The sequence below is a fragment of the Skermanella stibiiresistens SB22 genome (genome assembly GCF_000576635.1).
In the GTDB taxonomy this organism is placed as follows: domain Bacteria; phylum Pseudomonadota; class Alphaproteobacteria; order Azospirillales; family Azospirillaceae; genus Skermanella; species Skermanella stibiiresistens.
The window spans coordinates 113,892-168,361 of record NZ_AVFL01000017.1 but is presented as its reverse complement, the minus strand read 5'-3'; the positions used below and the strand labels follow the sequence as shown (position 1 = coordinate 168,361).

The 54,470-nt window shown below is 65.6% G+C and carries 54 protein-coding genes (1 of these 54 only partly in view); 29 read left to right on the top strand and 25 right to left on the bottom strand.

Features of this window, described 5'->3' with window-relative positions:
- From N825_RS21720 to N825_RS21695, 6 genes are all read left to right on the top strand, one after another.
- A partial coding sequence (locus N825_RS21720; RefSeq protein ID WP_198038814.1) for a chemotaxis protein CheA occupies nt 1–1,260 on the top strand: 1,260 nt, incomplete at its 5' end.
- The gene (locus N825_RS21715) at nt 1,257–1,499 is read left to right on the top strand and encodes a hypothetical protein (RefSeq protein ID WP_037456845.1); all 243 of its coding nucleotides are present in this window, start codon (nt 1,257–1,259) and stop codon (nt 1,497–1,499) included. The genes N825_RS21720 and N825_RS21715, both read left to right, overlap by 4 nt.
- 125 nt (nt 1,500–1,624) lie before the next feature.
- The gene (locus N825_RS21710) at nt 1,625–2,008 is read left to right on the top strand and encodes a response regulator (RefSeq protein WP_037456843.1); all 384 of its coding nucleotides are present in this window, start codon (nt 1,625–1,627) and stop codon (nt 2,006–2,008) included.
- On the top strand, nt 2,005–2,652 hold the full coding sequence (locus N825_RS21705) for a chemotaxis protein CheX (RefSeq protein ID WP_037456841.1): 648 nt from the start codon (nt 2,005–2,007) through the stop codon (nt 2,650–2,652). Before N825_RS21710 ends, N825_RS21705 begins: the two co-directional genes overlap by 4 nt.
- On the top strand, nt 2,649–4,037 hold the full coding sequence (locus N825_RS21700) for a sensor histidine kinase (RefSeq protein ID WP_037456839.1): 1,389 nt from the start codon (nt 2,649–2,651) through the stop codon (nt 4,035–4,037). Before N825_RS21705 ends, N825_RS21700 begins: the two co-directional genes overlap by 4 nt.
- Nucleotides 4,034–4,444, top strand: coding sequence for a response regulator (locus tag N825_RS21695; RefSeq protein WP_051512734.1), 411 nt, complete (start codon nt 4,034–4,036; stop codon nt 4,442–4,444). The genes N825_RS21700 and N825_RS21695 overlap by 4 nt, the downstream gene beginning before the upstream one ends.
- 12 nt (nt 4,445–4,456) lie before the next feature.
- Here N825_RS21695 and N825_RS21690 read toward each other — a convergent pair whose 3' ends face one another.
- Both N825_RS21690 and N825_RS21685 read right to left on the bottom strand, forming a co-directional pair.
- Complete coding sequence (locus tag N825_RS21690; RefSeq protein WP_037456836.1) at nt 4,457–5,242, bottom strand: SDR family oxidoreductase; 786 nt, start codon at nt 5,240–5,242, stop codon at nt 4,457–4,459.
- Between the two features lie 228 nt (nt 5,243–5,470).
- Complete coding sequence (locus tag N825_RS21685) at nt 5,471–5,692, bottom strand: hypothetical protein (RefSeq protein ID WP_037456834.1); 222 nt, start codon at nt 5,690–5,692, stop codon at nt 5,471–5,473.
- Nucleotides 5,693–6,046: 354 nt separating this feature from the next.
- On the opposite strand from N825_RS21685, the gene N825_RS21680 reads away from it, so the two are divergent.
- Nucleotides 6,047–7,975: a tetratricopeptide repeat protein gene (locus N825_RS21680; protein ID WP_037456832.1), complete on the top strand. Its 1,929-nt coding sequence runs from the start codon at nt 6,047–6,049 to the stop codon at nt 7,973–7,975.
- A 301-nt stretch (nt 7,976–8,276) separates the two neighbouring features.
- On the opposite strand, the gene N825_RS36760 is transcribed toward N825_RS21680, so the two are convergent.
- Nucleotides 8,277–9,314, bottom strand: coding sequence for a calcium-binding protein (locus N825_RS36760; protein WP_051512733.1), 1,038 nt, complete (start codon nt 9,312–9,314; stop codon nt 8,277–8,279).
- 607 nt (nt 9,315–9,921) lie between these two features.
- On the opposite strand from N825_RS36760, the gene pflB reads away from it, so the two are divergent.
- From pflB to N825_RS21645, 6 genes are all read left to right on the top strand, one after another.
- Nucleotides 9,922–12,207, top strand: a complete 2,286-nt coding sequence (pflB, locus tag N825_RS21670) for a formate C-acetyltransferase (protein ID WP_037456830.1) — start codon at nt 9,922–9,924, stop codon at nt 12,205–12,207.
- On the top strand, nt 12,194–13,000 hold the full coding sequence (gene pflA / locus N825_RS21665; protein ID WP_037456828.1) for a pyruvate formate-lyase-activating protein: 807 nt from the start codon (nt 12,194–12,196) through the stop codon (nt 12,998–13,000). The genes pflB and pflA overlap by 14 nt, the downstream gene beginning before the upstream one ends.
- Nucleotides 13,001–13,112: 112 nt before the next feature.
- Nucleotides 13,113–13,694 carry a sigma-70 family RNA polymerase sigma factor gene (locus N825_RS21660; protein ID WP_037456825.1) on the top strand — a complete coding sequence of 194 codons (582 nt, stop codon included), beginning with the start codon at nt 13,113–13,115 and terminating at the stop codon, nt 13,692–13,694.
- The gene (locus N825_RS21655; RefSeq protein WP_037456822.1) at nt 13,691–14,395 is read left to right on the top strand and encodes a cupin domain-containing protein; all 705 of its coding nucleotides are present in this window, start codon (nt 13,691–13,693) and stop codon (nt 14,393–14,395) included. The genes N825_RS21660 and N825_RS21655 overlap by 4 nt, the downstream gene beginning before the upstream one ends.
- 73 nt (nt 14,396–14,468) lie before the next feature.
- Nucleotides 14,469–15,965 (top strand): fumarate hydratase, encoded by a 1,497-nt coding sequence (locus tag N825_RS21650; protein ID WP_037456820.1) that lies wholly within the window; start codon nt 14,469–14,471, stop codon nt 15,963–15,965.
- A gap of 171 nt (nt 15,966–16,136) precedes the next feature.
- Nucleotides 16,137–16,757: a BLF1 family deaminating toxin gene (locus N825_RS21645; RefSeq protein WP_037456818.1), complete on the top strand. Its 621-nt coding sequence runs from the start codon at nt 16,137–16,139 to the stop codon at nt 16,755–16,757.
- A 10-nt stretch (nt 16,758–16,767) separates the two neighbouring features.
- Here the strand turns inward: N825_RS21645 and N825_RS21640 are convergent, their stop codons facing one another.
- The 12 genes from N825_RS21640 to N825_RS21600 all read right to left on the bottom strand — a co-directional run bounded on the left by N825_RS21640 (nt 16,768) and on the right by N825_RS21600 (nt 29,545).
- Nucleotides 16,768–17,700 (bottom strand): LysR substrate-binding domain-containing protein, encoded by a 933-nt coding sequence (locus tag N825_RS21640; protein WP_037456817.1) that lies wholly within the window; start codon nt 17,698–17,700, stop codon nt 16,768–16,770.
- Between the two features lie 35 nt (nt 17,701–17,735).
- On the bottom strand, nt 17,736–18,668 hold the full coding sequence (locus tag N825_RS21635; RefSeq protein ID WP_063833900.1) for an HpcH/HpaI aldolase/citrate lyase family protein: 933 nt from the start codon (nt 18,666–18,668) through the stop codon (nt 17,736–17,738).
- Nucleotides 18,665–19,861 carry a CaiB/BaiF CoA transferase family protein gene (locus N825_RS21630; protein WP_037456816.1) on the bottom strand — a complete coding sequence of 399 codons (1,197 nt, stop codon included), beginning with the start codon at nt 19,859–19,861 and terminating at the stop codon, nt 18,665–18,667. Before N825_RS21630 ends, N825_RS21635 begins: the two co-directional genes overlap by 4 nt.
- A gap of 26 nt (nt 19,862–19,887) precedes the next feature.
- A complete protein-coding gene (locus tag N825_RS21625) occupies nt 19,888–20,997 on the bottom strand; it encodes a zinc-binding dehydrogenase (protein ID WP_037456814.1) in 1,110 nt (369 codons plus the stop codon).
- 16 nt (nt 20,998–21,013) lie between these two features.
- Entirely contained in the window at nt 21,014–22,291 is a 1,278-nt protein-coding gene (locus N825_RS21620; protein ID WP_037456811.1) for a TRAP transporter large permease, read from the bottom strand.
- The gene (locus N825_RS21615) at nt 22,288–22,854 is read right to left on the bottom strand and encodes a TRAP transporter small permease (protein ID WP_198038813.1); all 567 of its coding nucleotides are present in this window, start codon (nt 22,852–22,854) and stop codon (nt 22,288–22,290) included. The genes N825_RS21620 and N825_RS21615 overlap by 4 nt, the downstream gene beginning before the upstream one ends.
- Before the next feature lie 5 nt (nt 22,855–22,859).
- On the bottom strand, nt 22,860–23,876 hold the full coding sequence (locus tag N825_RS21610) for a TRAP transporter substrate-binding protein (RefSeq protein ID WP_037456808.1): 1,017 nt from the start codon (nt 23,874–23,876) through the stop codon (nt 22,860–22,862).
- Between the two features lie 111 nt (nt 23,877–23,987).
- On the bottom strand, nt 23,988–25,427 hold the full coding sequence (locus N825_RS21605; protein WP_037456806.1) for an aldehyde dehydrogenase family protein: 1,440 nt from the start codon (nt 25,425–25,427) through the stop codon (nt 23,988–23,990).
- Between the two features lie 1,044 nt (nt 25,428–26,471).
- Nucleotides 26,472–27,521: a hypothetical protein gene (locus N825_RS39060; RefSeq protein WP_157619470.1), complete on the bottom strand. Its 1,050-nt coding sequence runs from the start codon at nt 27,519–27,521 to the stop codon at nt 26,472–26,474.
- 86 nt (nt 27,522–27,607) lie between these two features.
- Nucleotides 27,608–28,189 (bottom strand): DUF4365 domain-containing protein, encoded by a 582-nt coding sequence (locus N825_RS38035; RefSeq protein WP_084164949.1) that lies wholly within the window; start codon nt 28,187–28,189, stop codon nt 27,608–27,610.
- A 48-nt stretch (nt 28,190–28,237) separates the two neighbouring features.
- On the bottom strand, nt 28,238–28,504 hold the full coding sequence (locus N825_RS41025) for a DUF6471 domain-containing protein (protein ID WP_425423747.1): 267 nt from the start codon (nt 28,502–28,504) through the stop codon (nt 28,238–28,240).
- A 147-nt stretch (nt 28,505–28,651) separates the two neighbouring features.
- Nucleotides 28,652–29,545, bottom strand: coding sequence for a LysR family transcriptional regulator (locus N825_RS21600; RefSeq protein WP_037456804.1), 894 nt, complete (start codon nt 29,543–29,545; stop codon nt 28,652–28,654).
- On the opposite strand from N825_RS21600, the gene N825_RS21595 reads away from it, so the two are divergent.
- Nucleotides 29,525–30,664, top strand: coding sequence for an MBL fold metallo-hydrolase (locus tag N825_RS21595; RefSeq protein WP_245613193.1), 1,140 nt, complete (start codon nt 29,525–29,527; stop codon nt 30,662–30,664). The genes N825_RS21600 and N825_RS21595 overlap by 21 nt on opposite strands.
- Nucleotides 30,665–30,715: 51 nt before the next feature.
- Here the strand turns inward: N825_RS21595 and N825_RS21590 are convergent, their stop codons facing one another.
- From N825_RS21590 to N825_RS21570, 5 genes are all read right to left on the bottom strand, one after another.
- Nucleotides 30,716–31,009 (bottom strand): hypothetical protein, encoded by a 294-nt coding sequence (locus N825_RS21590; protein WP_037456966.1) that lies wholly within the window; start codon nt 31,007–31,009, stop codon nt 30,716–30,718.
- Nucleotides 31,010–31,071: 62 nt separating this feature from the next.
- Nucleotides 31,072–31,857 (bottom strand): IclR family transcriptional regulator, encoded by a 786-nt coding sequence (locus N825_RS21585; RefSeq protein ID WP_037456964.1) that lies wholly within the window; start codon nt 31,855–31,857, stop codon nt 31,072–31,074.
- Between the two features lie 106 nt (nt 31,858–31,963).
- Complete coding sequence (locus N825_RS21580) at nt 31,964–32,695, bottom strand: SDR family oxidoreductase (protein WP_037456802.1); 732 nt, start codon at nt 32,693–32,695, stop codon at nt 31,964–31,966.
- A gap of 31 nt (nt 32,696–32,726) precedes the next feature.
- Nucleotides 32,727–33,893 carry a CaiB/BaiF CoA transferase family protein gene (locus tag N825_RS21575; RefSeq protein ID WP_037456800.1) on the bottom strand — a complete coding sequence of 389 codons (1,167 nt, stop codon included), beginning with the start codon at nt 33,891–33,893 and terminating at the stop codon, nt 32,727–32,729.
- Between the two features lie 10 nt (nt 33,894–33,903).
- Complete coding sequence (locus N825_RS21570) at nt 33,904–35,040, bottom strand: type 2 periplasmic-binding domain-containing protein (protein WP_037456962.1); 1,137 nt, start codon at nt 35,038–35,040, stop codon at nt 33,904–33,906.
- A gap of 197 nt (nt 35,041–35,237) precedes the next feature.
- Between N825_RS21570 and N825_RS21565 the strand changes: the two genes are divergently transcribed.
- Genes N825_RS21565 through N825_RS21545 form a run of 5 tightly spaced genes read left to right on the top strand, consistent with a single transcriptional unit; the run spans nt 35,238 to nt 39,816 of the window.
- A complete protein-coding gene (locus N825_RS21565) occupies nt 35,238–36,437 on the top strand; it encodes a CaiB/BaiF CoA transferase family protein (protein ID WP_037456798.1) in 1,200 nt (399 codons plus the stop codon).
- Nucleotides 36,434–36,889: a MaoC family dehydratase gene (locus tag N825_RS21560; protein WP_037456796.1), complete on the top strand. Its 456-nt coding sequence runs from the start codon at nt 36,434–36,436 to the stop codon at nt 36,887–36,889. Before N825_RS21565 ends, N825_RS21560 begins: the two co-directional genes overlap by 4 nt.
- 30 nt (nt 36,890–36,919) lie before the next feature.
- Nucleotides 36,920–37,900, top strand: coding sequence for a C4-dicarboxylate TRAP transporter substrate-binding protein (locus tag N825_RS21555; protein WP_037456794.1), 981 nt, complete (start codon nt 36,920–36,922; stop codon nt 37,898–37,900).
- Between the two features lie 24 nt (nt 37,901–37,924).
- Nucleotides 37,925–38,506 carry a TRAP transporter small permease gene (locus tag N825_RS21550; RefSeq protein ID WP_084164947.1) on the top strand — a complete coding sequence of 194 codons (582 nt, stop codon included), beginning with the start codon at nt 37,925–37,927 and terminating at the stop codon, nt 38,504–38,506.
- Nucleotides 38,503–39,816 (top strand): TRAP transporter large permease, encoded by a 1,314-nt coding sequence (locus N825_RS21545; RefSeq protein WP_037456792.1) that lies wholly within the window; start codon nt 38,503–38,505, stop codon nt 39,814–39,816. The genes N825_RS21550 and N825_RS21545 overlap by 4 nt, the downstream gene beginning before the upstream one ends.
- An 18-nt stretch (nt 39,817–39,834) precedes the next feature.
- On the opposite strand, the gene N825_RS21540 is transcribed toward N825_RS21545, so the two are convergent.
- Entirely contained in the window at nt 39,835–40,794 is a 960-nt protein-coding gene (locus N825_RS21540; RefSeq protein WP_051512730.1) for a LysR family transcriptional regulator, read from the bottom strand.
- A gap of 163 nt (nt 40,795–40,957) precedes the next feature.
- Here N825_RS21540 and N825_RS21535 point away from each other — a divergent pair, with 163 nt between their 5' ends.
- Entirely contained in the window at nt 40,958–41,599 is a 642-nt protein-coding gene (locus N825_RS21535) for an FMN-dependent NADH-azoreductase (protein WP_037456789.1), read from the top strand.
- An 89-nt stretch (nt 41,600–41,688) separates the two neighbouring features.
- Here N825_RS21535 and N825_RS21530 read toward each other — a convergent pair whose 3' ends face one another.
- Nucleotides 41,689–42,609, bottom strand: a complete 921-nt coding sequence (locus N825_RS21530) for a LysR substrate-binding domain-containing protein (RefSeq protein ID WP_037456787.1) — start codon at nt 42,607–42,609, stop codon at nt 41,689–41,691.
- A gap of 149 nt (nt 42,610–42,758) precedes the next feature.
- On the opposite strand from N825_RS21530, the gene N825_RS21525 reads away from it, so the two are divergent.
- From N825_RS21525 to N825_RS21485, 9 genes are all read left to right on the top strand, one after another.
- Entirely contained in the window at nt 42,759–43,508 is a 750-nt protein-coding gene (locus tag N825_RS21525) for an SDR family NAD(P)-dependent oxidoreductase (protein ID WP_037456785.1), read from the top strand.
- Between the two features lie 50 nt (nt 43,509–43,558).
- Nucleotides 43,559–44,404, top strand: a complete 846-nt coding sequence (locus N825_RS21520) for a transketolase (protein ID WP_037456952.1) — start codon at nt 43,559–43,561, stop codon at nt 44,402–44,404.
- On the top strand, nt 44,401–45,423 hold the full coding sequence (locus N825_RS21515; protein WP_051512729.1) for a transketolase family protein: 1,023 nt from the start codon (nt 44,401–44,403) through the stop codon (nt 45,421–45,423). Before N825_RS21520 ends, N825_RS21515 begins: the two co-directional genes overlap by 4 nt.
- Before the next feature lie 217 nt (nt 45,424–45,640).
- Nucleotides 45,641–46,639, top strand: a complete 999-nt coding sequence (locus N825_RS21510; protein ID WP_037456783.1) for a TRAP transporter substrate-binding protein — start codon at nt 45,641–45,643, stop codon at nt 46,637–46,639.
- 97 nt (nt 46,640–46,736) lie between these two features.
- The gene (locus N825_RS21505; protein WP_051512728.1) at nt 46,737–47,279 is read left to right on the top strand and encodes a TRAP transporter small permease; all 543 of its coding nucleotides are present in this window, start codon (nt 46,737–46,739) and stop codon (nt 47,277–47,279) included.
- On the top strand, nt 47,276–48,538 hold the full coding sequence (locus N825_RS21500) for a TRAP transporter large permease (RefSeq protein WP_037456781.1): 1,263 nt from the start codon (nt 47,276–47,278) through the stop codon (nt 48,536–48,538). Before N825_RS21505 ends, N825_RS21500 begins: the two co-directional genes overlap by 4 nt.
- A gap of 44 nt (nt 48,539–48,582) precedes the next feature.
- On the top strand, nt 48,583–50,562 hold the full coding sequence (tkt, locus tag N825_RS21495) for a transketolase (RefSeq protein ID WP_037456779.1): 1,980 nt from the start codon (nt 48,583–48,585) through the stop codon (nt 50,560–50,562).
- Nucleotides 50,563–50,612: 50 nt separating this feature from the next.
- Nucleotides 50,613–51,596 (top strand): TRAP transporter substrate-binding protein, encoded by a 984-nt coding sequence (locus N825_RS21490; protein ID WP_037456777.1) that lies wholly within the window; start codon nt 50,613–50,615, stop codon nt 51,594–51,596.
- A gap of 26 nt (nt 51,597–51,622) precedes the next feature.
- Nucleotides 51,623–52,510, top strand: coding sequence for an NAD(P)-dependent oxidoreductase (locus N825_RS21485; RefSeq protein ID WP_037456775.1), 888 nt, complete (start codon nt 51,623–51,625; stop codon nt 52,508–52,510).
- Between the two features lie 26 nt (nt 52,511–52,536).
- On the opposite strand, the gene N825_RS21480 is transcribed toward N825_RS21485, so the two are convergent.
- The 3 genes in view from N825_RS21480 to N825_RS21470 are tightly spaced (at most 4 nt apart) and all read right to left on the bottom strand, a layout consistent with a single transcriptional unit that may run on beyond the window.
- Nucleotides 52,537–53,253, bottom strand: coding sequence for an enoyl-CoA hydratase/isomerase family protein (locus N825_RS21480; RefSeq protein ID WP_037456773.1), 717 nt, complete (start codon nt 53,251–53,253; stop codon nt 52,537–52,539).
- Between the two features lie 4 nt (nt 53,254–53,257).
- A complete protein-coding gene (locus tag N825_RS21475; RefSeq protein ID WP_037456770.1) occupies nt 53,258–54,034 on the bottom strand; it encodes an enoyl-CoA hydratase-related protein in 777 nt (258 codons plus the stop codon).
- A gap of 1 nt (nt 54,035) precedes the next feature.
- Nucleotides 54,036–54,470, bottom strand: the 3' portion of a protein-coding gene (locus N825_RS21470) for an ABC transporter ATP-binding protein (RefSeq protein WP_037456768.1). It continues 276 nt past the right edge of the window; only the last 435 of its 711 coding nucleotides appear in the window; its start codon lies beyond the right edge, outside the window; the stop codon is at nt 54,036–54,038.

Genomic DNA, 54,470 nt, shown 5'->3' with positions numbered 1-54,470 from the left:
CGCGGCGCCGGGCCGCTGGCCGACGCGCTGGACCGAGCGATCCAGGAGCGCCGGGTCGCGGCGGCGGTGGCCGCTCCCCCACCCGCCCCGCGGCAGTTGAGGGTGGACGAGGAGCGGGTCGACCGGCTGTTCGCCTTGGCGGGGGAACTGGTCGTTGCGAAGAACACGCTGGGCTGGTTGGCCGGATCGGCCAGCGGGCTGGCCGGATCGGCCGGCGACGACCGGCGCCGGCTCCAGGAACTGCACGCCAGTTTCGATAGGCTGACGCGCGACCTGCACGACGCGGTGGTCCGGATCAGGATGGTGCCGGTTGGACAGGTGTTCGAGCGCTTTCCCCGGCTGGTCCGCGACCTGTCGGCCCGGCTGGGCAAGCCAGTGGACCTCACCATCGAGGGGGAGACCACCAGCGCCGACAAGACGGTGGTGGAGAGCCTGCACGAGCCGTTGCTCCACTTGGTCCGCAACAGCCTGGACCATGGCATCGAGACGCCGGACGAGCGCCGCCTTCGGGGCAAGCGGGACGTCGCGACCGTCAGCCTGCGCGCGCGCCACGCCAATGACCGCGTGGTGGTGGAGGTCCAGGACGACGGGCGCGGGATCGACTTGGCCGCCGTCGGGCGCAAGGCGATGGAGGCCGGCGTGATCGACGCGGAGCGGCTGGCGACCCTGGACGAGGCCGCGACGGCGGCGCTGATCTTCGCTCCCGGACTGTCGACGGCGGCGGAAACCTCGGACCTGTCGGGGCGCGGCATCGGGATGTACGCGGTCCGCATGGCGATCGAGCGGATCGGCGGAACCATCGGGATCGAGACCTCGGCCGGCCGGGGCACGACGACGCGGCTGGAGCTGCCGCTGACACTGGCCTTGCTGCGGATCGTCATCGTCCACACGGGCGGCAGGGCGTTCGGCGTTCCGCTGGACGGCGTCGCGGAAACGATCCGGCTGCCGCGCGAGCGCGTCCGGCGCGTCCGTGGCCAAGCGGCCTTCACGTGGCGGGACCGGGTGGTTCCGCTGAACCCGCTGGCCCGGCTGCTGGGGCTTGACGAGCCGGTGATTAGTGATGGCGATGGCATGGTGCTGATCGCCAAGGTCGGCGGCGCCTTCCATGGCGTGGCGATCGACGGGATCTCCGACCGGCTGGAGGTCGCCTTACGACCAATGGACGGTTTGCTGGCGGACATCCCGGCCTATCTGGGGACGACATTGCGGGGCGATGGGCAGGTGCTGCTGATCCTTAACCTCAAGGAGATCCTGTCATGACCGTGCGCCGGCTTGATGGAGTCGTCATCCTGGAGGGTGACTGCCCGGTGGACGAGGCCGAGCCTCTGCTGGACGCCCTGCTGGCGATGCCGGGCGCCGCGGTCGACTGGTCAGGCTGCGTCCAGCTCCACACCTCGCTGGTTCAGGTGCTTTTGGCGGTGCGTCCGGTGACGCGCGGGGTGCCCGAGGGAGATTTCCTCAAAAAATGGATCGCGCCGATACTTGGCCGCGACCCTTGAGAAACATCAGCGGAATTGCCGCACCGCCACAATCATCTGGAAACCAGCGGTCCGGAACTGCATTATCCGACCCCGAAGCTTCCCATCCGGCGGGATGTGCCGTCCGCCAGGAGAGAGTGTCACAGATGCCGCGTACCGTACTTGTCGTCGATGACAGCAAACTGGCCCGCATGGTCGTCAAGAGCATGCTGGCGAAGACGCGGGCCGACTGGCGGGTGGTCGAGGCGGCCAACGCCGCCGAGGCCATCGACCAGATGGCGGCCGACAGCGTCGATATCGGCCTGATCGACTTCAACATGCCGGAACGGGACGGCTTGTCGCTGGCGGAGGAGATCCGCGCGGCCAATCCGGACATGCCCATGGCGATCATCTCCGCCAACGCGCAGGACGCCATCCTGGCCCGCGCCCGCGAGCTGGACATCGCCTTCGTCGAGAAACCCGTGGCGGAGGAGATGTTGAACGCCTTCCTGTCAGGGGCCGTCCTCAAGCTGCGGCGGGTCGCCAAATGACGCCGGAGGATGGCGGCGGCCCCCTGCTGCTGACCGACCTGGAGCGGGACGCCCTGACCGAGATCATCAACATCGGGGTCAGCCGCGCCGCCAAGAACCTGGGCCGCATGGTCAAGGACCAGGTCAACCTTTCGGTTCCCCGGATGGAGATCATGACCCGCGACCAAGCGGTCGAATGGCTGTCGGCGCGCGAGAACAGCGGGCTGGTCGCGGTTGGGCAGGACTTCCGCGGTTCGTTCTCCGGTCAGGCGCTGCTGATCTTCCCCGAGGCGAAGAGCCTGGAACTGGTGCGCACGATCCTGGACGGCCCGCTGTCGTTGGAGGAGATCGTCGACCTGGAGCAGGAGGCTCTCGCCGAGGTCGGCAATGTCGTGCTGAACGGCTGCCTCGTCGTGATGGCGAACATGCTGAAGCAGGCGCTGGACATGTCCCTGCCTCGCGTCATGCGCGGCAGCAGCCAGGTCGTGCTGCTGGGCGCCAAGGAGAATGATCCGGCGGAGCTGGTGCTGTTCCTGACCATCGATTTCGCGGTGCGGGCGCGCAACATCAACGGCTACATCGCCCTGTTCATGGACTTCCCGTCGCTGAGCGCGGTCAAGGCGCTGGTGCGGGACTACATCGACGGGCTCGAAGGCGGCAAATGAGCCCCGCGTCGGACTCCATCCGGAACAGCGGCCTCGTGCTGGACGCGCTTGATTCCGGCGTCGTCATCCTGGGCGCCGACCACCGCGTCCAGATCTGGAACGCCTGGATGGAGCGCGCCACCGACGTTTCCAAGGCGACGCTGATGGGCAAGTCGATCTGGGAGGCGTTCCCGGCGTTGGCCGACAGCCGGTTCAGCGACGCGATCGACGACGCGCTCGAGGCCGGCGCCTCCAGCGTGCTGACCCACTCGCTGCATTCCGCCCTACTGCCGCTCCACCTTCCAGACGGTAGGCCGCTGCTGCACGACCTGATGATCCGGCCGCTGATCGCCCCGGAAGGCCGCCAATGCCTGATCCAGGTCAGGGACGTGACGGTGACGGTCGAGCGCGAACGCCTGCTGCGCGAGCGGCGCGACGCCAAGTACCGCGCCGTGGTCGACACCGCCCTGGACGCCATCGTCACGACCGACACCGCCGGTACGCTGCAATGGATGAACAGGGCCGCGGAGCGCATCTTCGACGTGACCTCGGCGGAGGCGGTCGGACAGGATATCGGGTTGCTGCTGTCGTTGGAGGATCGCTCCCGCTGGCCGCGCGGCTCCGAGGCGCTGGCCTCGCGGGAGGCCTCGGCGCCGCCGATCGAGCTGATCGGGCGTGGACGCGGCGGGGTTCCGCTGAACCTCGAGCTGTCCGTGGCCGAGTGGCGCAGCGAGGACCGCACCTTCGTGACCGGCATCCTCCGCGACGTGACCGAACGGCGGCGCGCGCGGGACGCGCTGGAACAGGCGGTCGCGGACAAGACCGTGCTGCTGCGCGAGATCAACCACCGGGTCAAGAACAGCCTGCAACTGGTGTCGGGATTGCTGAGCCTTCAGATGGCCGGCCTTGGCGACAGCCCGGCCAAGCCGCTGCTGCGCGACGCCTCGGACAGGATCTCGGCGGTCGCCCGCGTCCACCACCGGCTGTACCAGTCCGACAAGTTCAGCACCTTGGATTTCACCGCCTTCCTGCGGGAGTTGTGCGACGATCTGGTCCAAGCCTCGGGCGACAGCGTCTGCGCCATCCGCCTGGAGGCCGACGCACTGGAGGTCGACATCGACCAGGCCGCCCCGCTGGGGCTGATCACCAACGAGTTGATCACCAACGCGATCAAGCACCGCGCGCTCAATCCCGCCCTGATCGACGTCTCGCTGCGGAGCGATCCCGGCGGTTTCACGCTGACGGTCAGCGACCAGGGGCCGGGATTGGTGACCGGTTTCGACGCCGCCAAATCGAAGACGCTGGGGATGCGGATCATCACCGCCCTGACCCGGCAGATCGGCGGCACCTTGCAAATACCGCCGACACCCTTGGGAGCGGCCTTTCGCGTGACGGTGCCGCGGTGAATATCCTGCTGGTGGAAGACGAGGCGCTGATCGCGATGGAACAGCAACTCTACCTGGAGGAGGCGGGACACAGCGTCACCGGCCCCGCCACCCACGCGGCGGCGGCCCTGACCATGGCGGCGTCCCGGCGGCACGACCTGGCCCTCGTCGATGTCCATCTCGCCCGCGACACCAACGGCATCATGGTGGCGCGGGAACTGACGGGAATGGGGGTCCCCTGCCTGTTCGTCACCTCCCATCCCGAGGAGGCGCAGGCGTCGGGCTATGGCCTGGGCTGCCTGATCAAGCCGTTCTCGCAGGAGGAGCTGACCCGTTCGGTGGAACTGGCGCTGGAGATCGCCGCCGGGCGGCAGGCGGCGTTGGCGCCGGCATCGGCGCCGCCGCGCAACCTGCTGCTGTTCGGGTGAGGCCGGCGGCGGTCACACCGACTGGATCATGCCGCCATCGATGCGGATGACGGAGCCGGTCAGGTACGACGCCCGCTCGCTCGCCAGGAATGTCACGACGTCGGCGTATTCCTGGGGATCGCCGTAGCGACCAAGCGGAATCGACGCGGTGCTTTGGGCGGTGACATCCTCGACGGCGCGGCCCTCGCGCTTGGCCTTCTGTTCGTCCAGGAAGCTGATGCGCTGGGTCGCGATGCGCCCAGGCAGGACGATGTTGGCGGTGACGCCGTCGCGGCCCACCTCCTGCGCCAGCGTCTTGGACCAGCCGACCAGCGACAGACGCAGGGCGTTGGAGATGCCGAGGTTGGGGATCGGGGCGACCACGCCGGACGAGGTCGAGGTGATGACGCGGCCCCACTTGCGGGCGCGCATGCTCGGCAGCACCGCGTCGGTGATGGCGATCACCGAGAGCACCATGGCTTGGAAATGCTTGGTCCACAGCTCGGGCGCCTGACCGGCCGCCGTCGTCGGCGGCGGGCCGCCGGTGTTGTTGACCAGCACGTCGACCGGGCCAAAGGCTTGTTCGATCACCGCCAGATTGGGCGCCACCGCCGACAAGTCGGCGAGGTCCCATGGAATGGACACCGCCTGCCCGCCCGCGTCGCGGATGGCGGCCGCCGTGACCTCCGCCGCGCCGGCGTCGATGTCGGCGGCGGCGACCCGCGCCCCCTCCACCGCCAGCGTCCGCGCGATGGCTCTCCCCAAGCCGCCACCTGCGCCGAGAACCAGCGCCACCTTGTCCGTCAATCCGAGTTGCATTCTTCCCGTCCCCATGCGGCCTTGATCAGAAGGCGATAGCACAAGGCATTCATGAGCGTCACGGCGATATCAAGGCCTCGCTTCCGTCTTCTCAGGACTTGATCCGGAGATCCATTGTATAGAAGCCCTGACTGATCGCCTCAGACGTTCGTTACGGTAGCGCTCATGGGATCAAGTCCGGGCAGGCCGAAAAAGGCGCTGCCCCCTGAGGTGACGACCATCCGGCCTTCATCGGACCGGAGCGCCCTCCCCGTCCGGACGGCGGGCGATGGTGAAATGGGCGGAATGCGGATCGAAGCCGCACCGGTCCATCTCGTCCAGGACCTCGCCGACCATGGCGCCCAGGCAGACCGCGTCGGCGTCGGTCAGCGTGGAGCCGTCGGAGCCGGAGACGCGGATATCCCCGAGCCCGATGTCGAACCGGGCTTCGAAGCGTGCGGGTGTGGGCATGACGCTACCCCCGCGGGATGGAAAGGCTGGACCGGGTTCCCCCCCGCTACGAGGGATATGATCGTCGCGGCGGGGGTAACAATGAACGGAGCGCGGACACTCCGTTTGTGGTAGTGAGTTGGTTAGCCATGGATGTTTTGCCTTCACAGTGGGCATCTATGGTGAGGCCGGGCTTTCAAGTCCCCACTTCGGGGCTCGGCCGCCACGGGACACGTTTGGCGGGCGGTGTGTCAGTTGAATTCCCCCGCGTGTCAATGCCGATGCGGAATTTTCGAAACATTTTTTGGACATTTTCTCTCGTTTGTGGACGGGAGAACCGCTATCGTGCGCGTATCAGTTGACGATCCTTGCTAAATGCGGAAGACCACGATGGGCGAGAGCTACGATATCTTCTTCAGCCTCGCCCACGCCGACCGTGCGACGGCAGCGCCGGTCGTGGAGGCCCTGAGGGACAGGGGGCTGAAGGTCTTCCACTATGAGACCGAGATCGCCGACGCGCGGTCGATCACCGAGCGGGTCGTGACCGGGCTCGGCCATTCGCGGATACTGGTGGCGTGGTATTCGAAGACCTATCCGACACGCCGCGCCTGCCAGTGGGAACTGACATCGGCCATCATCGCGGCCCAGCGCGACGTGCCCGATGGCCGGGCGGTGGAACGCCGCGTCGTGGTGCTGAACCCGGAGACGGGCGTTGGGCATCTCCAGCCGGCGGAAATCATCGGCAACAAGTTCATCGACGCGAGCGCTGGCCGGGCCGTCGAACTGGCTCACCGGGTGGCGGCGGGGCTGGATGGGCTGGTGGGAGAGTTCGGGGAAATCCAGGTTCTCGGCGGCCCTCTCTGGCACGGCGGCAACCCGCGCGCGGGCTCCAACCACTTCGTCGGCCGCTTCCCCGACATGTGGAAAATCCATACCGGCCTATCCCGGAGCAAGATCACCATGGTCAGCGGTGGTGGCCTTGGTCTGGTGCTGCTCCAGGGCATGGGTGGCATCGGCAAGACCCTGCTGGCGGAGGAATACGCCCGCCGCTTTGGCGCCGCTTATCCGGGCGGCGTCTTCTGGCTAAGCGCCGTCCAGGGGCAGGACCTTGGAAGCCAGATTGGGCGTATCGCCGGCAGCTTGGGGCTTGGCACGGCTGGCTTGGGGCCGGATGCCGTCGCGGGAATGCTGAAGGGCGCGCTGGCGGCGCGGCCCGCCTATCTGTGGATCGTGGACGACCTGCCGCCGGACGCCACCGCCGCTGACCTGAACGCCTGGAGCGCCCCGACGGCCATTGGCGCCACGCTGGTCACAACCCGCAACACCCGGCTGGACGGATCGGGCACGCCTTATCGGCTGGGCGTGCTGTCGGATGATGAGGCGCTGGAACTTCTGACCAGCCGCCGCGCTCCGCGTCCCGGCGCGGAGGACAAAGCGGCGGGGGAGATCCTGACGCTGTTGGGCAACCACGCACTGGCGGTTGACGCGGCGGGTGCCGCCGTGAGGAAGCTGGGCTATGAGGGCTTCCTGACGCGCCTACGCCATCCAGACCGGGACGCCATGGAGTTGGCCGCCAAATTGGCGGGTGAATTGCCGACTGGCCACGCTCCCCAGATCGCCACGACCCTGCTGGACAGCATCGAGCGCTTGGATGCCGACGGCTTGCGTCTGCTGCATCTGGCCACCCTGCTGGCACCGGCGCCGATTCCCCTGTCGCTGGTGACAAGCATCTTCGCCCGACTTCCGGGTGATGCGGATCTCGCGGACGATGACGCCATCCTCGCCGTCGAGGCTGCGGCGGGAGAAGCATTGGCTGAGCACATCGTGGGTGACGACGGCGCCGATACCGTGTCGGTCCATGTCCTTGTCAGCCGCACCATACGCTTCCACGGAGATGAACCACCACCTGGACTGCGCGACGCGGCGGTGGCGGCGTTGGTTGAGCGGATGGAGGACGCAGACGATATCCGCAACCACTTCGGATTGCTGCCACTGATCCCTCATGCCCGCGCGTTGACTGGGGATCCCTTGGACGCCCAAACATCTAGGCTGCTGCACTGGCTCGGATATTTCAATCTTGAACGGGGGGCATATGTGGAGGCTGAAACGGATTTCGGCAGGACCTTGAATGCGAGGAAAACTCTACTCGGTCCTGAGCATCCCGATACACTGGCCAGCATGAACAATCTGGCCGCGACCCTTTTTGCGCGCGGTGACATTGAGGGAGCGCGGGCGCTGGTGGCAGAAGCACTGCTATCGCGCTTCACAAATACGGTCCTGCCCTCGAGATTTCACGAGCGTTGATTGCTTGGGCCATCCACCTTGGTATCACTCTCCCGCCGGGCGTGGCACCGCCAGATGCCTAGTTCATGCACTCATTTTTCATGTTCGTCCTTTGTTAAAATAAATAATCGATTTTAGAATTATTCGCCGTCAGATGATGAAAGCTTTATCCTATATCAGCTTGTGTATTACAAGGAATTTATGGGTTGTTGTAGGTCGGATAGAGCGAAGCGGCATCCGACATAGACGCGCCTGCTTGTCGCATGCCGCTTCGCTCTATCCGACCTACTAGATTTTTACGGAAAACTTCTTTGAAGCCCCGTCACGTGAAGAGGAACACGGCGTCCGACCGCGTCGTCAAATGCGCCAGATCAGTCCCCATCAGCAGCACCGTATGGTCGTCCGCCAGTTCTATCAGCGTACTGCCGCCCAAGTCGGTCGAGCGCTCCAGGACGGCTTCGGCGCTGGTCAGGCCAGGGCTGGCGTCGAGGCGGATGTGATCGTAGGTTGGGTTGAAGTCCAGGATCTTGTCCGAACCGCCGGCAGCCGGTTTGAACACGAAGGTGTCGGCGCCGGAACCGCCGATCATGATGGTGTTTCCGGTGCCGTCGACCAACGTGTCGGCACCGGAACCACCGTCGAGTGTCTGTGAGCCGACACCCGCGATCAGGACATCCTTGCCCTGGCCGCCAGAGAGGTACGAGGGTCCCAAACCGCCGTGAATCTCGTCGTCGCCGGCCTCGCCGAACAAGCGGTCGTTGCCGGTGCCGCCATAAATGCGGTCGTTTCCGGCTCCACCGAACGCGGTCAGGTCTCCCGTCTGGCGCACGGCCCAGTGACCGGCTTCCGACTGGTAGGAGCTGTAATCATAATAGTTGAACGTCGAGGCGACTTCGTCGGGATTGAAGTATATGAAGGAGTTGTGGTGATCGGGAGAGGTACCGGCGTAGTTGGGATCGAGCTTGCCGGTGTCCGGGTTCCAGATCCATTGGCTTGGATAGTCCAGGGTCGCCAGCGTCTGTGTCCAATGCCGACCTTCCTGCGAATTGCTGAACATGAACTCGACAGGCGCTTCCTGGAAGGTCTGGCCGTAAATCGGAGTGTCGAAGGCCACGCTACCGAATGCCGTGCTGGGCGAGGAGCCTTGGTTGCTCCAGCTATAGTCCTGATAGACATATTCTTGATACTGCTCGTCCCAGACATACCTTGAACCGTAGAAGGTTTCGCTCCACTGGTTGGAGTTTCCAGCGGCCGGCACCCAATCGAAGATGACCTTGTCGCTCGCCACGATCACGTCGCCGCCCGATCCACCCCACTTGATCTGAGCGCCGCTGTTCGTCGTCGATGTTGTTTCCACCATGGTCCCGTCTCCACCCCTGATGATGCGCACGATGCCGAGCGTCCGTGAGGTAGGGTTGCGGAAGAGTGGTATAGCAATCGTGAATACGGGAAATTTACTTGTAGAAACTTAGCATTGTATTTATGACTTTCTATTATTCGTGCATTTCATGTGTTGAATATCGAGTAAAATCATGAAGTTCTGCAAATGAAACAGGATCAATCTTTTACGCATGTAGATTTGGTTTTCAGCGTTATGGCGCGGCGCTTTGGCACAGTGGATCCCCGGATCAAGTCCGGGGATGACGATTTAGGGTTGGTTAAGAGAAGAATCACCCCTTTTCCGTCATCCCCGGACTTGATCTGGGGATCCATTGTACGGGAGTGCTGCCTGATTGCCTCAGGCAGCCATAAAGGCATCGCCCACCGGATCAAGTGTGGGAAACGCGGTGACGAGGCACCGCCGTGCCTGCCTGACGGTCATATAGCTTTCCCATCACAAACCGGCGACCGCTTGACCTGTGTCAAAACGATGCGGGCGGATTGGCCGTATCGTTGGGGGAATACGCTTCCTGGCGCGGCGGATTCCGCGCCGGATGAATAAGCGGACGAACCGGAAGGTTGGGACGATGGATAGGATGTTGGCGGAAGACGGTGCCGTGGACCAGCGGGACGCGGCGGCTCTCGACCCTTGGAGGGGTTTCGCCGGGACGGCTTGGCGGCACGCGGTCGATGTCCGGGACTTCATCCTGCGGAACGTCCACCCCTATGAGGGTGACGCCGGTTTCCTGGCGGGTGCCAGCGGCAGGACCAAGTCGCTGTGGCTGGAAGTGTCCGAGCTGCTGAAGCGGGAGCGCGCCGCCGCGGGTGGGGTACTGGACGCCGACACCGAGACGCTGTCCTCGATCATCTCGCACGCGCCGGGCTATATCGACCGTGAGCTGGAGGTGATCGTCGGGCTTCAGACCGATAAGCCGCTGAAGCGCGCGATCATGCCGTTCGGCGGCTGGCGCATGGTCAAGAACGGGCTGGAGGCCTATGGCTTCAAGCCGTCGCCCAAGCTGGGCGAGGTGTTTCCCGGCATCCGCAAGACCCACAACGACGGCGTGTTCGATGTCTACACCGAGGAGATGACCCGGTGCCGGAAATCGGGCGTCATCACCGGGCTACCCGACAGCTACGGCCGCGGCCGGATCATCGGCGACTATCGCCGCGTGGCGCTGTACGGCGTCGGGCGGCTGATCGACGACAAGATGGTTCAGTTCAAATCGCTGGAACTCGACCAAATCGCCGAGGAAACGATCCGGCTGCGCGAGGAAATCTCCGAGCAGATCCGGGCGCTGGAGGAGCTGGTCGTGATGGCGGCCCGCTACGGCTTCGACGTGACCCGGCCGGCAGCCGACGCCCGCGAGGCGGTGCAGTGGACCTATCTAGCCTATCTGGCCGCCGTCAAGGAGGCCAACGGCGCCGCCATGTCGCTGGGCCGCGTCTCCAGCTTCCTGGACATCTACATCGAGCGCGACCTGCGCGACGGCGTGCTGACCGAGGACGTGGCGCAGGAGTTGATCGACCAGTTCGTGGTCAAACTGCGTCTGGTGCGGTTCCTGCGCACCCCCGAATACGACCAGCTGTTCTCGGGCGATCCGACTTGGGTGACCGAGTGCCTGGGCGGCATGGCGCTGGACGGGCGCACGCTGGTGACGCGCAACAGCTTCCGCATGCTCCAGACCCTGCACAACCTGGGTCCGGCGCCCGAGCCGAACCTGACCGTGCTGTGGTCGGAGCGGCTGCCCGACGGCTTCAAGCGGTTCTGCGCCGAGACCTCGATCAGGACCTGCTCGCTGCAATACGAGAGCGACGACCTGATGCGCGATTACTGGGGCGACGATTATGGCATCGCCTGCTGTGTGTCGGCCATGCGGATCGGCAAGCAGATGCAGTTCTTCGGCGCGCGGGCCAACCTCGCCAAGACGATGCTCTACGCCATCAACGGTGGCCGGGACGAGGTCTCTGGCGAGCAGATCGGCCCGGCCTTCGCCCCGATCACCGGCGACACGCTCGACCATGACGAGGTCATGGCGAGGCTGGTGCCGATGATGGAGTGGCTGGCCAGGGCCTATATGAACACGCTGAACGCCATCCACTTCATGCACGACAAATACATGTACGAGCGGCTGGAGATGGCGCTGCACGACCGCGACGTGCTGCGGACCATGGCGTGCGGCATCGCGGGCCTGTCGGTGGTGGCCGATAGCCTGTCGGCGATGAAACACGCGACCGTCAAGGTGGTGCGCGACGAGCGCGGGCTGGCGACCGACTACGTGGTCGAGGGCGATTATCCGGCGTTCGGCAACAACGACGACCGGGTCGACGGCATCGCGGTCTGGGCGGTCGAGACCTTCATGGCGATGCTGCGGAAGCAGAAGACCTATCGGGGCGCCGTGCCGACCCAGTCGGTGCTGACCATCACGTCCAACGTCGTCTATGGCAAGAAGACCGGCAACACGCCGGATGGCCGCAAGGCGGGACAGCCCTTCGCTCCGGGAGCCAACCCGATGCATGGCCGCGACCGCAAGGGCGCCATCGCATCGATGGCGTCGGTCGCCAAGCTGCCCTATGCCCACGCGCAGGACGGCATCTCGTACACCTTCACCATCGTGCCCGGCGCCTTGGGGCCGACGCAGGAGGAACGGGTCGCCAATCTGGTCGGGATGCTGGATGGCTATGTCGCGCAGGGCGGACACCACATCAACGTCAACGTGTTCGACCGCGAGACGCTGCTGCACGCCATGGACCATCCGGAACTTTATCCGCAGCTGACGATCCGGGTGTCCGGCTACGCGGTGAACTTCATCAAGCTGACGCGGGAGCAGCAACTGGACGTCGTGTCGCGCACGTTCCATGCCCTACACTGACTTCAGGGCCGAATTGGCGGCGGCGGTTCCCGTCGGGACGGCCGCCGCTGGCCGACTGGCCGGACGGGTGTCCGGCTGGGTCCACTCGGTCGAGACCGCCGGCACGGTGGATGGCCCCGGCGTGCGGTATGTGGTGTTCCTGGCCGGGTGTCCACTCCGCTGCCAGTATTGCCATAACCCCGACACCCAGCACATGCACGACGGCACCCCGACAACGGCGGCGGAAGTGGTGGCCGACATCGCGGCGACGGCGGGTTTCCTGCGCCATGGTCATGGCGGGGTGACCTTGAGCGGCGGCGAGCCGCTGGTCCAGCCGGAGTTCTGCGCCGCGATCCTGCGCGGGTGCAAGGATTTGGGCCTGCACACCGCGCTGGACACCTCGGGCTTCCTGGGCGCCCACGCCGACGATTACCTGCTGGCCGACGTGGATCTGGTGCTTCTGGACATAAAGGCGTTCACGGAAGCAACCTATCGAAAGGTGACCGGTGCCGCGTTGCGCCCAACACTGGAATTCGCCGAGCGGCTGGCATCGCTGGGAAAGCCGGTCTGGCTGCGCTATGTGCTGGTGCCGGGACTGACCGACGATATCGCGGAGATCACGGCGCTGGCGGAATTCGCCGCCGGTCTTGGCACCGTCGAGCGGGTGGACGTGCTGCCGTTCCACAAGATGGGCGAACAAAAGTGGCGCGATCTCGGCCGGCCCTATCGTCTGGGCGACACCCAGCCGCCGTCAGCCGAGTTGACCGACCGGGTGCGCGGGATCTTCCGCGCGGCGGGGCTGGTGGTGCCCTGACAGCTTGGTGGGTTGCCTTTATCCGGAAATGAACAATATCACCGCGCCGCCTGTTGCAGGAGGATCAGGCATGAAGTGATTTTGGAATGGCCCGACAGGGGAAACGTCAGCTGTGAATTCGGAAGGACCTTCCGCGGAACCTTCCGTCCAGACACCTTCCGACCAGGGGAATCTCCTGCGCGCCGTCGCGGCTGGAGACCGGCGGGCCTTCGCGGCGCTGTTCCACCATTTCGCCCCCCGGATCAGGGTGTTCCTGCTGCGGGCTGGAGCACCGTCCGGTGTCGCGGACGAGATCATCCAGGACGTCATGCTGACCGTCTGGCGGAAGGCTGGAGACTACGATCCCGATAGGGCCAGCCCGGCCGCCTGGATCTTCACCATCGCGCGGAACCGGCGAATCGACCTGCTTCGGACCGAGCGTCGGCCGGAGCTGGACCCCCATGATCCGGCGCTGCGCCCAGTCGAGGGCGAGGACGCCGAGACGGCGCTGGGCCGGCTCGAGTTGGGGGCGAAACTGCTGCGGGCGATCGAGGATCTGCCCAAGGAACAGGAGGAGGCCCTGTTCGAAACCTTTTTCCGGGATAGATCCCAGGGGGACTACGCCGAGGAGAGCGGTCTGCCTCTGGGAACGGTGAAATCACGACTCAGGCTTGCCTTCGCGCGGCTTCGACTTGCATTGGAGGAGGCGACTTGAGCGGGCTATACCATCAACCTCCGGCCCATCACCCTCCGGAAGATATCCTGGTCAGCTACGCGGCGGGCAGCTTGCGCGAGCCCGAGGCGCTGGCGGTGGCGACCCATCTGGCCTACTGCCCGGCGTGTCGGCGCGACAGCGCCTTGCTGGAGGAGGTCGGGGGCGTGCTGCTGGCTGATTTGCCGCCAGCGCCAGCGGACACTCCCGCCGCTGACGGTGACGGCGTGCTGGAGACCCTGTTGTCCAGAATCGATGAGGGTTCGGCCGAGGGCGCGACCCCGGCTCCCGTGACGGCGAACTCCCTGGCCGAGTGGGGGTTGGAGGGGCTGACGATCCCGGAACCGCTGCGATCCTATATCGCGCGGACGGCGGTACGGACGGGCTGGATCACGCTGGCCGACGGTATCGAGGCGCTTCGCCTGGACATCGCCCAGCCGCCCGCCGTGGCGGAGATCCTGCGGATGCGGCCGGGATCGGTGCTGCCGACCCATCGGCATCCCGACCAGGAGTTGATCCTGGTGATCCAGGGCCGATTCACGGAGGAGGCCAGCGCCTGGACCGGTCCGGGAGGCCGTTTCTCCGAGGGCGATCTCAGTGAATTCGACGGTGGCACGATCCACACGGTCGTCGCCGGTGACGATGGGTGCGTCTGCTACCGGATGCTGGCGCAGCCGGTGGAAAGATTGGAGGCGGAAGCGTGACGGCGGGTGCTAATGAGGCGATTTTGGGTTAGCGATGGAGTATGGTGGCCCCGACTTTCGACCGAGGAATACCATGACCATCATCCGCCAAGACGATTTCATCGCCAGCGTCGCCGACGCCCTTCAATACATCTCGTATTATCACCCGCCGGATTTCATCAAGGCCCTGACCGCCGCCTATGAGCGGGAGAAGTCGCCGGCGGCGCGCGACGCGATGGCCCAGATCCTGGTCAATTCGCGGATGTGCGCCGAAGGCCGGCGGCCAATCTGCCAGGATACCGGCATGGTCGTGGCCTTCGTCAAGATCGGCATGAACGTGCGCTGGGATGCCGACATGGGCATCGCCGAGATGGTCAACGAGGGTGTCCGCGAGGCCTACCGCAATTCCGACAATCCGCTGCGCGCGTCCATGGTGTCCGACCCGGCGGGGGCTCGCCGCAACACCGGCGACAACAGCCCGGCGATCACCCACATGGAGGTGGTGCCCGGCGACCATGTCGAGGTGACGGTGGCGGCCAAGGGCGGCGGGTCCGAGAACAAGGCGGTCTTCACCACGCTGAACCCGTCGGACGATCTGGTCGAGTGGGTCCTGAAGGCGGTGCCGAAGATGGGTGCAGGCTGGTGTCCGCCCGGAATGCTCGGCATCGGCATCGGCGGCAGCGCCGAGAAGGCGATGCTGCTGGCGAAGGAATCGCTGATGGGCGAGATCGACATCCACGAGCTGAAGGAGCGCGGCCCGAGCAACCGGGTCGAGGAGTTGCGGATCGCGATCCACGACCGGGTCAACGCGCTGGGCATCGGCGCGCAGGGCCTGGGCGGGCTGACCACCGTGCTGGACGTCAAGATCAACGACTTCCCCTGTCACGCCGCCTCGCTGCCTGTGGCGATGATCCCGAACTGCGCCGCCACCCGCCACATCCACTTCACCCTGGACGGCAGCGGTCCGGCGACCCTGCCGGCGGTCGATCTGGCCGATTGGCCCGACGTTCACCTGGACCCACCGGAGACGGCGCGGCGCGTCGACCTGGACACCCTGACGCGCGGACAGGTGGCGGAATGGCGCGCGGGCGAGCGGCTGCTGCTGAACGGTACGCTGCTGACCGGGCGCGACGCCGCGCACAAGCGGATCTCCGACATGCTGGGCCGGGGCGAGCCGCTGCCCGACGGCTTGGACTTCACCGGCAAGCTGATCTACTACGTCGGCCCGGTCGACGCGGTGCGCGACGAGGCGGTCGGTCCGGCCGGCCCCACCACGGCGACGCGTATGGACCGCTTCACCGATCTGATGCTGAGTCGCACCGGCCTGCTCGGCATGATCGGCAAGGCGGAGCGCGGCCCGGAGGCGGTCGCGGCGATCAAGGCGCACGAGGCGGTCTCGCTGGTCGGCGTCGGCGGTGCGGCGTATCTGGTGTCGAAGGCGATCACCTCGGCCCGCGTCGTGGCGTTCGGCGACTTGGGCATGGAGGCGATCCACGAGTTCCAGGTCAAGGACATGCCGGTGACCGTGGCGGTGGACAGCACAGGCCAGTCGATCCACGCCACCGGCCCGGATCTGTGGCGCATCGGCTGACCGCCGCGGGTTGAGCGAGAGAGCGGCCGGGGAGGTTCGCCTCCTCGGCTGGATCGGCTCAAATGCTCGCTAAGATTTTAGATCGGACACTCAGATTTCGAAAAATCAATATAACTGATAACTCTTTCCCTCTGTGGTAGCATCCCTTTTTCTCACCAAGGGGATTGCACCATGCCGACACCGATCCAGGACAAACTCCGCACCGCGATGACCACCGGCGGCACGCTGACCGTCGATTTCTCGTCCGATCTGAACGCCAAGGCGGCCGGACGGCTGGACGTGTTCCTTCATGATCTGGGAACCTCCATCAGGATCGACTTGGCCACCACCGGCGAGCCCGCGAACATCCTCTGGCTGCCGTGGAAGCAGGGCAATCTAACCGAGTTGCAGCCGTCCTCGATCTCCGGCGCGGCGGTGAACAGCTTGTTCTTCACCTACTATCTGTCCGGGTGCAAGGTCTTCGGGATCCGCGGCGGCCCCGTCTGGCACATCGACGCTCCAGTCACCGTGGCGGAATTCTGGCCGCGGATCGCGAGCGACGATTGGGTCGAGGATTACTGGCCGGTCGGCGACACCGAGGACGTCGCCTACATCCATCGCGCCGGCCAGCAAACGAATCTGTGGGACCTGTCGACGCATCTGACCGGCGCCGCGCCGACGACCTATGGCTCCGGCAATGTCGGTCAAGCCATCGTCGGCGGTGTCGTCAACGCCAGCAAACAGATCGACTTCTACTTCCAGTCGAGCCCCTGGGCCACCCTGCCCTACACCAGGCAGACGCGGAAGAACTGATCCCGCCGGCTCACCACAGCTTGGCGCGCCACCAGCCGGAACCCGCCTGCTCGCGGAGGATGCCGACCGCGATGCGTTCGACCTCCCGGGCGGCGCGGGTCAGCGGTCGGTTGCTGGCGTGGGCGATGTGGACGGAGCGTTCGACCACGGGTTCCACGATGCGGGCGACCGAGAGGGCGGCGCCGGACTCGTCGCTCTCCAAGGCCGCCAGCGACAGGATGGTGTGGCCGGCGCCGCGTCGGACCAGACGCTTGATCTGGCTGAAGGCGTCGATCTCGATCGTCACGTTCAGGCTGATGCCGGCCCGCCGGGCCGATTGCTCGACCAGGGAGCGGAGGCCGTGCTCCCTCCCCGGCAGGACGAATTTGAGCGGCTCCAGCCGGTGGAACGGCGCGTCGCCGCTCTCCGCGATGCCGGCCAGCGAGGCCTCGTCACGACCGGCGAGGTATAGCTCCTCGGTCAGGAGCTTGGTGCTGTCGATGCCGGAGTTCGGCTGGGCGCCGTAGAGCAGGCCGACATCGACCTGCCCCTCCAGCAACCACTGCGCGATATAGCCGCTCATGCTCTCGACGACCCGCAACGTCACGTTGGGCAGCTCCACCTGGGTCCGCTCGATCAACGGAACCGCCAGGATCGTCACCAGCGAGGTCGGGATCGCGAAGGTCACGCGGCCTACGGGACTGTCGGAGCGTGACCGAAGGCTTTCCCGCGCGTCGTCGGCCGATTTGAGGATCAGCCGGGCGTGGCGGATCAGTTCCTGCCCCTCGCTGGTCGCCACCACGCCGCGGGCCGAGCGCTCGAACAGGACGACGCCGAACTCCTCCTCCAGGTTGCGCAGATGGGTGCTGATCGAGGGCTGGGCCACGCGCAGCGCCTGCGATGCCTTGAGGATGGAGCCATGTTCCGCGACGGCGAGGAAGTACCTGAGTTGGCGAAGATCCATCGGCGGCGGCGGCGTCCCAGGCGTGTTCCGTTAAGTCAGGCCTTATCTGGTGAGCGGGTGCCCCCCCTGTCCACGGCTAATCCGGATATCGCCCGGTGCCGGGTCAGCACCGCCCGCGACTGGTCGACCACGGGAAGGTCGAGCATGCGACCCTTGTGGCGGACGGCGCCCCTGCCCTCGCGCAGGCCGGCCTCGAAGGCCGCCACGACCTCCTCCGCGTCCTGGACCTCCTGGGCGGAGGGGGCGAAGGCCTCGTTGAGGATCGCCACTTGGTCGGGATGGATGCAGAAGCCACCCTCGAAACCCAGCCGGCGCGCCTCCTGGATGACGCGGCGGTACTGGTCCAGGTCGGTGTAGTCCGCCACCGAACCGACATAGCCAATCGGCAGGCAACCGGCAGCCCGCGCGGCGGCCACCGCCATGACGTTGGGGACGTAGAGGCTGCGGGCGTCGGGCACCATGCCCATGGAGACCGCCAGATCCTCGGCGCCGACCGTGATGCCGAGGACGCGCGGCGCCCCGGCGATGGCGCGCATCTCGCCCAAGCCGTCGGCGGTCTCGATCATCGCGACAAGGCCGGTGTGACCCCGGGGCAGACCACGCTCGAATTCCAGCTCGTCCAGGATCTCGCCGACGGCGCGGATATGGCTGGCGTCCGGCACCTTGGGCAGCGTCAGCGCCATGACCTCGGCGCAGACGCTGGACTCGATGTCGGCGATGGCTTGGCGCCACGGCCGGTTGATCCGGACCACGACCTGGACGCCCTCGGCGGCCAGCCGGGCGGCGGCGGCGCGGACCATGCCGCGCGCCTCGACCTTCTGGTCGGGCGGGATGCTGTCCTCCAGATCGAGCTGGATGACGTCGGCGCCCCGCTTGGGAGCGCTGGCGAGGAACCGTTCGTTGTTGACGGGAACGAACAGCATCGAGCGCCAGATCGGCAGCGTCTTGGTTGCGAAAGCCTGGGTCATGCCGGCATCTCCTGTTCGCGGTCCGCCAGGGTGATCCCGAGTTCGGCCAGGATCTCGGCGTTGTGCTGGCCGATGCGCGGCGCCGGACGGCGCATGCCGCCGGGCGTGCCGGACATCCGGGGAATGACGTTGTGCATGGGAAGCGTTCCCATGTCCTCGTCGGGCAGTTCGACGATGACCTCCCGGCCACGGACGAAGGGGTGGTCGACTAGATCGGCGATCGAGCAGACGGGACCGACGGTGACGCCCGCCGCCTCGAACAGGTCCAGGTTCTGCTGCTGGGTGCGCGTGGCGATGACGGCGCCGATGATCAGGTCCAGTTCGTCGCGGTGGCGGACCCGGTCGTCGTTGGTCCGGAACCGGGGATCGGTGATCAGCTCCGGGTGGCCGATGGTGGTGAAGATGCGTTCGGCCATGGACTGCATGGAGCCGGACATCGCGACGTATTTGCCGTCGGAGCAGACATAGACGTTGCGCGGCGCCGTGTGGGTCGACTGGTTGCCGGCCCGGTTGGACGGCACGCCGGTCAACTGGTACTGCGCGGCCTCGGCCCCGATCATGGAGAAGATCGGCTCGAACAGGGACAGGTCGATCACCTGCCCGCCCTTCTCGCCCCGGACGGCGTGACGCAGGGCCGCCAGCACGGCGGACGAGCCGTAGAGACCCGCGACCATGTCGGCCATCGCCAGCGGCGGCAGGACCGGCGGACGGTCGGGATAGCCGTTGAGGTGGGCGTAACCCGACATCGCCTCGACCAGCGTCCCGAAGCCGGGCCGCTTGGCGTAGGGGCCGGTCTGGCCCCAGCCGGAGATGCGGAGGATGACCAAGCCGGGATTGCGCTGGTGCAGCACATCAGGCCCGAGGTTCCAGCGCTCCAGCGTGCCGGGAACGAAGTTCTCCACGATGACGTCGGCGGTCTCGACCAAGCGCAGCAGGATGTCCTTGCCGCTGTCGGTCTTGATGTCGAGCGCCATGCTGCGCTTGTTGCGGGAATAGACCTTCCAGTAGATCTCGACGCCCTCGACGCGCCAGTTGCGCAGGTCGTCGCCCTTCTGCGGGTGCTCCACCTTGATCACGTCGGCCCCTTGGTCGGCCAGCACATGGGTGACCATGTTGCCGGCGACCAATCGGGAGAGGTCGAGTATCCTCACCCCATCTAAGGGGCCGCGGCTGTTCTCGTCGTATTGCGGCATCTGTCGCGTTCCAGTCGGATGGGGTGTCAGATCTCGATGACGGGCTTGATTTCCTCGAACTTCCGCATCCGGTCCAAGGCGGTGTTGACCTCGTCCAGGCGGTAGCGGCCGGTGATCATGCGCTCGAACGGGATCGTCTTCTGGTGGCGCTGGACGAACTGCAACGCCTTCCAATAGCTGGCGGCGTCGCCCGAGAACGAGCCGATGACCTGGAGGTTCTTCTTGACGATCATCGACGGTTTGATCTCGGTGCCGGCCTCGCCAAGCTGGCCAACGACCAGATAGCGGCCGCCCTTGCGGGCGATCTCCAAGCCCTCGGAGAAGGCGGCGGGGTGGCCGGTGAACTCCATCACGATGTCGGCGCCGCGCCCGTTGGACAGCTCGCGCACCTTGTCGGCGCGCTCGGCCGGCGATGTCGTCTCGACGGGAATGACCTCGTCGGCGCCGAACTCCAGCGCCATGTCGAGCCGGGCCGACGGGCCGCCGATCACGATGACGCGCTTGGCGCCGCCGACCTTGGCGACCGCCGCCGCGAGCAGGCCCAGCGGGCCGGCGCCCTGGATCGCGACGGTGTCGGTGGGGGCGATCGGCCCGATCTGCGAGGTCGCGTTCATGACCGAGCGGAAGGCGCAGCTGCACAGGCTGGCGAGATCGTTGGGAACGTCGTCCGGCACGCGGATGCGGCCCGATTCCGGCAGCACGTAGCCGTATTCCGAGAAGCCGCCCATCAGGAACGGCGGCTTCTCCATCGACTCGTACATATAGGCCTTGCGGTTGTCGCACAGCGTCGGCTGGCGGGCGACGGTGCAATAGAAGCACGAGCCGCAGGCGGTGTGGGTGTAGACGATGCGGTCGCCGACCCGGAGCGGATTGCCGATGCTGTCGCGGTCCGAGCCGGAGCCGAGCGCCACGATCCGTCCGACCATCTCGTGGCCGATGATGATGGGCAAGTCGACTTTGAGCGACAGCGTGCCGCGCGACAGGTGGACGTCGGTGCCGCAGACGGAGCAGGTCTCGATGCGGGCCAGGATGGCGCCGGGCTCGATCTCGCGCGGGACCGGCACGTCCTCGATCCGGAGCGGCTCGCCGAATTGGCGCAGGACAGCGGCGCGGGAGCTGGTGGGAAGGGCTGTCATGGGAGATGTCTCCAGATCAGAAGAATACGCGGTACCAGAGCGGCAGCGCGGGAATGTAGGTGATGGCGGCCAAGGTCAGCAGTGTCGCCAGCAGGAACCAGCCGAAATACGGCGCCATCTCGAGCAGGCTGGCCCCGGTCGTCCGCGCCGCCACGTAAAGGTTGGCGGCGAGCGGCGGCGTCAGCAGGCCGATCTCGATGTTGGTCACCAGGATGATGCCGAAGTGGACCGGGTCGATGCCGAACTGGTCGGCGGCGGGCGCCAGCAGCGGTCCCATCAGCAGCACGGCGGCGTTGGTCTCCATGAACATGCCGACCAGCAGCAGGACCAGGTTGACCATCGCCAGGAAGACCAGCGGGCTGTCGGTCACGCTGATGGCGAAGCTGGCGATGTCTTGCGGGATCTGCGCCAGGACCAGCGCCCGGTTGAAGATGGCGGTGAAGGCGATGATCGTCAGGATCGCGGCGGCGGTCCGCGCCGTCGTGCTGAACACGCCCGGCAATTCATTGGTCCGCAGGGTCCGCTGGAGCAGGGTCACGGCCAATGTGTAGAGGGCCGCCACGGCCGCCGCTTCCGTCGGGGTGAACAGGCCGCTGTAGATGCCGCCCAGCACCAGGAACGGCAGGAACAGCGCCGAGGCGGTGCGCAGGTTGTTGCGGCCGCGCGACAGCGTGCGGCCGGTGTCGGAGGCGGCGCTTTCCCGGCCGTTGACCAGGGCGCGCTTGGCCAGCATCGCGTGGGTCGCGAAGAAGACGCAAGCCATCACCAGACCCGGCAGGAGCGTCGCCAGGAACAGTTCCGTGATCGAGACGCCGACGATAGAGCCGTAGAGGATCAGCGGGATCGACGGCGGGATCAGCACGCCGAGCAAACCGGCCGCCGCGACCAGCGAGGCGATGTAGCCGCGCCGATAGCCGCGCCGCTCCATCTCCGGCCCAACCGTGCCGCCGATGGCGGCGACCGTCGCGACCGAGGAGCCGGTGATGGCGCCCATCAACGCGCTGGCGCCGATCGCGATGTGGCCCAGCCGGGCCGGCAGGCGGCGCAGCAGGAGGTCGCAGAACGCGGTCAGGCTTTCCGCCAAGCCGCCCCGGTTCATGACCTCGCCGACCAGCAGGAACAGCGGGATCGCCAGCAGCGGGAAGCTCATGACGCTGTCGTAGGGGACCGAGCCGAGGCTATCCAGCCACAGGTCGAAGGTCTCGACGTTCAGCAGCACGACCAGCGCGAAGGCGACGCCGATCGGGGCGCCGATCAGCAGCAGCATCGCCAGACCGAAGATGATCGGTGTCATGACAATCCTCCGGAATTCGGCAAACCGGGATGGGGCTGGCCGGTGACTAGTCGGTAGAGGTCGGCCAGCGCGTGGAGGATCATCAGGGCGCTGCCCAGGACCATGAACCCGGCCGGCACCGCCACGGGCGTGCCCAGGTCGATCAGGTTCTCGCTGGACTCGTACGCGTAGGCGAAGAATTCCCACGCGACGTAGAGGAAGATGCCGGCGAACAGCAGCTGCGAGAGCATGGCGCCCGCGTGGGCGATCGACCGCAGCGGCTTGGAGGGAAGCTGCTGGGCGATCTCCACGCTGATATGGGCGCGGGCGTAGGTGCAGAGCGCGGCACCGACGAAGGTCAGCGGCGCCATGGCGACGATGCCCAGCTCGCTGACGTTCGGGACCGGCAGTTCGAAATAGCGCGCGACGACGCTGAACACGATGGTGGCGAGCATCACCACGAGGGACGCCCCGGCGATGAACGCCTCCACCCGGTAGATCCCCCGTTCGACCCGGTCGAGCGCCGAGGACCCTGGACCCGGCGCCACCGCGACGCCGGGATCCATCTGGGTTCGCTCCACCATGGACATCAATCCAGGGCCGCGATCTCGGCGCGCAGCAGCTTGACCCGCTCCTCGCCATAGATCTTGCCCAGGCCATCCCACTGCGCCCGGCCGAAGTCGGCGAACTCCTTGAGGGCTTCCGGCGAGAGCTTGGTGACCTGGACGCCGCCGGCGGCGATCTTGGCGAGGAATTCCGTGTTGAGCGCGCGGTTGTTCTCGATCTGCTTGCGGCTGACCTCCACCGCGGTGTCGCGGATCATGGTCCGCTGCTCTTCGCTGAGACGGCCCCAGAAGCGGTCGCCGGCGACGATGGTGCCCATGGCGTAGACGTGGTTGGTCGTCGTCATGAACTTCTGCGCTTCGAACAGGCGCGAGTTGTAGGTGATGCTCGGCCCGTTGTCCTGGCCGTCGACCGTGCCCTGCTGGAGACCGGTGAACAGTTCCGGGAAGGGCATCGTGATCGCCTGGGAGCCCGCGGCGGTGAAGAAGCCCTTGATGCCGGCGGAGCCGGGCACCCGCAGCTTGAGGCCCTGGAGATCGGCGAGCTTCTCGACCGCGCGGCGCGAGTTGGTGACCGAGCGGAACTCCAGTTCGAAGAAGCCCAGCGGCTCCATCTTGTGCTTCTGGAGGGTTTCCCGCAGCGTCTTCTGGAGGATGCCGTTCTCGTTGTAGAAGATCTTGTCGGCCTGCGCCAAATCGTTGACGATGTACGGCAGGTAATGGATGTCGAGCAAGGGGTCCAGGCCGGTCAGCGAGCCGGGGTTGAGGAACGCCAGTTCCAGCGAGCCCCGCGCCAGTTCGCGGCCCAGCGTCTCGTCGCCGCCCAACTGGCTGTTGGGGAACACCGAGATATCGATCTCACCGTTCGACCGCTCCTTGATCAGGCGGGCGAATTCCTGGCTGGCCTGATCGACCGGGCTGTTGGTGGCGAAGACGTGGCCCAGGCGGCCCCGCATCTCGCGGGCCTCCGCCGGCAGGACGTTGAAGGCCGCTAAGGCGAGCGCGCAGGCGCAGGCACCGAACAGGGCGCGACGGGACAACATGGGCGATCCTCCCCTTGGGAATTACGGTTGATTATCGTTGCTTGGACTTGGACTGGCGTGCGCTTCGACTGGGCTGGGGTTGGCTGGCCGGGCGCGTGGCCCGGCCCGCTCTCAGCCGTGCTTGAGGACGACCGTCTTCGCGACGGTGAACTCGCGCAGCGCCTCGAAGCCCTTCTCGCGGCCATGGCCGCTCTTCTTGACGCCGCCGAACGGCAGTTCGATGCCGCCGCCAGCACCATAGGCGTTGACGAACACCTGACCCGCCCGCACGGCGCGCGCCAGACGTAGCTGCCGGGCGCCATCCTTGGTCCAGATGCCGGCGACCAGACCGAAGTCGGTGCCGTTGGCGATCCGGATCGCGTCGGCCTCGTCATCGAACGGAATGGCGGACAGGACGGGACCGAAGACCTCCTCGCAAGCCAGCGTGTGCTTGAGCGGCACGGGGCCGAACAGCGTCGGCTTGACGTAGTAGCCGCCTTCGGGAGCGCCGTCGGTGATGACGCCCTCGGCGAGGACGGGGACGCCGTCGGACTTGGCCTGGGCCAGGAAGCCCTGGACGCGGTCGAACTGGTTGGCGCTGATGACGGGACCGCAATCCAGGTCGTCGCCATGGGGGCCGACGCGGACCGCCGCGACGCGCCGGGCGAGGTCGGCGATGAAGCTGTCGAAGATCGAACGCTGGACCAGCACGCGGCTACCGGCGGAGCAGGTCTGGCCGGCGTTCTGGACGATGGCGTTGACGATGCTCTCGATCGCCAAGCGCTGGTCGGCGTCCTCGAACACGATCTGCGGCGACTTGCCGCCCAGCTCCAGCACGCAGGGAACATGGTGTTCCGCGGCGGCCTTCTGGACCAGCGTGCCGACCTCGGGCGAGCCGGTGAACGACAGGAAGTCGATGCCGGGATGGGCGGCCAAGGCGGCGCCGGCCTCCTCGCCATAGCCGGTGACGACGTTGATGGTGCCGGGCGGGAAGCCGATCTCCATCGCGATCTCGGCCAGCCGGATGCAGGACAGGCAGGCCTCCTCGGCCGGCTTGAGCACGGCGGCGTTACCGGCGGCGAGGCTGGGTCCAAGCGTGCGGCCGAACATCTGGGCCGGGTAGTTCCACGGGATGATGTGGCCGGTGACGCCGCGCGGCTCGCGCAGGATCATGACGGTGTAGCCGTCGAGGAACGGGATGGTGTCGCCGTGGATCTTGTCGGCGGCGCCGCCGTAGAACTCGAAATAGCGGGCGGTGTTGACGATGTCGGCGCGGGCCTGCTTGAGCGGCTTGCCGGTGTCGCTGGCCTCGATCTGGGCCAGTTCCTCGGCGTGCTCCAGAATCTTCAGGCCGAGACGGCTCAGCAGGCGGCCCCGCTCCAGCGCCGGGGTCTGGCCCCAGGCGCCTTCGAAGGCGCGCCGGGCGGCGCGGACGGCGTTGTCGACATCCTCGGCGGTGCCGCGGGCGATGCGGGAAATCTCCTTGCCATCGCTCGGGCTCAACATCGGGATCGTCTGGCCACCGGAGCCCGAGGACCAATTATTGTTGATGAGAATCTGGTCGAAAGGCATGTGTCCTCACTCTCGTGGTGCGCGGCCGAGGGGGTATTTCTTGAGCGATGTCGAAGTTGTCGATCAACTTTACTGGCGTTGACCAGCCATGCCGCCGGCGACGACGCGCCAGCCCAATTCCATCTCCCCGAACCGCGTTTTTATTCTTCAGCGGTCTTGAGACTAGACGTCTCTGGAAAACTAGGGAAATACGATTTAACGGGTGTGGGTATCGGAATAAGCTATAGCTGGGGAGCGGAGCGGAGGTTGGGGCTATAGCTGGGATTGGGGTGGTGGGGTGGTGGGGTGGTGTGGGTTGGTCTACGGTGTGGGGTGGTGGGGGCTGGAAGTGTCGCGGAGTGTCAGGAGGTGGGATGACACCCCCCCCGAATGCGGCCAAAATGTCATCATTCGTCATGATGGCGTGGGGATCGGGAGGGTGGCGGGACGGGCGGCGGGCGGATGACGCGGCTGGGGTGGCATCGGTGGTTCCGGATTCCTGGCGTGGCTGGCGGCGCGTATCCTACCGGCGAAGGCATTAAGGAAAACTTTCCTTGGTGCGTTTGGTGGGACAGGGGTTGGACTTTGGCATGGCTCCGCCTTTTCAACAGACCGTTCTGACCGTTGCGCGAACCTCAAGCGGTCCCAAAATCACTGGGAGGCTCGCGCGGCAGATTTATCTTGTATTTTTAACATCAATGGTGAGGATGGGGGTGTCGCGAGCGACATAAAGCTCCCTCACCGACGCAGGTTCGCGCTGGACCGGGAATTTCGGGCTATTTTACAATGGAATAGATCGAAGCGGTCGCTCCCCGTGCGGGAGCGTGGATTGAGACGACCCCGCGAAGCGCCGTATCGTCTGGCCCGCGAGTCGCTCCCCGTGCGGGAGCGTGGATTGAGACAAGGTTTGCAGGTTGCGGCAATGCGGTATTATGGCGCAAACGCCACCGAACCTGAGATAGCAGTTTTATCGGGTAGATGAAGTTTGGTTGTATGGCCGATGCGATTTGGGAGCAAAGCCCGCTTGCTAAGATTTTATCATCGGCGCGGACATCCCCCTGCACGTCAATGGGCATTATCAATCAGGTCAAAGCTGGCGATGTCGGTCAACTGTCTTGGCTGCCTGCCCGGCAGCAACTTGCCCGCAACCCTAACATATGAACCATCATCCATGTGTGCTTTGTAGGCTTTTTCGTAATCGTTGTGATTTAGAATCACTCGCGCACGTATACTTTCCCCTTCGCGCAGCAAGATGGATAATATAACCTCTCCCGATCTCCGGCCATTTTCATCCATATCACCTTCAAGCCCTTCGACTGTTCCAATAAATACATCCTCCTTATGAATCTCCGTTGAGCGTAATTCTCTCCGAATTTCCTCAATTCTTGAAAAGTAATCACTTTGAATTCTGATCTGCTTGGTCTCTATGCAATCAACAGCAGGAAGAAATGGAGACCAAAGTATAGAGAAAGCTATTGAAACATCGGATTGTTCATCACAAAGCCTTGTCAAGCCATCACATAAATTTGAAGATACAATAGTGTCTCTCCCGCCCCTAACATCATCAATGAGGCCGATAGCGTTGTCCGTTTCTATTGCATCAACAATCCTTCTTATTCCTCTATTAAGCGCAAGCATTGTTCTTCTGACAAATGGATAATGATGATCATCAATTGGCAATGGCGGCGCTTCTACATCAAGCGCATTTACTGGGCAGGATATCTTCAATACAAAACTGCCACGCCCAGTATGACAGAACTTCGAATGATCAATCAATTTCATGGCTTCAGTGCGCGCCAAACGAGGATGGTGCGCCTGAGGCTTGAGAACAGCACAAGCTGACGACATGATCATAATCTGGGTGCCGGATATTGCCGACGCAGCGTATGCTAGTGGTATATGGTTTGATAATGATACGGCGGATGTCACGCCAAATTGTATAATATCGTCGCGCACACTGAGAATATTAGACCTAATAACGCGCTCATCTTCTTTGTAAATATGCGACAGCTTCTCCATTACCGTCCGAACCGAGTCATCATAATCCGGGGCGGAACTGTGCATTGGGAATGCCAATTGCCGACGATCAAAATCGGCGTGCATCAGTACATACATTCCCCTGGATCTCCCCTCTGGAACCAGAGTCCATCCGCGAGACTTTATGTAATCTCGCAAGTCTACTGGATGTATATGTTCTCCGTTCACCGCCGACCCCTATATATTGGATATGTATCATCTGACAAATTAGTCGCCAAGTCAAGCAAACTGGCAGGAGAAAACAATTGATTGCGTGGAATATATATGGTTTCTCCAGAAATATTTTTTGATTCTGGTGCCGCACGAAGGCTTGTCCAGTAAGCACAATCTTTCATAAGAAGTTCGTTTGGAGATACATTTAGCCATTCCGTCGGGTTCTTGGGAAGAAACATAATTACAAGAATTCGCGCCGCTGCCAATGTTGAGCACCGTAAGTCGTTATACCTATCAACTCCCCTTAGGAAATAAGGTATGAAATCTCCCGCTTCTACGACAGGAAGTATCGTTGCTTTCAGTTGAATTTTTATATCAACTTCACTGCGCCATCCCCACAACCCCTTTGGTATCGGTTGCCACGCAGTGATCACAGCGTCAATTCCCGCGTTGTCCTCATGCCTGTCCCCGGATCTGCATGACATTCCAGCATATGAGGCCACAGCATGTAGGTAGGCATAGCTGAGTTCAGCCTCAACATTTTGACTTGATAGCGGCTTCACCGGAAGCGTCCCATGATTGTCTGGCTTCATCCAATCGATTTAGTCCTTTTGGTATAGTTTGACGTTGTTAACGAGATGCTAAAGGTGTTCCATCCGAACCGCTGGGCACCCTATCGCCTTCATACTGGCGAGGAAGAAGGCGGCCGTGAACCCGCCTCGACTGAGTTTGCTGGCGACCGATGCCTTATTCCCATCTCCTACAACCGCCGGGCCAGTTCCTCGTAGGTCACATCCCGCCGCTTCAGTTCGGCCCGGTACTCGCCGTCGATCAGCAGGTGGAGCGGTCGCTCCCCGCGCGTAGCGCAGACCGCCTGAGAAATGCGACCCAGGTCGTGAGGCCGTCATTGACGAGTTCGATGAAGCCCCCCCATGCCGGCCACCGCTTCCCTCCCGCATGGACCAACCACACGATACGGCCATCCCATCGCTTTCCACCGAGCCTCCGGATGGGTAGGTCAATGGCAGCCTTCACGCTTCATTGAGTGCCTTGGGTCATTGCCGGGTCGAGCTTCGAACGAAGTCGAGGAAGGCCCGCATCGCGGCACTGCTGTGCCGCTTGTTCGGGTAATACAGGAACCAGCTTGGTAGTCTTGGGCTCCAATCCGCCAGTATCTCGATGAGCGAGCCATCCTCGATGGCCGAACGGGCGTAATCCTCGAAGACATGGGCGATGCCTTGCCCGGCGACGGCAGCCTGAAGTTCCTGATGGGCCGAACTCAAGGTCAGCCGTCCCTCCGGGGCGATCTCGACGGTTTCATCGTTCTTCCCGAACGTCCATACCGCGAGGGCACCGCCGGGATAGCGGCGACGGATGCAGTCGTGGCCGACGAGTTCGGATGGAGCGGTCGGCCACCCGCGCTTGCGCAGGTAGTCGGGAGAGGCGACGATCGCATAGCGCAGGGGTTGCCCCAGCGGCATCGCGATCATGTCCTTGTCCAATTGACGACCGAACCGGACGCCGGCGTCGAAGCCCTGTTCGACGATGTCGATGATCGCCGCGTCACTGACGATCTCGACCTTGACCTCGGGGTGCGCTTCCATGAACGCGAAGGCCAGCGGACACAGGACATGGTCGACCGCCGGGCCCGGCGCGTTGATGCGCAGGGTTCCGGACGGTTGCTCGCGCAGTTGATCGAGTTCGACCAAGGCCAAGCGGATGTCGTCCAACGCGGGACGAAGCCGTCTCAGCAGGCGTTCTCCCGCTTCCGTGACCGCGATGCTGCGCGTCGTTCGATTGAGCAGCCGGATGCCGAGCGCTTGCTCCAGCGATCCCATCGTTTGGCTGATGACGGACGACGAGACACCGCGCTCGGCCGCGGCGGCCCGAAAGCCGCCGCACCGGACGATCAGAGCGAATGTCTCCAAATGATCGAGCCTCACCGTCATGATTGTTCACCCCATGCGATCACGTTGATCGTGTTTGATCGCCTTATCAAACCAGTGGTGCGATGTCACCTTCGTACGGGAACGGGAGAAACCAACCAACATCGGAACAACGTCCTGACACGAAGGAACGAGATGCTCACGATCAACCGACGCAAGATCATGCTCACCGCGGTGGCCGGCGCGTCCGGGACGCTTCTTGGCGGCGCGCTCCCCGGAGCGGCCACGGCCCAGCCGGTGGCGTCCGCTCCGATCGGAAATGTCGGCCACTATCGATTCCAGGTCGGCGACATCACCGCGACCGTGCTCAGCGACGGCCTGATCGGCGGTCCGCCGAAGGTCTATGCCGGAGACGCGCCGGAAGTCGAGTTGCGGGAGGTGTTGAGGCGGGCGTTCCTCCCCACCGATCACATGACCCTGAACCTGAACACCCTACTGTTGGAGATCGGCGGACGCCGCGTCCTCCTGGAAGCCGGTGCGGGAAGCACGATGGGGCCGAACGGCGGTCGCCTGTTCGACAATCTGCGCGCGATAGGGCTTTCGGCAGGCGACATCGACCTTGTCGTGATCTCCCACACCCATCCGGACCACGTCGGCAATCTGCGGACCGCCGATGGCGCCCGCGCCTTTCCGCGCGCGACCGTCATGGTGCCGAGGGCGGATTGGGCGTTCTTCGTCGAAAACGAGCCGGATCTCTCATACATGCCGGTGCCCGAGGAGTTCCGACGACGTTTCGCGGCCAATATCAGGGAAAGCGTGCGGCCCGTCACCCAGGGGATCGAGTTGTACGAGGCCGGCGCGGAGCTATTGCCCGGCCTGACGACGATCGCAGCGCCTGGCCATACGCCAGGGATGGCGACGTTCCTCGTTCATTCGGGTGGGGATCAGCTGCTTCTGACGGCCGACCTCGCCTACCACCCCGTGGTCAACATCGACCGGCCCTGGCGTCCCGGACCGGACCGCGACCAGGATTTGACCGCCACGACCTGTCGGCGCATCTTCGATCGGGCCGCGGCCGACCGGATGCTCGTCCTCGGCTTCCACTATCCCTTCCCCGGTCTGGGACGAATCCTGCGCACCGATACCGGTTACGCATGGGTGCCAGCCGGCTGGCGGTTCTGACCCCATGCCGGCCCGCCTGAACTCGCGGCGGAACACGTGCCTGGAGATCGATCAACGCAACCCTTTGACCCGCCGCGCCAGATCGCGGAGCGTCAGGGACTCCTCCATCTCGCCCCCACGGGCCAGTTCCTGGCGATGGGAGCGCAGCAATGCTAGGACGGCGGTCTTGTCGGAGATGCCGGGGATGGGGCGGCCCGCCTCATCGACCAATATGATCTCGAGGGCGGCGATGGCTTCGGCCACGAGGTTGATGGCGTCCAGCAACTCGCGATCGTCGCCGTCCCGGGCGTTCAGGATCGGTTCGAGCAGATCGGCTAGGCGGACACCCTTTTCTCTATCAGGCAACTTCGGCGACACCCTGTCATCGTGGATCGGTTCCAGATGCGGATATGGGGGCTGGGGCGCTGTCAGGAAAGACCGGCGCGCTCGCCGATGGTTTGGGCGTAGCGCTGGAGCACCGGCAGCATCGCCTCCAGGTCGGGGCCATCGGCGCGCTTCAAGGTGGTGATGATCAGCGCCGCCTTCACGTGGGATCGCGGGGTGCCGATCAGGGTCCCGATGTCCAGTCCGCCGACGAACCGCTCGCCATCGGCGATCTCATAGCCGCGCTGGCGGATGTTGAGCAGCCGCGTCAGGAAGGTGTTGCGCTCGTCCTCTCCCCGCTGGAAGAAGTCGGTGGCCTCGCCCAGCACCGCGTCGCGGGCGGCGTCGGGCATGTTGGCGAGCAGGATGCGGCCCGAGGTCGTGACGAGCACCGGGTGCAGCGATCCCGCCTCGACCGACAGGCGTATCGGCTTCGGGCTCTCCTCCTGCGCCAGAACGAGGATCTGGTTCTGGTGCAGCGTGCTGAGATGGCAGGTCTCCCGCACCTCGTCGGCCAGTTGCCGCATCAGCGGGCGCGCCACGGTGAGCAACTCGTCATAGGGCGAGTGGGTGCGGCTGAGTTCGAACAGCTTGAGGGTCAGGGCATAGCCGCCGCTGACCTCGTCGCGGCGTAGGTAGCCCCGCGTCTCCAGGCAGGTCAGCATGCGGAACAGCTCGCCGGGCTGGCGCCCAAGCGCCCGCGCCAACTGGGTCTGCGTCAGCGGCACCGCCTTGTCGGAGAGGTACTCGATGATGTCGAGTGCCTTCTCGACCGCGGGAACCGAGTATTTCGTGCGCCGTTCATCCGCGCTCAGCTGGTTGCCGTCCATGGTCCGTCGTTCTTCCTTGTCCGCGCCCGCCATCCGTGCCCTTGGGACTGGGCTGGAGGCGGCGGGGCCGGAGGCGATGCCGCCGGCCCCGTGCTGGACGCTTTTACTACAGGGCCCAGCCGCCGTCGATGATGTGGGCCTGCCCCGTCGTGTAGGTCGCGGTCGCCAGGTAGAGCGCCAGCTCGGCGATCTCCTCCGGCTTGCCGATCCGGCCGATCGGCTGGCGGGCGACGAAGGCGGCGCGGGCGGCGTCGTAGTCACCTTGGGCGCGCAGGCGATCCTGGAGCGACGGCGATTCGACCGTGCCGGGGCAGATCGCGTTGCAGCGGATGCCCTTGGTGATGTAATCGGCCGCGACCGCCTTGGTCAGGCCGATCACCGCCGCCTTGGTCGCGGTATAGGCGAAGCGGTTGGGCACGCCTTTGATGCTGGACGCCACCGACGACATGTTGATGATCGAGCCGTCGCCGCGCTCCAGCATGCCCGGCAGGACGGTCTTGATCGTCCGCATCATCGCCTTGACGTTGAGGTCGTAGGCGAAATCCAGGTCCTCGTAGGATGCCTCCAAGATGGTGCCGTTGTGGACGATGCCGGCGCAGTTGAACAGGACATCGACTTGCCCGATCTCGCCGAACGCCTTCTCCACGGCCGCCGTGTCGAGCACGTTGAGGACGCGGGTCTCGATCCCGGCGTCCTTCAACTCGGCCAGCTTGTCGGCGTTGATGTCGGTGGCGATCACGCGGGCACCCTGCTTCGCGAACAGCTCGGCGGTGGAACGGCCGATCCCCTGGGCCGCCGCCGTTATAACGGCGATCTTCCCGGCCAGACTTCCCGTCATGTCTCTTCTCCCATTATATGTCGTTTCCGATTCACAGATCGAACTCCCGGACGAGGGCCGCCGTGTGCTCTCCCACCTTGGGGGCCGCGCGCCCGGTACCCGTCCGTGTACCATTCAACCGGATCGGTGTCTTTGTCGTCCTGACGGCGACGCCATCTCCGCGCAAGACAGTCTGCACCATATCGAGCCGGCGGAACGCCTCGTTGTCCAACATGGTGGGCCAATCCAGCACGGGAGCGCACCACACGTCGGCGGCGCGCAACAGCTTGAGCCACTGAACATTGCCGCCGGTCGCCAGCCGATCGGACAGCATCCGCTTGATGGCGTCGCGGTCGCGGAACGCCGCTCCCGGCTCGGCGGCGGCGGCACCCAGCTCGGGCATGTCGAGCAGGCGCCCCAGCTTGTCCAGCGGCGTCATGGCGAGGGCGAGATAACCATCGGCCGTGCGGTAGACGCCATAGGGCGCCGCCAGATAGGCGTGGGCGTTGTCGACCTCCGCCCGCCTCGGCGGTCGGCCGCCATCGTTGAGGTGCGTGGTCAGCACCTCGAACTGAAGGTCGATCATCGCCTCGAACAGGCTGGTCTGGACCTCGGCCCCCTCCCCCGTCACGCCCCGGCGGATCAGGGCGGCGAGGATGCCCTCCATCAGCGCGTGCCCGGCCAGCATGTCGGCGATGGAAAGGCCGAAGGGAACAGGGCCGTCGCCGGCGCTGCCGGACAGCCACATGCCGCCGGACAGCGCCTGCGCCAGAAGGTCCTGTCCGGGCAGGTCGACCCAGGGGCCGTCCTCGCCATAGCCGGAGATCGAGGCGTGGACGATCCTCGGGTTGATCTCCCGCAGGGCGTCGTAGCCGAAGCCCAGCCGCTCGGCGACGCCCGGGCGGAAATTCAGGATCACCACATCGGCCCGCGCGATCAGCTTGAAGACGCGGGCGCGGTCGGTGGCGTCCTTCAAGTCGGCGCCGAAGCTCTCCTTGTTGCGGTTGATCGCGTGGAAAAGCGTCGAATCGCCCCCGACGTCGGTATCGGTCAGATAGAGCTGGCGGCAGATGTCGCCGGTTTCCGGCCGCTCGACCTTGATGACCCGCGCGCCCAGATCGCCCAGCCGCAGCGCCGCGGAGGGACCGGACAGGAACTGGCTCATGTCCAGCACGAGCAGGCCGTCGAGCGGGGGCGTCTTCATTCGGGAGGTTGGCATTTGGGGTGGCTCAAGGCTTCAGGCTGGCGCGGAACAGGGCGTTGAAATCGGCGACGAAGGACGCGGCGGACTCTCCCGACCTCAAGGCTTCGTTCAACCGATCCGCCGCCCGCTGCTGGAACGGCATGTAGCCGTCATGGCGCGGGCGGACCCAAGCGCCGTCCAAGGTCCGCTGGGTGTCGGCGTAGAAACCGGCGACCGGCTGGTTGACTTGCGTGTCCCGCCACGCGACGGCGTTGCCGGGCTGTCCTCCCGCGGCGGCGTAGGGGCCGCGCTGGATCTCGGCGCTGGCCACCCAGTAGGCGAAGGCGGTGGCGTCGTCCTGATGATCGCCACGCGCCGAGACTGCGATACCGGTCCCCCCAAGCGCCGAGCCCACCGGGCCTGCGGCGCCAATGGTCGGGATGTCGGAGAAACGGACGCGGCGGGGCCGGAAGCCGTCGAGCGCGTAACTGACATAGCCGTAGATCAGCGGCACGACGGCGATGGTCGAGTCCGGCGGCACCATCCGCTCGAACACGGCGATCGGGTCCATCTCGAAACAGGCGGGATCCAGATGGGAGACCAGCTCGCGGATCAGCTCGTAGGTCTCGGCGCCAACCGCGGGATCGACCAGGTCAGGTCCCTCGACGGCGCAGGGAGCGCCCAGATTGCCGGCCAGCGTGTAGAAGGTCATCAGCGAGTGGGGCGGGCGCATGGGGCATTGGACCCTGCCCCGCTTGGCCAGCGGAAGCAGGTCGCGCCACTGGGTGACGGGAGCGTCGATTTGATCGGGCCGCCACGCCTGGACCTGGGTCGCGGCGTCGATCGGGAAGGCCCATTGATGTCCGCGCCAGGTGTAGCTGGGGAAGGATTGGCCGACGCTCTGACGGGCCAGCGCGTCCAGCTCGGCCTCGCGGCCGGGGATGTCGAGCGGCCTCAGGCAGCCTTCGTTGGTGATTTGCCCGACATGGGGATGGTCGATCACGATCAGGTCGTAACGGCGCGCCAGTTCCTCGACCGGGAAGCTCTCGAAATCCTGGAGGGAACGGCGGTCCCACTCGATCTCGACGCCCGTCCTCTCCTTCCAGAGACGCGAGCAGGCGACCATCGGATCGTAGCCGCGCGGGTGATCCCAGGTCATGCCTTTCAGTCTGATCGTGGTCATCTCGCGCATAGCTCCCTTCTCGTCCGTTCCCTTGGATCGTTCATTTTTTGGTGAACGTCAAATTTGTGAGCGAACTTGATACGGATGAAGCGTCGCCGTCAAGCGAGAAAACATTTTGAACAGGTCCGCCGAAATGGATTGACTATATTTTTCTGTGAACGTTATTTTCGTATAAGAACGCAAAAAACGGAGCGGGGATGAACGTCTCACTTTCAGGCGGCACGGTGGCGGAGCTGCCCCTCTCGGGCCTTCTCGTTCTCGATTTCTCACAGTTCCTGGCGGGACCATCCTGCGCGCTGCGGCTGGCGGATCTGGGCGCCGACGTGGTCAAGGTCGAGCGGCCCCAGGGCGGCGACCTGTGCCGGCAGCTCTACGTCGCCGACCTTGCGCTCGATGGCGACAGCGCGCTGTTCCACACGATCAACCGCAACAAGCGGAGCGTCGCCGCCGACCTCAAGGACCCGGCCGATCTGGAGGCCGTCAAGCGGCTGGTGGCGCGGGCCGACGTGATGATCCACAACTTCAGACCCGGTGTGATGGAGCGCCTGGGCCTTGGCTTCGACGCCGTGGCCGCGTTGAACCCGCGTCTCGTCTATGGCGCGGTCAGCGGCTATGGCGACGAGGGGCCCTGGCGCGACAAGCCGGGGCAGGACCTGCTGGTCCAGTCGCTGTCGGGATTCGTCTGGCTGAGCGGCAACGCCGACCAGGGGCCGACGCCGGCGGGGGTTTCCGTCACCGACATCCTGACCGGCGCGCATCTGGCCCAAGGCATCCTGGCGGCGCTGGTCCGGCGCGGCGTGACCGGACGCGGCGGCCGGGTCGATGTCAGCCTGATGGAATCGGCGCTCGACATGCAGTTCGAACAATTGACGACCTTCCTCAACACCGACCGCGCGCAGCCTCGGCGAAGCGCCGTCGCCCACGCCAATGTCCACATCGCCGCTCCCTATGGCGTGTACCAGACGGCGGACGGTTACTTGGCGCTCGCCATGACCCCGGTGGACCGGCTGGCGGAATTGCTGGACTGCGCGGCGCTGGAACCCTTCCGGGACCGCTCGACCTGGTTCATCGAGCGCGACGCCATCAAGGCGGTCATCGCGGACCATTTGATGACGCGGCCGACGGCCGACTGGCTGGCCGTGCTGGAGGCCGCCGGGGTCTGGGCTGCCGAGGTCATGACGTGGCCGCGGCTGGTGGAACACGACGCCTTCAAGGCGCTGGACGTGACGCAGCTGATCGAAAGCGCCGGTGGCGGGACGCTGTTGACCACCCGCTGCCCGATCCGCATCGACGGCAGGATCCTGACGTCGCCGCGCGGCGCTCCGCGCCTGGGGGCGGACACGGCGGCGATGCTGGAGGAACCGATGCTTGATGGGAACGCGAGGGTTGGCGAATGATCGTCGAGGAATTCTTCGAAGACTACAGGATCGGCTTCTCGCGGCGCACCATGGGCCGGACGATCACCGAGGCCGATATCGTCCTACACGCCGGGCAGACCGGCGACTTCTTCCCGCACCACATGGACGCGCACTGGTGCGCCACGCAGGACTTCAAGCGGCGGATCGCGCACGGCACGCTGATCTTCAGCGTCGGAATCGGGATGACCGCCAGCACGATCAACCCGCGCGCCATGTCCTATGGCTATGACCGGCTGCGCTTCGTCAGGCCGGTTTTCATCGGCGACACGATCAGCGTTTCCGCGACCATCACCGAAAAACGCGATCACCCCAAGCGGAAGACCCACGGCATCGCGGTCGAGGCGATCGAGATCAGGAACCAGGACGCGGAGACCGTGCTGGTCTGCGAACACCTCTATCTGGTCGAACGGCGGACCCCGGCCGAGACCTGACGCCTCACAACGAATAACAGGAGGAAACACATGAAGAGCTTCAAATTCCTGGCGGTCCTCGGATTGGCCGCCTTCCTGACCGTGCCGGCGACGGCGCAGGAATACCGGCTCAAGTTCGCCACCTCGCAGTCGAACCCGAAGGAGCCGATCGTCCGCGCGATGAAGCTGTACGCGGACCGCGTCAAGGAGCGTTCGGACGGCCGCGTCTCCATCTCGATCCTGACCGGCGACCAGTTGGGTCCGCAGAAGAAGGTCAACGAGATGGTGCTGAGCGGCGCCCGCATCCTGAACGCGACCGACTATGGCCAGCTCAGCCAGTTCGTCGCCGACATGGGCATCGTCGCCGGCCCCTATATCTATCCCGACCTGAAGGCGTCGGACCGCCTGTTCTCCTCGGACGTCTACGCCGAACTGTCCAAGAAGCTGGAGGACCAGGGCATCAAGATCCTGATGCCGAACGGCTTGTTCGGCTATCGCCACGTGCTGGCGAACAAGCCGGTCCGCACGCCCGCCGACCTCCAGGGCGTCACCATCCGCGTGCCACCGGCCCCGATCATGCTGGAGACCTTCGCGGCGTTCGGCGCGCGTCCGACCGAACTGCCGTGGAGCGATGTCTACAACGCGCTGCAAACCGGGGTGGTCGACGCCGCCGAGGCGCCGTTCGGGGCCATCGCCAGTTCCAAGCTCCAGGAAACGCGGAAGGTCATCTCAAAGACCAACCATCAGATCATGTTCACCGCCTGGGTCACCAGCACCGCCTTCTTCAACAGCCTGGAACCCGACCTGCAAGCTATCCTCATGGAGGAGGGCAAGAAGGTGGCGGCCGATCTGACGGCCATGACGCTGGAGACCGAGGACCAATACGCCGCCGACCTGAAGAAGGCCGGGGTGGAGATCGTCGAGGACGTCGATGTCGAGGCTTTCGCCAAGGCGTCGCGCGGCGCCTATGACCGGGTGCCGAACCTGTCGCCCGGCATCCACGAGCGCGTCCTGAAGGCAATGGCCAACTGATCCGGCGATCCGAGGTTTCGTGAAATGACCGTCCGCCACCCCGCCACTCCCGGTTCCGCCACTCCCGTCGAGCGGGACTTGCCCACAATCCCGGACGGAATCCTGTCGGACAAGCAGGACGCCAGCCTGTTCAGCCTGCGGCGGGCGGACGAGGCGGTCGGCACCCTATGCCTGCTGGTGATCGTCGGCTCCATCCTGTGGGGCGTGCTGAGCCGCTATCTGTTCCCGCAGCCAGCCGCCTGGGCCTACGAGTTGTCCGTCATCGCCTTCGCCTATCTGGTCTTCTTCGGCGCGGTGGCCGGCGTGCGGCTGGGCAGCCACGCCGCCATCGACGTGCTGGTCACCACCTTTCCGATCCGCGCCCAACGCGCGGTGGACTGGTTCAACTATCTGCTGCTGGCGGGTTTCTTCGTCCTGATGGCGATCCTGTTCGCGTGGCAGACGGTGATCGGCCACGGCGCCCGGACTGTGGCGCTCGACCTGCCGCGCTCGATCGTCTACGGCCCCTTGGCGCTGGCGTCGGTCGGGATGCTGGTCCAGCACCTGATCGTCGAGCGTCCTTGGGCTCCGCGGCAGATCCCGCGCAACACGGAATCGATCATATGAGCTTCATCCACCTCGCCGGCCCCTCGCTGCTGGTCGCCGCGCTGTTCATGCTGGCGACGCCGATCACCTGGGCGATGGCGATCGGGGCCCTGTCGTTCTTCTTGCTGAACATGGATTCGATCCCGCTGTCGAACTTCGCCCAGGAGATGGCGGAGGGCAGCCAGTCGATCTCGCTGCTGGCGCTGCCCTTGTTCGTGCTGGCCGGCTGCATCATGAACGGCTCCGGCATCACGCGGCGGCTCATCAACCTGGCTGACGTGCTGGTCGGACACATGACGGGCGCCCTGGCGCAGATGTGCACCGTGCTGGGCACCCTGCTGGGCGGCGTCACGGCATCGGCCAACGCCGACGCCGCCATGCTGGCGAAGACGCTGGGCACCCAGATGGTCGACCGGGGCTACAGCAGGGCCTTCGCCGCCGTCATCACGTCGTCGGCGGCCATCATCACCAGCCTGATCCCGCCGTCGATCGGCCTGATCATCTATGGTTTCCTCGCGGAAACATCGATCGGCCGCCTGTTCGCCGCCGGCGTCGTGCCGGGTCTGGTGCTGGCCGGCGGATTGATGGTGACGACCCACATCGTGGCGCGCCGACGCGGCTACAAACCGCTCCGCCAGGAGAAGGCGACGCGGGCCGAGGGCATCAAGGCGCTGGTCGACGGGCTCTGGGCGCTGTCGATCCCGATCGTCATCTTCGTCGGCACCCGCTATGGCCTGTTCACCACGACCGAGTCCGGCGCCATCGTCGTGCTCTACGTGCTGGGCATCGCCGTGTTCGCCTATCGCGAATTCTCCATCCGGGACATCCCGGAGGTGCTGGCCGAGGCGGTGCGCGACACCAGCACGGTCATGATCATGATCTGCGCCGCGGCGGCCTTCGGCTTCTACCTCGCGTGGGAAGAGGTGCCCCAAGGCATGTCCGGCTGGCTGGCCGGCGCCACCCAGAACCCGCTGCTGATGCTGCTGCTGATCAACGTCGTGCTGATCATCCTGGGAACCGCGATCGAGGGATCGGCCGCCACCATCATCCTGACGCCGATGCTGATCCCGGTGATCGACGACGTGGGGATCGACCGGGTGCATTTCGGCATCGTGTTCATCACCAACCTGACCATCGCCGGCATCACGCCGCCGGTAGGCGGGCTAATGTACATCGCGTCGCAGGTGCTGAAGGTGCCCATGGCGGAATACGCCCGCGAGGTGCTGCCCTATCTGGCGATGATGCTGGTGCTGCTGGTGATCTTGAGCGCGGTCCCGCAGATCTCGCTGTGGCTGCCGAACCTGATCTACGGCGCCGCCGCCGTGCAGTGACGCAGCGGGTGAAGCTGATCAGTGGTTCCCGCCGCGGGTGGAAACCGCTCCGTCCGCGTCCGGGCCACGACCCGCCGGAATTGCGTTGAACCGGGCTTGAAGGTCGTCTAGAAGCCATGCGCCCGCGCGGCCCAGCGGACGATCCCGCATACGCGCGGCGTGGATTGTCAGGACACCGTGAGCGCCGGTGGGGTCGTCCTCGACCGCCAACGGGACGAGACGGCCTTCGGCCAGAAGCGGCATCACCAGATATTCGGGCATTCGGCACCAGCCCAATCCAGCGAGGAGGAAATCCAGTCGGCGCCCAAGCTCGACGAAGCGCCACACCTTCGTTCCAATGACGCCGTAGCTTGGACCGTCGGGCGCGGAGGGATCGGACAGCACGAGTTGGACATGCTCATCCAAGTCCGCGCGCGTGGCCGGCCGGCCGAGCCGGGCGAGGGAATGGGTTGGCGACACGACCGGTATCAGGCGCACGCCGAGCAGCGGCAGAGCGACGATATCCTCAGGCACGCCCGGCAGAAGCAAGCAAAAGGCGATCGACGCGTCTCCCCGGCGCAGTCGGCGTTCGGCGCCACGCAGCCCCTCGGTCGAAAAGCTCACCGGCAAGTGCGGAAACGCGCCCCGGAGCGCATGGAGGCTGTCGATGAGGGGTGCGGTGGGCACCATTGGATCGATCGCGACCGCAAGCTCGGGCTCAAGCCCATTCCGCGTGGCGGCGGCCATCGCTTCGAAGCGCGCCGCGCCCGCGAGGATGACACGCGCCTGGCTGACGAGCGCACGGCCCGCATCGGTCAGGTGTGGACGATAGCCGCCTCGGTCGAACAAAGTTATCCCCTGCGCGTCCTCCAATGTGGCGACGGCTTGGCTGATCGCGGACTGGGCACGGTGGAGTTTCCGAGCCGCGGCCGAGAAGCTGCCGGTCTCCGCGACCATCACCAGCACGCGTAGCTGATCCAAGGACAGACCGCCCAGCATCCATCATCCAATCCGATAGAGATGATCGGATCTTTATGTCTTTCAAGCATGTGTGTCCAGTGGGCAATCTGCGGTCACGCATGCGGCGCCGATTTGACGGTGATGCTCCCGACGAGCCGTCCCCGGCTTCCGCTTTGGCTGACCCAATCCTAGGATATCATCCATGCCTCAACTTCTTGTTGTCGAAACCAGTCCGCGCGGCGATCATTCGATCTCGCGCGATCTCTCACGCCGCTTCATCGCCGAATGGCGGGCGGCACACACGGATGGGCGAGTGGTCATCCGCGATCTGATGGAAACGGATCTGTCGTTCACGAGCGCGCCCTGGCTCCGGGCTTATTTCACGCCGCCGGAGCACCATACGGCCGACATGAAGGATGTGCTGCGGTTGTCGGACGATCTCGTCGCGGAGTTGCTGGCGACCGACCATCTCGTCATCGCCACGCCCGTCTACAACTTCAACGTCCCGGCGGCGCTCAAGGCTTGGATCGACCACATCGTCCGCAAGGGGCTGACGCTCGGGATGGACGGCAAAGGCCTCGTCGCCGGAAAGAAGGCGACCGTGCTGCTCGCTTCCGGTGGCGTTTACACCGAAGGTTCGCCAATCCGCGATCGTGACATCGCCACCCAATACCTGCGCCTGATCCTGAACGTCATCGGCATCACCGACGTGACATTCATCGCGGCGGGTGGAGCGAAGGCTGTCGATATGGGCGAGATCGGCAGGGAGGACTTCCTGGACAAATTTCAGGATGAGATCGCGGCTCGAACCGCCAAACCGGCCGCCGGGTCCGCCGCCGCCTGACGGCTGGTCCGCAGGGCGGAAAGGCGGTCCCTGACTGATTTCGAACCTGACGACCCGCGGCTGAACGTCATCCGCCCTGGGCGATGGCGTCACCGCGTCATGAACTGCGCGGCCCACTCGTGGGTCACGGCCAACTCGCCGAACAGCCAGTCGCGGAAGCTCCTGATGTTCGGCAGGTCGGCTTTCGAGCGAAGCGTCACGAAGCCATGGCCCTGGACCATGGCGCCCTCGTCGGCGAAGGGAACGATCAGCTTGCCGGCGCGAAGCTCCTGCTCCGCCAGCAGCAGGCTGTCCAGGCAGACGCCCAGGCCATCGACGGCGGCGCTGATCGCCATGAAGGAGCGGTCGAAGCGCGGTCCCCGCTCCAGGTCCAGCCGCACCTTGCGGTGACGCTTGCCCCAATCGCGCCAGCCCAGGATCGTGATCTCGGAATGGATCAGCGTGTGCTGCGCCAAGTCGGCGGGCTTGCGGATCGGCCGGAGGCCGTTCGCCAGCGATGGCGAGCACATCGGGACGATCCTGTCGTCGGGGAACGGGACCATGACAGCTCCAGCCGGCGGCGGGCCGGGATTGTAGCGGATGTCGACATCGACCGAGCCCTGGTTGAGATTGACCGGCATCACCGAGGCCTGGAGCCGAATGTCGAGCCCCGGATGCGTTTCCCCGAACTTCGCCAGCCGCCTCATCAGCCATTGTGACGCGAAGCTGGGTGTGGAGTGGACTGTCAGGACGGTCCCGGCGCTGGCGTTGGCGATGTCGCGCGTCGCGGACTCGATGCGCGCGAAGGCGCCGATCACTTCCGCCGCGTAGTATTTGCCGGCATCGGTCAGGACAACGGCGCGGTGGACGCGGTGGAACAGGTCGATACCGATCTGCTGTTCAAGCAATTTCACCTGATGGCTTACCGCCGAGGGAGTAACGGCCAGTTCCTCCGCTGCGACAGCGAAGGAACCGAGTCTCGCGGCCGCTTCAAATGCTTGAATTGCCTTGATTGAAAGCCTGTATCGCATCGCCGCATTCGCATGAAATCAGTTCATCCATCGGCGATATTATTCATTTGAGCAAATCATTTCAAGTAATTAAACTCATCTCAATGGTCGGGAGCCTGAACAGACAGACAAGGCCCCGCGATCCACAACAATATTGAAGGGATGAGGAAATGCTCCTGGCAAACAAGGTGTGCGTGATCACTGGCGCCGCGTCGCGCCGCGGCATCGGGCGGGCCACCGCCAAGCTGTTCGCCCTGCATGGCGGCCGCGCGATCATCCTCGACCTCGACGCCGGGCAGGCTCAGGCCGCCGCGTCCGAACTGGGCGAGGCCCATCGCGGCATCGCCTGCGACGTGACCGACAAGGACGCCTGCGTCGCGGCGATCCAGCAGGTCGTCGGCGAGTTCGGCCGGGTCGACGTGCTGATCAACAACGCCGGCATCACGCAGCCCCTGAAGTTCATGGACATCGCCCCCGCGAACTATGACGCCGTGCTCGACGTCAACCTGCGCGGCACGCTGTACATGAGCCAAGCCGTCATTCCCCACATGCGCGAGCAGCGCTCGGGCTCGATCGTCTGCATGTCGTCCGTGTCGGCCCAGCGCGGCGGCGGCATCTTCGGCGGCCCGCACTACAGCGCCGCCAAGGCCGGAGCGCTCGGTCTCGCCAAGGCGATGGCCCGCGAGATGGGCCCGGACGGCATCCGCGTCAATTCGGTGACCCCCGGCCTGATCCAGACCGACATCACCGGCGGCAAGCTGACCGACGAGCTGAAGGTCGAGATCCTCAAGGGCATTCCGCTGAACCGGCTGGGTGATGCCGACGACGTGGCGCGCGCCTGCCTGTTCCTGGCGTCCGACCTGTCCTCCTACATCACCGGCGCCACCATCGACGTCAACGGCGGCATGCTGATCCATTGATCGCGCCCTCAGAGTCCCCGGCCTCAGGGCCAATGTTTCCGGAGAAGATCATGGAAACCAATCCGATCGGACACAACGTCGATCTGGCCGAGCGCGCCTACCGCGTTCGCCGCAACGCGCTGCTGATGGGCGAGGTCCAGGGCCAGGGCTATATCGGGCAGGCGCTCGACATCGCCGACGTGCTGGCCGTCGCCTACTTCCACGCCATGCGCTACCGCCCCGAGGACCCCCATTGGGAGGAGCGCGACCGGTTCCTGCTGTCGAACGGCCATTACGCCATCGCCCTCTACGCGGCGCTGATCGAGGCCGGGATCGTGCCGGAGGAGGAGCTTGAGACCTATGGCAGCGACGGCAGCCGCCTGCCGATGTCGGGCATGGCCGCCTACACGCCCGGCATGGAGATGTCCGGCGGGTCGCTGGGCCTGGGCCTGTCGATCGCGGTCGGCATGGGGCTGGGGCTGAAGCGCAAGGGATCGTCGTCCCGCGTCTACACCCTGTTCTCCGACGGCGAGCTGGACGAGGGTTCGGTCTGGGAAGCCATCATGTCGGCGGCCCACTGGAAGCTGGACAACCTGATCGGCATCATCGACGTCAACAACCAGCAGGCGGACGGCCCGTCCACCCAGGTGATGGCGTTCGAGCCGCTGGTGGACAAGCTGGAAGCGTTCGGCTGGTTCGTCCAGCGGATCGATGGCAACGACATGGACGCCGTGATCGCCGCCTTCGACGCCGCCAAGACCCATGCCGAGCCGAAGCCCCGCATGATCGTCTGCGACACTCGCATGGGTTGTGGTGTTCCGTTCCTGGAAGCCCGCGAGAAGAACCACTTCATCCGCGTCGACGCCGACGAATGGCAACTGGCGCTCGAAGCCCTGGCCGCCGGGAGGAACGCATGACCTCGCCCAAAACCGCCTCGCCCAACACCGCTCCGGCCGCCAAGACGCGCCTGAAGACCTCGGCGATGATCGCCTCGATCGCCGCCGAGGGTCAACGGACCAAGCCGGCGCCGTTCGGCCACGCGCTGGTCGAACTGGCCAAGACCCGCCCGGAGATCGTCGGCATGACCGCCGATCTCGGCAAGTACACCGACCTTCACATCTTCGCGAAGGAGTTTCCGGACCGCTATTATCAGATGGGCATGGCCGAACAGCTCCTGATGGGAGCGGCGGCCGGCATGGCCCACGAGGGGATGATGCCGTTCGCCACGACCTACGCGGTGTTCGCGTCGCGCCGGGCCTATGACTTCATCCACCAGACGATCGCGGAGGAGAACCTCAACGTAAAGGTGGTCTGCGCCCTGCCTGGCCTGACTTCCGGCTATGGCCCGAGCCACCAGGCCGCCGAGGACCTGGCGCTGTTCCGCGCCATGCCGAACCTCACCGTGATCGACCCGTGCGACGCGCTGGAGATCGAGCAGGCGGTCCCCGCCATGGCCGACCACAACGGGCCGGTCTACATGCGCCTGCTGCGCGGCCATGTTCCCCTGGTGCTGGACGAGTACGGCTACCAGTTCGAACTGGGCAAGGCCAAGATGCTGCGAGATGCCGCCGACGTGCTCGTCATCTCGTCCGGCATCATGACAATGCGAGCCTTGGAGGTGGCGCAGGCGCTGGAGGCCGACCGGGTCGGCGTGGCGGTGCTGCACGTCCCGACGATCAAGCCGCTGGACACCGAGACAATCCTGCGCGAGTGCTCCCGCACCGGCCGCATGGTGGTGGTCGCCGAGAACCACAGCGTCATCGGCGGCTTGGGCGAGGCGGTCGCCGGCGTTCTGCTGCGCTCCGGGGTCGCGCCGAAGTTCCGGCACATCGGCCTGCCGGACGAGTTCCTGGCGGCCGGCGCCCTGCCCACCCTTCACGACCGCTACGGCATCTCGACCGACGCCATGTCGGCCAGCATCAAGGGCTGGCTATGAAGAAACCCACCGTCGGAATTTTGGCATAGCGGCGGACGTAGCAGCCGTAGGTCGGGTAGAGCGCAGCGGCACCCGACACCAACTCGCCTGCTTGTCGGGTGCCGCTGCGCTCTACCCGACCTACGGTTGAGTCGGCGCGTGCCGGCCAATCCCGGCATTCCGGACAACAACAATAAACCAGCGCGCGGTCCCGTGATCGCGGCAAGGGGAGGAAAACATGAAGAAGATCGGCATTTGCCTCGTGGCGTTGCTCAGCTTCACCGCCACCGCGACTTCTATCCCGGCCCTGGCACAGGCCCAGGAGGTCAAGCTGACGCTTGGCCATGGCGCCGCACCCGGCAACCCGCGTGACGAGGGCGCCAAGCGCTTCGCCGAGGCGGTCAAGCGGATCAGCAATGGGCGCATCGAGGTCCAGGTGGCCGGCAGCGCCCAGCTTGGCGACGACGTCGCCATGATCACCGGCATGCGGACGGGATCGATCGACATGTCGCTCAACTCGCAGGGCGCCGTCTCGAATGTGGTGCCGGAATACGCGGCGCTGGGGCTGCCCTACCTGTTCGACAGCGCCGAGCACGCCTGGAAGGTGGTCGATGGCCCGGTTGGCGAGGAACTCGCCAAGAAGGCGGAGGCCAAGGGCATGATCACGCTGGGCTACATGGACAACGGCATCCGGCACACCTCGAACAACAAGCGTCCGATCACCAAGCCCGATGACTTGAAGGGCCTGAAGATCCGTACACCGCCCAGCCCCGTCGCGGTCAGCATCTTCCGGGCGCTCGGCGCCGACACCCAGCAGATCAAGTTCTCCGAGCTTTACATCGCCCTCCAGCAGGGCGCCGTCGACGGGCAGGAGAACCCCGTCACCAACTTCTACTATTCCAAGCTCCACGAGGTGCAGCCCAACCTGGCGCTGACCGGGCACATGTACGAGACGACACCCTTCCTGATGTCGAAGCGCACCTGGGACAAGCTGAACGATGGGGATCGCCAGTCGATCCGGACGGCCGCCAAGGAGGCCGTCGAGCACCAGAGGAGCCTCGCCCTGGCGGATGACAACCGGCTGATCGAGCTGCTGCCGACACTCGGCGTCAAGATCACCCAGGTGGACCGCGCCGCCTTCCGCAAGGCCACGGCGCCGGTGATCGACGAGTTCGCCAAGAGCAACATCGGCGAGTTCGTCCAGACGGTGACCGCGGAGGCCCAGAAGCTCCGCTGAGGGAGACGGGGCGCGGGTGTTTGAAACGGCGACCGCGCCCCATCAGGCAACGCGTCCGCCGGTCATCGACGGACCCAGGGGAGGGATGACAAAGACAATGGATAACACCGGAAACATCACCGGAAATCGAAACGGCACGTCGTGGCTCCACTGGCCCGACCAGATCATCGACGCGGTCTGCAAGGCGATCCTGTGCGTCACCTGCGCCGCGATGTTCGCGATCCTGCTCGCCAACGTGTTCCTGCGCTACCTGTTCGGCACCAGCTTGGAATGGGCCTCGGAACTGCCCGAACTGCTGTTCCCCTGGTTCGTCATGTCGGGCGTCGTGCTCGCAACCTCGCACAACGCGCACATCTATATCGGCTTCATCACCGACCGCGCCACCGGGGCCGCCCGCCTGGCGCTGGCGTTCCTGCGAGCCGGATTGATCATCGTGACATACGCGGTGCTGGCCTGGGTCGCCCTGGACCTGCTGCCGATCGTGGCGGACGAGCGCACCCCCGTGCTCGGCGTGCCTGGATCGGTGACCTATTTCGTCCTGCTCCTGGGCTTCCTGCTGATCGGGTTCAAGGAGTTGTCGATCCTGATCAAGGCGCTGCACGGCATCCGCACCCCCAGCGAGAAGGTGGCCTACGAATGAGCGCGATCGTCTTCACCTGTTTCTTCCTGTTCTCGCTGCTGGGCCTGCCCATCGCCCACGCCCTGGTGATCGGTTCGACCGTCGCCATGGGAACGGCGGAACGCGGATCCCTGTCGCTGATCGTCGAGCAGATGGTCTCGCAGGTCGGCAGCTTCCCGCTGCTGGCGATCCCCTTCTTCATGCTGACCGGCAGCATCATGATGGGTGGCACCCTGGGCAAGAACCTGCTGGACCTGCTGAGCACGCTGATGGCGCGCTTCCATGGTGGTCCCGGACAGGTCGGCGTGCTGTCCTCGACCATCTTCGGCGGCATCAGCGGCTCGGCCGTGGCCGACGCCTCGGCGATCGGATCGCTGCTGATCCCGTGGCAGAAGAAGCTGGGCTATCCGCCCGGGTTCGCCGCCGCCACCATCGCCGCGTCAGCCACCATCGACATCCTGATCCCGCCCTCCATCCCCTTCATCATCTACGCCCTGGTCTCGCAAACCTCGATCGCCGACCTGTTCGTCGCCGGCGTGCTGCCGGGCATGATGCTGTGCTTCGGGTTCATGGCGGTCTGCTACGCGGTCGGCCGGTCGCGCGGCTTCCAGCGCGAGAAGCGTCCGATCAACGGCAAGGTGCTGCTGAAGGAGTTCGGCTATTCCCTGCCGGGCGTGCTGCTGCCGGTCCTGATCATCATCGTGCTCCGCTTCGGCATCGCCACCCCGACGGAGGTCGCCGTCCTCGCCGCCGCCTACGCCCTGGCCGTTTCGCTGCTGCTGTACCGCGACCTGACCTGGAAGCGCATGCTGCAATGCGTCGAGGAGGCGGGTCTGGCGACGGGCATCGTCCTGCTGGTCATCATGGCGTCGAGCGTGGTCGGCTGGATCATCACCTTCGAACAGATCCCGGTGGCCGTCACGGCTTGGATGACCTCCAACCTGACCGAGCCCTGGCTGATCATCCTGGCGATGAACCTGATCCTGATCTTCCTGGGCATGTTCATCGACCTGCCGGCCGCCGTGCTGCTGGTGACGCCGATCTTCCTGCCACTGGCCCACAGCGTCGGCATGGACAACGTCCAGCTGGGCGTGATGATGGTCGTCAACCTGGCGATGGGTCTCTACACGCCACCGGTCGGAACCACGCTGTTCATCGCGGCGTCGGTCGCCAAGGTGCCGATGGGCGCCGTGGTCAAGGAGATGATGCCGTTCTACGCCGTGGCTCTGCTGGTGCTCCTGCTCGTCAGCTACGTGCCGGCCTTCATCATCCACGGCTGATCCGATTAGCGTATCCGGATAAGAAACAACAAGGAAACGCCACCATGACCAGCGTCGATCCCCGCCGGATGGCGAACGCGATCCGCTTCCTGTCGATGGACGCGATCGAGCGCGCCGGTGAAGGCCACCCCGGCACCCCGCTGGGTGCCGCCGACATCACCACGGCGCTGTTCACGCGCCATCTGAAGTACGATGCCGCCGACCCGTTGTGGTTCGACCGCGACCGCTTCGTGCAGTCGAACGGCCATGGCTCCATGCTGCTCTATTCGCTGCTCAACCTGACCGGCTACCGGAAGATCAGCCTGGACGAGATCAAGCGCTTCCGGGTGCTGGGCTCGCACTGCGCCGGCCACCCGGAACACGACCTCGCCGCCGGCATCGAGGTGACGACCGGCCTGCTGGGTCAAGGCATCGCCAACGCGGCGGGCATGGCGCTGGCCGAGGCCTTCCTGAACAGCTGGTTCGGCCCCGGCATCGTCGATCACAGGACCTACGCGCTGGTCGGCGATGGCTGCCTGCACGAGGGCGTCGGACAGGAGGTCATCTCGCTGGCCGGACACCTGGGGCTGGGCAAGCTGACCTTCCTGTGGGACGACAACCGGATCACCGACGACGGTGCCATCGACCTCGCCCTGTCCGATGACATGGCCGCCCGGTTCCGCGCCAGCAACTGGCATGTCCAGACGGTCGACGGGCATGATCCGGAGGCGATCTCCACCGCGATCGAAGCGGCCAAGGCGGACCCGCGCCCGTCGATGATAGCCTGCACCACGGTGATCGGGCGCGGCATCCCGCGTGTCGAGGGCCAGCGGGCCGCCCATGGCGGCAGGATCTTCAAGGAGGACACAAACGCCGCCCGGAAAACCCTGGAATGGCCTCACGAGCCCTTCGAGTTTCCCGACGACATCCTGTCGGCGTGGCGCGCCGCCGGGCGCAGGAGCGCCGCCGAGCACGAGGCGTGGCGGGGCCGCGTCGCGGCGCTGGACCCGGAAAAGCGCGCGGTGTTCGACAGAGTGCGCGAGGGGCGCTTGCCGGAGGGCTGGGACGCCACGCTGCTGGAGTACCAGCGGAACGCCGCCGAGAGCCGGCACGCCGATCACGGCTACAAGATCTCGGGCGATATCGTCGACCTGCTGGCGAAGGCGATCCCGGAACTGATCTCCGGCGCTCCCGACCTGGAGGGCGCCACGCTGCACAAGCGGAGCCTGTCGGCCTTCACGGCGGCGGACAAGGGCGGGCGCTATGTCCATTATGGCGTGCGGGAACACGTGATGGGGTCGATGCTGAACGGCATGGCGGCCCATGGCGGCGTGCTGCCGGTGGGTGTGACCTACCTGGTGTTCTCCGACTACAACAGGGCGCCGATGCGGATGTCGGCGCTGATGGGGCTGCCGGTCAAATACGTCTTCAGCCATGACTCGATCGGCATCGGCACCAACGGGCCGACCCACCAGCCGGTGGAGTTCCTGGCGTCGTTCCGGGCGATGCCGAACATGCTGGTGCTGCGCCCGGCCGACGCGGTCGAGGCGGCGGAGTGCTGGCGGATCGCCATCGAGCACAAGACGGGCCCCTGCGCTTTGATGTTCTCGCGCCAGCCGCTTGAATCGGCGCGAACCGATGGGGTCGGCGAGAATCGGTCGAGCAAGGGCGCCTATGTCCTGGCCGAGGCCGAGGGCGGTCCGCGCCGGGTGACGATCCTGGCGACCGGATCGGAGGTGTCGGTGGCGCTGAAAGCGCGCAAGACGCTCCAGGCCGACGGCGTCCCGACGGCGGTGGTCTCCATGCCGTGCTGGGAGTTGTTCGAACAACAGGACGAGGCCTATCGCCGCCAGGTGATCGATCGCGGCACCGTCCGGGTCGCCGTCGAGGCGGCGGTGCGCCAGGGCTGGGAGCGGTATGTCGGCGAGGATGGCGGCTTCGTCGGGATGAGCGGTTTCGGCGCCTCCGGCTCCGTCCCCGATCTCTACGAGCATTACGGCATAACGGCGGCGAAGGTCGTCGACGAGGTCAGGGCGAGGCTCTGATCCAGCGCGATCCAAGACAACGACACAGATCTCAACTGAAGGGGGAAACGATGAAGCTCAAAAGCATTTGCCTCGCGGCGCTGCTCGGCATGGCGGCTGTTGGACCGGCGCTGGCCCAGGAGGTCAAGCTGACGCTCGGCCATAACGCGGCACCGGGCAATCCCAAGGACGAAGGCTCCCGCCACTTCGCCGAGAAGGTCAAGGAGCTGAGCGGCGGGCGGATCGAGATCCAGGTCGCGGGCAACGCGCAGCTCGGCGACGACACCGCCAACCTGACCGGCATGCGGACGGGCTCGATCGACCTGTCCGCCAACTCGCAGGGCGCCGTCTCCACCCTGATCCCGGAGTTCGGTGCGCTGGGGATGCCCTATCTGTTCGACACGCTGGAGCATGCGTGGAAGGTGGCTGACGGGCCGATCGGCGACGAACTGGCCCAGAAGGCCGATGCCAAGGGCCTGGTGCTGCTGGGCATCATGGACAACGGCATCCGCCACACGTCCAACAACAAGCATCCGATCACCAAGCCCGAGGACCTGAAGGGGCTGAAGATCCGGACGCCGCCCGACCCCGTCACCGTCGCGATCTTCCGGGCTTTGGGAGCCGATACCCAGCAGATCAAGTTCTCCGAGCTTTACATCGCGCTTCAGCAAGGGGTCGTGGACGGACAGGAGAATCCGATCATGAACGTCTATTCCTCCAAGCTGTACGAGGTGCAGAAGTTCATCTCGCTGACCGGCCACAAATACGAGACGACGCCGCTTTTGATGTCGAAGCGGACCTGGACGAAGCTGTCCGACGCCGACAAGCAGGTGATCCGCGCCGCCGCCAAGGACTCGGTGGCGTTCCAGCGGAACCTGTCCAAGGAGACCGAGGCGAAGGTGACCGCCGAGATGCCGAAGCTGGGCATCCAGGTCAACACGCCCGACCGTGAGGTTTTCCGCAAGGCCTCCCAACCCGTCATCGAGGAAGCCTATAAGGGCGAGACCGGCGACTTCATCAGGAAGGTGGTCGCCGAGGCCGAGAAGACGCGCTGAGGTGATGGGAAGTGGGGGGGAATGGGATGACGAAGGTCGGTTTCATCGGACTTGGGTCCATGGGGATGCCCATGGCGCGGAACCTGCTGGCGAAGGGCTTTCCGGTCCGCGGCTTCGACGTGCGGGAACAGTCCGTGGCGACGCTGGTGGCGGAGGGCGGCGAGGGTGCCTCCACCGCCGCCGAGGCCGCCATGGGGGCGGACCTGCTGGTGCTGATGGTGGTCAACGCCGCCCAGGCCGAGGCGGCGCTGTTCGACAGCGGGGCGTTGGAAGCATTGAGGGCGGGCGGCACCGTCGTGCTGATGGCGACGTGTCCTCCCGTCGCGGTCGAGGCCCTGGCCGAACGGGTCGAGGCGGCCGGACGGCGCTTCATCGACGCGCCGGTGTCGGGTGGGGTCGTGGGCGCCACGTCGGGCACGCTGACCATCATGGCGGCGGCCCCGGCCGCGGTCGTGGCGGACGCCAAGCCGGTGCTCGACGCCTTTGGTGACAAGGTCTTCCATGTCGGCGAGAAGCCCGGTCAGGGCGCCACGGTCAAGGCGGTCAACCAGTTGCTGTGCGGCGTCCACATCGCCGTGATGGCCGAGGCGTTCGCCTTGGCCGCCAAGGTCGGCGTCGACCTGCCGGTGCTGCTCCAGATCATGAGCGGATCGTCGGCATCGAGCTGGATGCTGAAGGACCGGGGGCCGCGCATGCTGGAGGCGGACCCGGTGGTGACCAGCGCCGTCGATATCTTCGTCAAGGATCTCGGCATCGTGCTGGAGGCGGGCAAGGGCGCCAAGACGGCGCTGCCGCTCGCCGCCGTGGCGCACCAGATGTTCCTGGCGACCTCGGGCCGGGGCGAGGGCGACGCGGACGACAGCCAAGTCATCCGCGCCTACCACGCCCTGAACGGTACCAAGCAGACCAGCTGAGGTGATCCGGCCGAGGCGGGTCGGGATCAGCGCGCCGAGGCCATCGCCTGCCCCATGACCGAGGACGCGAAGTCGCGTTCCAGGTCGTAGGCGGTCCACAAGTCAAGCTCATCCTCGCGGTTGAGGGTGGACTTGATCCCGGCGCGCATCGGTCCCTTCAACGTGCCCGCCAGTTCGTGGGCGACCTCGACCGCCCGCGCGAGGACTGTGTCGGGCGTTTCACCCAGTTCCTGGACCAAGCCGATCTGGTGGGCCCTGGCACCGGAGATCGGACGGCCGGTCAGGGTCAGCATCCGCGCCTCGCCCTGGGACAGGACCTCGCGGACGATCCGGTAGCCGCCGAAGGCGTCCACCTTGACCTCGGGCAATCCGAGCTTGGCGTCGGAAGTGGCGAACCGGAAGTCGCAGGCGCAGGACAGCATGAAGCCGCTGCCCATCGCCGCCCCGTGCAGGGCGGCTATGGAGGGTATCGGGCTGTCGTGGACGGCGCGGAGCGCGTCCCGCACGGCACCGGTGCCCGCCAGCGTCTGTCCCGGCGTCAGGCTGGCGAATTCCCGGAAGTCGTTGCCGCCGCAGAAATGCCGCTGCGGCAGTCCGGTGAACACCAGGGCCGCGACGCCGTCGCGCTCCAGCTCGCCCAGCAGCGGCGGCAGGCCCCGCCACCGCTCGAAGCTGACGGCGTTGACCGGCGGGTTGTCGAGCCGGATGACGGCGATCTCGGCGTCGCGTTCGACCTTGAACATCGCGTCACCCCCGGTCGGCGTAAGCGGGACGCCGCTTTTCCAGGAACGCCAGGGCCCCCTCCTTGGCCTCGGGCGTGCGCCGGACGGCGGCGGTCAGGGTGCATTCGAACTCGTAGCCCTCCTTCAAATGCATCATCTCGGTGCGGTTCAGGCCCTGCTTGGCGAGCCGGATGGCGGGCGGGCTCTTCTCGGCGATCTCCTCGGCCAGCCGCATGGCGGTCGGCATCAGCTCGTCCGGGCTGACGACCTGCTCGACGAGGTTGGCGCGCAACGCCTCGTCGGCCTTGATCCGGCGGCCGGTGTACATCATCAGCCGCGTCATCCCCTGCCCCGCCAGCCGCATGACATGGCGCGAGCCGCCCAGCACGCCAACATCGATCTCGGGCAGCGCGAAGACGGCGCGTTCCGACGCGATGCGGACATCGCATAGGGTCGCGAGCACGATGCCGGTGCCGACGGCGGCGCCGTTGATGGCGCCGATGATCGGGATCGGGCAATCATACATCGCGTTGAAGGTCAGGCGGACGTGGGCGAGGTATTCGGTCGCCTTGTCGAAGTCCAGATCGACGAAGTCATTGACGTCGTTGCCGCCGCAAAAGACCTTGCCGGCACCGGTGAAGACCGCCACCCGCATCGCGGGGTCCTCGCCCAGGCGGTGGAAGGTGCGGCGCAACTCGTCGTAGACCTCCAGGCTGACGGCGTTGGCGGGGGGCCGATCGAGCGTCACCACGGCCAAGCCGCGATCGACCTCGACCTTCACGAAGCGGTTCTCGTAAGTCATTTCAATGTCTCCGTTTCTTACCAAGATAACTGTCCTCGACGGCGCCGCTCGCCAGCATCTCGCTGGCTGGGCCGTCGGCGACGCAGGTTCCCGTTTCCAGCACCACCGCGTGGCGCGCCACGGCTTCGGCGAGGATGAGGTTTTGTTCGACCAGCAGGACGGCGACGCCGGTCGCGGCGATCCTGTTGACGGTCTCCGCCACCAGGGCCACCGCCTTCGGCGCCAATCCCTGGCTGGGCTCGTCCAACAGCAGCAGGCGGGGCCGCGACATCAGCGCCCGGGCCAGCGCCAGCATCTGTTGCTCGCCACCCGAGAGCAGGCCGGCGCGCTGGTGCTGGCGTTCGGCGAGGATGGGGAACATGGCGAACACGGCGTCGAACTCGGCGCGGCCCGGCTCGCCATGGACATAGGCGCCGAGCCTGAGGTTCTCGCGGAC

Excerpts from the sequence above, each read along its gene's own strand:
- N825_RS21715 (WP_037456845.1), top strand. The coding sequence starts at position 1,257 with ATGACCGTGCGCCGGCTTGATGGAGTCGTCATCCTGGAGGGTGACTGC.
- N825_RS21710 (WP_037456843.1), top strand. The coding sequence starts at position 1,625 with ATGCCGCGTACCGTACTTGTCGTCGATGACAGCAAACTGGCCCGCATG.
- N825_RS21705 (WP_037456841.1), top strand. The coding sequence starts at position 2,005 with ATGACGCCGGAGGATGGCGGCGGCCCCCTGCTGCTGACCGACCTGGAG.
- N825_RS21700 (WP_037456839.1), top strand. The coding sequence starts at position 2,649 with ATGAGCCCCGCGTCGGACTCCATCCGGAACAGCGGCCTCGTGCTGGAC.
- N825_RS21690 (WP_037456836.1), bottom strand. The coding sequence starts at position 5,242 with ATGCAACTCGGATTGACGGACAAGGTGGCGCTGGTTCTCGGCGCAGGT.
- N825_RS21685 (WP_037456834.1), bottom strand. The coding sequence starts at position 5,692 with ATGCCCACACCCGCACGCTTCGAAGCCCGGTTCGACATCGGGCTCGGG.
- N825_RS21680 (WP_037456832.1), top strand. The coding sequence starts at position 6,047 with ATGCGGAAGACCACGATGGGCGAGAGCTACGATATCTTCTTCAGCCTC.
- N825_RS36760 (WP_051512733.1), bottom strand. The coding sequence starts at position 9,314 with ATGGTGGAAACAACATCGACGACGAACAGCGGCGCTCAGATCAAGTGG.
- pflB (WP_037456830.1), top strand. The coding sequence starts at position 9,922 with ATGGATAGGATGTTGGCGGAAGACGGTGCCGTGGACCAGCGGGACGCG.
- pflA (WP_037456828.1), top strand. The coding sequence starts at position 12,194 with ATGCCCTACACTGACTTCAGGGCCGAATTGGCGGCGGCGGTTCCCGTC.
- N825_RS21650 (WP_037456820.1), top strand. The coding sequence starts at position 14,469 with ATGACCATCATCCGCCAAGACGATTTCATCGCCAGCGTCGCCGACGCC.
- N825_RS21645 (WP_037456818.1), top strand. The coding sequence starts at position 16,137 with ATGCCGACACCGATCCAGGACAAACTCCGCACCGCGATGACCACCGGC.
- N825_RS21640 (WP_037456817.1), bottom strand. The coding sequence starts at position 17,700 with ATGGATCTTCGCCAACTCAGGTACTTCCTCGCCGTCGCGGAACATGGC.
- N825_RS21635 (WP_063833900.1), bottom strand. The coding sequence starts at position 18,668 with ATGACCCAGGCTTTCGCAACCAAGACGCTGCCGATCTGGCGCTCGATG.
- N825_RS21630 (WP_037456816.1), bottom strand. The coding sequence starts at position 19,861 with ATGCCGCAATACGACGAGAACAGCCGCGGCCCCTTAGATGGGGTGAGG.
- N825_RS21625 (WP_037456814.1), bottom strand. The coding sequence starts at position 20,997 with ATGACAGCCCTTCCCACCAGCTCCCGCGCCGCTGTCCTGCGCCAATTC.
- N825_RS21620 (WP_037456811.1), bottom strand. The coding sequence starts at position 22,291 with ATGACACCGATCATCTTCGGTCTGGCGATGCTGCTGCTGATCGGCGCC.
- N825_RS21615 (WP_198038813.1), bottom strand. The coding sequence starts at position 22,854 with ATGGTGGAGCGAACCCAGATGGATCCCGGCGTCGCGGTGGCGCCGGGT.
- N825_RS21610 (WP_037456808.1), bottom strand. The coding sequence starts at position 23,876 with ATGTTGTCCCGTCGCGCCCTGTTCGGTGCCTGCGCCTGCGCGCTCGCC.
- N825_RS21605 (WP_037456806.1), bottom strand. The coding sequence starts at position 25,427 with ATGCCTTTCGACCAGATTCTCATCAACAATAATTGGTCCTCGGGCTCC.
- N825_RS39060 (WP_157619470.1), bottom strand. The coding sequence starts at position 27,521 with ATGTATGTACTGATGCACGCCGATTTTGATCGTCGGCAATTGGCATTC.
- N825_RS38035 (WP_084164949.1), bottom strand. The coding sequence starts at position 28,189 with ATGAAGCCAGACAATCATGGGACGCTTCCGGTGAAGCCGCTATCAAGT.
- N825_RS41025 (WP_425423747.1), bottom strand. The coding sequence starts at position 28,504 with ATGACGGCCTCACGACCTGGGTCGCATTTCTCAGGCGGTCTGCGCTAC.
- N825_RS21595 (WP_245613193.1), top strand. The coding sequence starts at position 29,525 with ATGATCGAGCCTCACCGTCATGATTGTTCACCCCATGCGATCACGTTG.
- N825_RS21600 (WP_037456804.1), bottom strand. The coding sequence starts at position 29,545 with ATGACGGTGAGGCTCGATCATTTGGAGACATTCGCTCTGATCGTCCGG.
- N825_RS21585 (WP_037456964.1), bottom strand. The coding sequence starts at position 31,857 with ATGGACGGCAACCAGCTGAGCGCGGATGAACGGCGCACGAAATACTCG.
- N825_RS21580 (WP_037456802.1), bottom strand. The coding sequence starts at position 32,695 with ATGACGGGAAGTCTGGCCGGGAAGATCGCCGTTATAACGGCGGCGGCC.
- N825_RS21575 (WP_037456800.1), bottom strand. The coding sequence starts at position 33,893 with ATGCCAACCTCCCGAATGAAGACGCCCCCGCTCGACGGCCTGCTCGTG.
- N825_RS21570 (WP_037456962.1), bottom strand. The coding sequence starts at position 35,040 with ATGACCACGATCAGACTGAAAGGCATGACCTGGGATCACCCGCGCGGC.
- N825_RS21565 (WP_037456798.1), top strand. The coding sequence starts at position 35,238 with ATGAACGTCTCACTTTCAGGCGGCACGGTGGCGGAGCTGCCCCTCTCG.
- N825_RS21560 (WP_037456796.1), top strand. The coding sequence starts at position 36,434 with ATGATCGTCGAGGAATTCTTCGAAGACTACAGGATCGGCTTCTCGCGG.
- N825_RS21555 (WP_037456794.1), top strand. The coding sequence starts at position 36,920 with ATGAAGAGCTTCAAATTCCTGGCGGTCCTCGGATTGGCCGCCTTCCTG.
- N825_RS21550 (WP_084164947.1), top strand. The coding sequence starts at position 37,925 with ATGACCGTCCGCCACCCCGCCACTCCCGGTTCCGCCACTCCCGTCGAG.
- N825_RS21545 (WP_037456792.1), top strand. The coding sequence starts at position 38,503 with ATGAGCTTCATCCACCTCGCCGGCCCCTCGCTGCTGGTCGCCGCGCTG.
- N825_RS21540 (WP_051512730.1), bottom strand. The coding sequence starts at position 40,794 with ATGCTGGGCGGTCTGTCCTTGGATCAGCTACGCGTGCTGGTGATGGTC.
- N825_RS21535 (WP_037456789.1), top strand. The coding sequence starts at position 40,958 with ATGCCTCAACTTCTTGTTGTCGAAACCAGTCCGCGCGGCGATCATTCG.
- N825_RS21530 (WP_037456787.1), bottom strand. The coding sequence starts at position 42,609 with ATGCGATACAGGCTTTCAATCAAGGCAATTCAAGCATTTGAAGCGGCC.
- N825_RS21525 (WP_037456785.1), top strand. The coding sequence starts at position 42,759 with ATGCTCCTGGCAAACAAGGTGTGCGTGATCACTGGCGCCGCGTCGCGC.
- N825_RS21520 (WP_037456952.1), top strand. The coding sequence starts at position 43,559 with ATGGAAACCAATCCGATCGGACACAACGTCGATCTGGCCGAGCGCGCC.
- N825_RS21515 (WP_051512729.1), top strand. The coding sequence starts at position 44,401 with ATGACCTCGCCCAAAACCGCCTCGCCCAACACCGCTCCGGCCGCCAAG.
- N825_RS21510 (WP_037456783.1), top strand. The coding sequence starts at position 45,641 with ATGAAGAAGATCGGCATTTGCCTCGTGGCGTTGCTCAGCTTCACCGCC.
- N825_RS21505 (WP_051512728.1), top strand. The coding sequence starts at position 46,737 with ATGGATAACACCGGAAACATCACCGGAAATCGAAACGGCACGTCGTGG.
- N825_RS21500 (WP_037456781.1), top strand. The coding sequence starts at position 47,276 with ATGAGCGCGATCGTCTTCACCTGTTTCTTCCTGTTCTCGCTGCTGGGC.
- tkt (WP_037456779.1), top strand. The coding sequence starts at position 48,583 with ATGACCAGCGTCGATCCCCGCCGGATGGCGAACGCGATCCGCTTCCTG.
- N825_RS21490 (WP_037456777.1), top strand. The coding sequence starts at position 50,613 with ATGAAGCTCAAAAGCATTTGCCTCGCGGCGCTGCTCGGCATGGCGGCT.
- N825_RS21485 (WP_037456775.1), top strand. The coding sequence starts at position 51,623 with ATGACGAAGGTCGGTTTCATCGGACTTGGGTCCATGGGGATGCCCATG.
- N825_RS21480 (WP_037456773.1), bottom strand. The coding sequence starts at position 53,253 with ATGTTCAAGGTCGAACGCGACGCCGAGATCGCCGTCATCCGGCTCGAC.
- N825_RS21475 (WP_037456770.1), bottom strand. The coding sequence starts at position 54,034 with ATGACTTACGAGAACCGCTTCGTGAAGGTCGAGGTCGATCGCGGCTTG.